We start from the raw sequence: 55,595 nt of genomic DNA on the forward strand, positions 1-55,595 counted from the left end.
CCGTCCTGGCTGGGCCGAGGAGCGCAGACGTAGGCGGATCAGGGATCGCGCTTGTCTGAGCGAAGCGAGTTTGCGCGAGACCCCGCCGTAGTCGAGCACCGCAGGTTGCCCGTAGCGAAGCGTAGGGACCCAGACTGCGGGTCGCCTTTCTTTTGGGTACTCTTCTTTGGCGAAGCAAAGAAAAGTGCCTCGCCGCCGGGCGACCCCGGCCAGCAACCCTCAGCAAAGGGCACGCCACCGGAGCTCCGGCAGGACTCAAAAAAGGTTTGTCGCCTGGGGAACAAGCAGTCGCCCCGTCGACTGCTAGGATTCCGGTAATGAACCGCCGCCACTTCCTAGCCGCCACCACGATGACCTTGACCGGAGACTTCGCAATGGCCGACCTCCCCAAAGTAGCTTCGCTGGACGACGCCCTGCGCTGGCTGGACACGCTGGACAAAGCAGCCAGCGTCAAAACCACGGGTCAGTGGCCCATGGTTTCGGTGCTGGAGCACATGGCGCAAAGCGTGGAGATGAGCCTGGACGGTTTCCCGCAGCCCAAAAGCGCTTTCTTCCAGAACACGGCCGGCGCGGCGGCCTTTGCTTTTTTCAAGTGGCGCGGGCAGATGAGCCACAGCCTCAGCGAGCCGATTCCCGGCGCGGCGGCCCTGCATCGCGAAGGCGACTGGAGGCCCGCCTCCACGCGGCTGCGCGCCGCCATCGAACGTTTCACACGCCACCAGGGACCGCTCAAGCCGCACTTTGCCTACGGCGCGCTCGACAAGGCTGATTTTTCGCGGGCCCATGCCTTCCACATCGCCAACCACCAGGATGAGATCGTTGTAGTGGCGCGCTAGCTTAATAGCCGCGTCTTCTTCAAGGGGCGGGACTGCCGTTTCGCGCGCCGCGTTTCTTCTTTGCCTGGTTTTTCTGCCGGCTCTCGAGCAAAGCCAGCAGCCGGTGCTCGGCGGCGTAGAGGCGGCGAATTTTTTTACCGGATTCAAGCTTGGGCCACAGTTCCGCCATGGCCTGTGCGTCTTGCGCCAGTTGGCCGCCCAGCTCCAGCACGGCCGGGTGGATATACGATTTTTTGCAGACCGCCGGCGTGTTACCCAGAAGCCGCGCCACTTCCTGCAGAACCACTTTTGCGTTGAAACCGCCTTTGGCCGCCGCATCACTATTCGTGCCGTTTGCGCCGCAGGCCAGGCGCGTAAGTTCCAGCGCCTGCACCGTGCCATGCCAGGTGCGGAAGTCCTTCGCGGTGAAACGCTCGCCGTCCGTTTTCCCGCGGCCTTGCGCGATCTCGGCCAGGTAGTCGTTGACATCGCCTGAGCCCACCGCGCGAAGCTTGCCGTCCTCATCTTCATACTGGAACAGCAGCTGCCCCGGCAGTTGCTGGCAACGCCGCACCACGGCCGCCACCTTGGGGTCGTCCACCTTGAGGTCCTGCATCACGCCGCTTTTTCCGCGAAAGCGCAGCAGCAGGGTCTTGCCGCGCACGCCGGCATGCGGGTTGCGCAGCGTGGTCAGGCCGTAGGAGCCGTTGTCGCGCGCGTACTCGTCGTTGCCCACGCGCACAAAGGTGGTGTCCAGCAGGCGCACCAGCGTCGCCAGCACCAGGCTTCGGCTCACGGGCGCATTGCGGCGCGGCGCCAGGTCGCGCGCCACCCGGGCGCGTATGCGCGGCAAGGCCTTGCCGAAGGCCAGCAGCCTTTCGAACTTGCTGTCGCCGCGCAAGGCCTGCCAGTCGGCGTGGTAGCGGTACTGCTTGCGGCCGCGCGCGTCATAGCCGGTGGCCTGCAGGTGGCCGTTGGGCCGGGGGCAGATCCAGACCCGCGTGTAGGCCGGTGGGATCGCCAGCTTGTGGATGCGGCGGATTTCTTCCGGGTCCTGGATCCATCGGCCGGCGGCGTCGCGGTAGCGGAAACCGCTGCCGCGTTTGACGCGGGTGAGGCCGGGCATGTCATCGCTGACATACACCAGGCCCGAGCCTTTGAGTTCGGGCGCCGCAGCGGCTTTCGCAGCGGGTGGGCTGGCGGAAGGAGAGGGTGTTGGGCCGCGGGGCATAGGCCTGCATTGTGCGAAGCGCCGCGAGGCCCGGGCTGTAGGACCCAGCCGCTTTGCGCGGCGGGCCGGAAGCGGCTTAGAACAGCTGGTCGGTGGTGTTCGCTTCGGCACCTTCAGAGGCGTTCGCAGGCTTTTTCTCGTCGGGCAGCGGCACCTCGTCGGCGCGCGCCAGGGKGGCCGCGCGCACGCCCAGCAGGCGCAGCTTTTTCTCGAGCGGGACGCGCTTGAGGCACTGGCCCGCCAGGCGGCGAATGGTGGCGCCGTCGTCGGTGTAGCTGTCAGCGGTCTGGTCGCGCGTGGCGATCTTGAAGTCGTCGTAGCGCAGCTTGATGCCTATGGTCTTGGCCACATAGCCTTTGCGCCGCAGGTCTTCGCCCAGCCGCACGCACAGGTCGGTGAAGATGGCGCCCAGTTCGGCCTTGTTGCGCACCGCGTGCAGGTCGCGGTCGAAGGTGGTTTCGCGGCTCATGCTGACCGGTTCGCTCTCGGTCACCACCGGCCTGTCGTCGCGGCCCCAGGCGGCCTCGTGCATCCAGGCGCCGGTGGCCTTGCCGAAGTTGTCCACCAGCCAGCCCGGATCCTGCGCGGCCAGTTCGCCGATCGTGTGCACATGCAGCTTTGCGAGTTTTTCACCGGCCTTGGGGCCTATGCCGTTGATCTTGCGTACATGCAGCGGCCAGATCTTTTCCTGCAGGTCGGATTCGTAAACGATGGAAATCCCGTTGGGCTTGTTGAACTCGCTGGCCATCTTGGCCAGCAGCTTGTTGGGCGCCACGCCGACCGAGCAGGTCAGGCCGGTCTTTTCAAAGATCGCTTTCTGGATCAGTCGCGCCAGCACGCGCCCGCCCTCGCGCTGGCCGCCCGGCACGTCGGTGAAGTCGATGTAGACCTCGTCCACGCCGCGGTCCTGCATCAGTGGCGCGATGTCGGTGATGGTGCTCTTGAAGAGCTGCGAGTACTTGCGGATTTCCGAGAAATCCACCGGCAGCACGATGGCCTGCGGGCACAGCTTGGCCGCCTTCATCATGCCCATGGCCGAGCCCACGCCGAACTGCCGCGCCGCATAGGTGGCCGTGGTGATCACGCCGCGGCCGACATAGTCTTTGAGCAGTGGGAAACTTTCGACCGGGATGAAGCGCAGCGCGCGCTCGCCCTGCGCGGCCCGCAATTCCTCGTCGACCTTGCGCCAGCCGCCGCCTATGACCACCGGCAGGCCCTTGAGCTGCGGGTAGCGCAACAACTCGACGGACGCGAAAAACGCGTCCATGTCGAGGTGGGCAATGCGGCGGATCTTGGATGCGGGGGAAGGGGACGGGGCGCTCACCCGGCAAGCATAGCAATTCGCAACAACCTGGGCGCGGCCGTTCCGACACGATTTGGCCCTATTTGGCCCACATTGATCCCAGGCTCCGGGATCGGCCAAAAGAGCTTCACCGCGCAGGGTGACAAGTCGCTCAGTGGTCGTGGTGCAGGTAGCGCGCCTCGCGCGGCAGGCGGAAGGCCACAAGGAAGGCCAGCACCATCATGCCGGTCACGTACCAGTAAAACACCGTTTCATGGCCCAGCGATTTGAGGCCCAGCGCCACATACTCGGCCGAGCCGCCGAAGAGGGCGTTGGCCACCGCGTAGGCCAGGCCCACGCCCAGCGCGCGCACCTCGGGGGGAAACATCTCGGCCTTGACCAGGCCGCTGATGGAGGTGTAAAAACTCACGATGGCCAGCGCCAGGATGATCAGCAAAAAGGCGATGAAGGGACTGTTCACGCTCTGCAGCGCCGTCAGGATGGGAACGGTGCACAGCGCACCCAGCGCGCCGAACCACAACATGGAGGCGCGCCGGCCAATGCGGTCCGACAGCATGCCGAACAGCGGCTGCATCAGCATGTAGACAAACAGCGCGCCCGTCATCACCGCGCTGGCGGTTTTCACCGACATGTCGGCCGAGTTGACCAGGTACTTCTGCATATAGGTGGTGAAGGTGTAGAAAATCAGCGAGCCGCCGGCCGTGTAGCCCAGCACCGTGAAGAAGGCCGCCTTGTGATTTTTGAACAGGCCCGCCAGGCTGCCGGCCTCCTTGCTGGCGCGGGACTGGGCGCTGGAGGTTTCCTCCAGCGAGCGGCGCAGGTAGAGCGCGATCACCGCGGCCATGGCGCCTATCACGAAGGGAATGCGCCAGCCCCAGGCGCGCAGCTCGTCCTCGCTCAGCAGGAACTGCAAAACCACCACCACCAGCACGGCCAGCAGCTGGCCGCCGATCAGCGTCACGTACTGGAAGGACGAGAAAAAACCGCGCTGGCCTTTGAGCGCAACCTCGCTCATATAGGTGGCCGTGGTGCCGTATTCACCGCCCACCGACAGGCCCTGGAACAGCCGCGCCAGCAGCAGCAGCGCCGGCGCCAGCGCGCCTATGCTGGCATAGGTCGGCATGCAGGCGATGGCCAGCGAGCCGGCGCACATCATGGTCACCGAGATCACCATCGAGGTCTTTCGCCCGCGTTTGTCGGCGATACGGCCGAACAGCCAGCCGCCGATCGGCCGCATCAAAAAGCCCGCGGCGAACACGCCGGCCGTGTTCAGCAGCTGCGTGGTCGGGTCGCTCGAGGGGAAGAAAGCCGGTGCGAAATAAATCGCGCAAAACGCGTAGACATAAAAGTCGAACCATTCGACCAGGTTGCCGGACGAGGCGCCGACGATGGCAAAGATGCGCTTGCGGCGCTCTTCAGCGCTGTAGGGATGGGGAGTGGTCATGAAGTCTGCCTTGTGTTTTGCAAAGGTGCACCGGCAACGCCGGTCGGCTTGTGAGGCTGCGGGCGCGCAGCCGTGCCGATGTGGGCTCTGGGGTTTTCAGGCCCCCGGCTGTTCAGGCCTCCGGCCTTGAAGGCTCCGCCTCGCGCTGAAAACACCGGCCTGGGCGAACGATCCGTGCACTGGAATGCTTAGTTGGGTAAGGGTTTTCCATTATGCCCATGGGGCTTTCGGCGCGCTCCCAGGCAAATATTTCCCCTGCTAATTACTTAGAGGACTTCTAGAATCCCGCCTTTGCCCAAAAATAGCGCAAGCCTGCCCGTGAAGCGACCCAGCCTGCACCCCACCACAAGACGAGGAAAAGACGCGATGAAGCGATGGATCAAATGGACCGCCGGTGTGGTGGGTGTCATCGTGCTGCTGCTTGGCGGCACGGCCGTGGTCGGAAGCCAGATGGCCGAAAGCAAAAGCCAGCGGCAGGTCAAGGTCAGCGTGCAGCCGGTGGCCATCCCCGCCACCGCCCAGGCGTTGGAGCGCGGCGCCTACCTGTACAACTCGCGCGGCTGCGCCGACTGCCACGGCGCCGGCGGCGCGGGCCGGGAATTCATGAACGACGGCAAGGGCATGCGCCTGGCCGGCCCCAACATCACGCCCGGCGAGGGCAATGTGGTGGCGCGCTACACGCCCGAGGACTGGGTGCGCACCCTGCGCCACGGCGTCAAGCCCGACGCCCGCCCGGTTTTCGTGATGCCCAGCGAAGACTACAACCGCCTGACCGACGAGGACCTGGGCGCGCTGGTCGCCTACGTCAAGGCTCTGCCTCCGAAACTCGGCGCCGCCGCCGTGCTGGACCTGCCCCTGCCGGTCAGGGTGCTTTACGCCTTTGATGCCATCAAGGACGCCGCGCAAAAAATCGACCACACCCTGCCACCCGCCAAACCGATTGCCGAAGGCGTGACCGCCGCGCATGGTGCCTATGTTGCCAATATGTGCATAGGCTGCCACGGCGCGACCTTGGCCGGCGGCAAGATTCCCGGTGGTCCGCCCGACTGGGCGCCCGCCGCCAACCTGACACCCGGCGACGGCAGCGCCATGCCGCGCTACAAGGACGCGGGCGTCTTTGTCGCCATGCTGCGCAGTGGCAAGCGCCCCGACGGCACGCCCATCACCGTGATGCCTTTTGAATCGCTGCGCGCGCTCAACGACGTCGACGCGCAGGCGCTGTATGCGTATCTGCAGACGGTGCCGGCCAGGCCGTTCGGGCAGCGGTAAGCACGCGTAAACGGCCGCCGGAGGCCGTCGCGCTCTGGCATCATGGCCGGCTTGCCAATCCCTCTTATCGAAAGTCAACGCCATGCCCTCCCATGCCACCGGAAGTTTTGAAGTCAATCTTGTGCCGCAATCGCTGGCGAATGCCGATGCCGGCCCGCTGATGGGGCGGCTGTCCATCAACAAGACTTTCAGCGGCGACCTGCAGGCCACCAGCAAAGGCGAGATGCTGAGCGCCGGCACCGCCGTCAAAGGCTCGGCCGGTTATGTCGCGATGGAGCGCGTGACCGGCACGCTGCACGGCAAAAGCGGCAGCTTTGTGCTTCAGCACAGCGGCACCATGAACCGCGGCGCGCCGCATTTAAGCGTCAGCGTGGTGCCCGATTCAGGGACCGATGAACTCACAGGCCTGAGCGGCACGCTGAGCATCCAGATTGCCGACGGAAAGCATTCGTATGCGATGGAGTATGAGATTGCCCCCTTACCCGCCTGATACAGCCCAAGCCGCGCCTCGCAAAGCACCGAATCGCAATACTCCCGCATCTCGACAATCCTGCCGCCTGAAAACCGGTAGATGAGGCAGTACTCGTTGTCGCAGGTTTCCCCCGCCATGGTCGTCATGGCGCCGCGCGCCTCCACGATGACATGGTCTCCGTCCGCGAAGATGTGCAGCGGAATGGTCCGCGAGCCTTGTTTGACCAAGCTGCGGACATAGCCATAGGTCGCGCATCACGGCCTCCTTGCCCGTGAAGCTGCGGGACCAACTGTACTGTCCCGTGACGCGCATGACGACGTCGTCGGCAAGGGTGGCTGCGAAGAGCGCACCCTTGCCGGTTTCGAGCTCGGCAAAGATCGCTTGCACCAATTGCTTGTTGGCCTCGGCCGAGATGTTGTTTCCTCTAGGCTCATCAGGCCACGGTGATCACGGTTTCGGCGTACTCGCTGGGCACAACCAGGCCACGGCCCTTGCCGACGTCGAGTTCATTGAGCAATGCCAGGATGTCGCGCTCCAGCGCCGCCTGTTTGCCCGCATCCAGTGCGCCGAAGGCCTTGTGGGTTGGGCCGTAGAAGTCGCGGAACACCTGCACAAAATGCGCGGCCGAGCGGTAGCGGAACGAGAACATCTTGCGCTCGACCTGGATGTTGCTGGCACGCGGGCCGAACAGCGAGACCAGGTGCGCCTCGGTGCCCCAGAGCGCCGGCGAGCGAACACCCGCGGGCGGTGCCACATGGGTGCCGATGATCTTGAACAGTCGGCCGATGAAGCCGTCGGGCGTCCAGTTGGCCATGCCGATGCGGCCGCCCGGGCGCACCACGCGCAGCATCTCGCGCGCGGCGCTGGCATGGTCGGGCGCGAACATCACGCCGAAGGTCGACAGCGCGACGTCGAAGCTGCCGGCCTCGTAGGGCAGGGCTTCCGCGTCGGCGACCTCGAAGCGCACGGCCAGGCCTTCGGCGGCGGCGCGGGCTCGGCCCTTGTCCAGCAGGGCCTGGACATAGTCGGTCGAGGTCACCTCGGCAAAACGCCGCGCCGCGGCCAGCGTGGCGTTACCATTGCCTGCCGCGACGTCCAGCACTCGTTCGCCGGCGCGCACGTCGACCGCTTCGGCGAGCGTCTCTCCCACGATTTGCAGCGTGGTGCCTACGATGGTGTAGTCGCCGCTGGCCCAGGTGGCTTGCTGGCGCTGCTTGATCGCGGCATAGTCCGGTGCGGCGGCCGGTTTTTCGGGGGTGGCGGTGATGGATGTCATGTTGGATACCTTTGGAGGGGATGGATGCCGGCATAGGGCTTGCCGGTGTGTCCATGGTCGAGGCCGGCCCCGTTTGGCGCTTGACCCGACGTCGCCACGGCTTGACCGAAAGTCCGCCATTGAATCCGCCATTGCGGCGATACCAGCGCCATGAGCGCGCTCGACCCCCTCTCCGACGTGCTGCGCAGCGTGCGGCTACGCGGCTCCGTCTTCTTTCACGTCAGCTGCCGCGACCAGTGGTCGGCGCAGGCGCCGCATTCGAGTGAAATGGCGCCGGTGCTGATGCCGGGCGCCGAGCATGTCATCGAGTACCACCTGTTCCTCAAGGGCGAGGGCTGGGTGGCGGTCGACGGCGAGCCGCCGCTGCGCATGCGCGAGGGCGACATCGTGATGCTGCCGCATGGCGACGCGCATGTGGTGTCCAGCGCGCCCGGCCTGGCGCCGGCCGAGCAGGACGACTGGCTGTTCAGGATGCGCGACGACCCCAAGCCCATCCCCATCACCTACCGCGGCGGCATGTTCGAGGCCGGCCTGGGCCTGCCGCTGGAGGACGCCAGCACCGTCATCCTGTGCGGTTTCATCGCCTGCGACCTCAAGCCTTTCAACCCGCTCATCAACGCCTTGCCAAGGCTGCTTCACCTGCCCGCCGAGGGCGTAGGCGCCTGGGTGGCGCCCATGCTGGAACAGGCGGTATCCGAATCCGTCAACCGACGCCCGGGCGGCGCGGCGCTGCTGCAGCGGGTCAGCGAGATGGTGTTTGTCGACGGCGCGCGGCGCTACCTGGATTCGCTGCCGGAGCAAGCCCGGGGCTGGCTGGGCGCGCTGCGCGACCGCCAGGTCGGCCGCGCCATCACGCTGATGCACGGCGACCCGGCCCAGCCCTGGACGCTGGAGGAACTGGGCAGCCGTGTGGGGCTGTCCCGCTCGGCCCTGCACGAACGCTTCGTCACGCTGACGGGCATGGCACCCATGCAGTACCTGACCAGCTGGCGCATGCAGTGCGGCGCCCGCCTGCTGCGCGAAGGCCGCCTGAGCGCGGCGGCGATCGCGCTGGAAGTCGGCTATGACTCGGAGGCGGCGTTTTCACGCGCCTTCAAACGCGCGACGGGGCAGCCGCCGGGGGCCTGGCGGCGGGGGCAGTTGCAGCCGGGGTGAAGCGGCAGTCCGCCGAGGCCAGCCACGCCTCAGTAAGTACCCGGCACAAAGATGCTGGTGTCTACCGCCTTGATGTCCGTGCGCCCGCAAAAAGCCATGGTCAGGTCCAGCTCTTTGTGGATGATCTGCAGCGCCTTGGTCACGCCTTCTTCACCCATGGCGCCCAGGCCGTAGAGGAAGGCGCGGCCTATGTAGGTGCCCTTGGCGCCCAGGGCGACGGCCTTGAGCGCGTCCTGGCCGGAGCGTATGCCGCCATCCATGTGCACCTCGATCTGGTTGCCGACGGCGGCGACGATCTCGGGCAGGCAGGAGATGGAGGACATGGCGCCGTCGAGCTGGCGGCCGCCGTGGTTGGAGACGATCAGCGCGTCGGCGCCTGAATTGACGGCGAGCTTCGCGTCCTCGACGTCCTGGATGCCCTTGAGGATCAGCTTGCCGCCCCAGCGTTTCTTGATCCATTCCACGTCGCCCCAGTTGAGCGCGGGGTCGAACTGCTTGGCCGTCCACTCCGAAAGCGAACCCATGTTTTCCACGCCCTTGACGTGGCCCACGATGTTGCCGAAGCCGTGGCGTTTCGTGCCCAGCATGCCCAGGCCCCAGCGAGGTTTGGTCATGAGGTTGAGGATGGTGGAGAGCGTGGGCTTGGGTGGGGCGCTCAGGCCGTTCTTCAAATCCTTGTGGCGCTGGCCGAGGATCTGCAAATCCAGCGTGAGCACCAGCGCCGAGCAGTTGGCCGCCTTGGCGCGGTCTATCAGGCTTTCGATAAAGGCGCGGTCCTTCATCACGTAAAGCTGGAACCAGAAGGGATGGCGGTCCGTGCCTGCCGCGACGTCTTCGATGGAGCAGATGCTCATGGTCGACAGCGTGAAGGGGATGCCGAATTTTTTGGCGGCGCGGGCGCCCAGGATTTCGCCGTCGGCGTGCTGCATGCCCGTCAGGCCCGTGGGCGCGATGGCGACCGGCATGGCAACCGGCTGGCCGATCATGGTGGTCGCCGTGCTGCGGTTTTCCATGTTGACGGCGACGCGCTGGCGCAGCTTGATCTTCTGGAAGTCGCTTTCGTTGGCGCGGTAGGTGCTTTCGGTCCACGAGCCGGAATCGGCGTAGTCGTAAAACATGCGGGGCACCCGCTTTTTGGCCAGGACGCGCAGGTCCTCAATATTGGTGATCACGGGCACGGCGATAGTCTCCTCAGTTGCCCAATGCTAAGGGTTTGGGCCGCCAGCCGATTGAATAAATTTTGGCGGGCCTCAAATTATTTCAATACGGGGCGCCGGCCCCGGCCAGGGCCGTTCTCTTACCAGCTCACCAGTTTTACCAGCTGCCGGAGGCGCCGCCGCCGCTGCTGGAGCCGCCCGACGAACTGCGGCTGCTGGAACTCGAGCTGGAGCTGGAACTGCTGCTCGATGAGCTGCCGCCCCCGCTGCTGGTGCTGACGCTGCCAGGGAAGAAACCAAACAGCAGGGCCAGCCCGGCCGCAACCCCGGTGGGCAGCCAGGATTCCCAGTCAAGAAAGAGCAAGTCCGGCTGATTCTGGAAGGCCACATAGCCCACAATGCCGGCCACCACGGCGCAGCGCACGCCAAACTCCAGCAAGCTGCGCTTCCAGGCCATGTAAGCACCCGCGCCGACCAGGCCCAGCAGCAGGCAGCCGATGGCGCCCCCCGCGGCATAGAGCAGGCCCAGCCCGAAGGTCTTGGCGCCCACCACAAAGGCAGTGCCGACCATCAGGCACACCACCAGCGCAAAACCACCGGTAATCCTGCGCACCGTGCGGGAGCGGCCGCAGCCGAAACCCAGCGCGAACGCCAGCGGCACCGGGAAAGTGAGCAGGATGGCCGCGATGCCGGGACTCTTCAGGGCAAGCGCCGCCACCAGGGGCATCGCGGCGAGCACGCCGACCGTCAGCTGCCACTTCCAGCGGTAGAGCGCGCGGGCCACACCCACGGCGAAACCCCACAGCAGTGACGCAAAAAACGCCCAGCCAAAATGCGTGACGCCACCGGGACTCGCGTCTGGGGGCTCAATGTCGCCTCGCAGCAGCGCCCCGATGTGGCTGATGGCCGCTTCCAGTCCGCCGCCGTAGTCGTTGCGCTTAAAGCGCGGCTTCATGTCCTGGTCGATGATGCGGCCCGCCAGCACGTCTGGCACGGTGCCCTCGAGGCCTTGGCCCACTTCGATGCGCATGCGCCTGTCCTCCAGCGCCACCAGAATCAGGATGCCGTCATCGCGCTGGGTGTCGCCGAGTTTCCATTTCTCGAACACGCGCGTGGCGTATTCCTCAATGGAGTCTTCACCCGTGGTCGGCAGCATAAACACGACCACTGCGGCCCGTGTGTCTGCTTCGATCGCCAGGATCTGTTCGTTCAAGGCCGCGATCTGTGCGGTGTTCAGCGTGCCGGTGGTGTCGAGCACGCGCGCGCTGTAAGGCGGCACCTGCACGTGCACCTGCGCGGCGTCGGCGGGTGCGGCTACCTGCGCAGCATCGGCCTGTGCGGCATCGACCGGTGCGGCGATCTGCGCGGCACGGGCCGGCGCCGCCAGGGCAGGACCGGCCGCCAGCACACACAGCGCCACCCACAGCACAGCCAGGGCCCGGGAGAGGCGCCGTGTGCCGGGTGAAGAAGGGAACGGCAGGGCGGGTTGGGGATCAGGCATGGCGGGCGCGGTGGTCTCGATGATGTCGATGGTGCCGGATAGGGGGTGAAGGTCAGCGTGCCGCAGCTGTGCCGCCGCGCGCGCTGGCTTCGCGCACACCAGCGCCGCGCACTTCGAACTTGATCTCGTCGGCGACCTTGCCGCCGGCATCGACCAGTTGCACCACATGCCGGCCCGGCCAGGGCAGCCACTGGGCCTGCGGCCCGCGCGCGAACTCCTTGCCGTCCATCAGCCAGCGTGTGCCGCGGCCTTCGGCGCTGAAGCTGATGCGCTGGTGTTTGGGCGGGATGTCCGGGTCCAGCGCGATGATGGTGCCCGAGGCCGGCGCGGTGATGCGCGGCGGGGCGTCGGGCTCGGTCGCGGCTTTTTTGGCGGACCTTGAGGCTTTGCTGGGGCGGGCATCGCCGGCCGCCGAATTCGAGGCGAACACCGCTTGCTCGGTGCCCTGGATAAACCACTCGCTGCGCGCCGCCTCCAGCGGCGTGCCGCCCTGGGGGCTGAACTGCGTGCGGCTTTGCACCAGGCCGGCGGGCGGTGCCGGCGCGCGGCTGCGCTCGGTTTTATGCAGGTAATTCATGAGCGCCGCCCAGATGGGCGCCGCGCCGCTGGTGCCGCTCACGTCCCACATGGGCGCGCCGCTGGCGTTGCCCACCCACACGCCCACGGTGTAGCGCTGCGAGAAACCCATGGCCCAGTTGTCACGCATGTCCTTGCTGGTGCCGGTTTTGACGGCCGTCCAGAAGCGCGTGGCCAGGATGCTGTCGGTGCCGAAGGTGCGCGCGCGCGCCAGCGGGTCGGCGATGATGTCGGTCGCGATAAAGGCGGCGCGTGGGTCCAGTGCCGGCCTGAACACCGGCTTGGGGTTCTTCGCGAGCGAGGGCGCGCTGTAGCGCCCGCCGTTGGCCAGCGTGCGGTAGGCGTTGGTCAATGCCAGCAGCGAGACCTCGCTGCTGCCCAGCGCCAGGCTGTAGCCGTAGTAGTCGCCCGATTCCTTGAGCGGCAGGCCTACGGCCTTGAGCTGCTTCTGGAAGGCGTCTGGCGAGACCATGACCAGGGTGCGCACGGCCGGCACGTTGAGCGAGGCGCCCAGCGCGGTGCGCGCCGACACCAGGCCCTTGAACTGCCGGTCGTAGTTCTGCGGGATGTAGAGGCCGCCGGCCGTCTGGATCTGCGAGGACGAGTCCTCCAGCAGCGAGGCCGCGGTGATGCGCCGCTCGGCCATCGCCTGCGCGTACAAAAATGGCTTGAGCGTGGAGCCCGGCTGGCGCAAGGCCGTCACGCCGTCGACCTCGGCCGCGTCGCTCAGTTCACCTGAGGAACCGACCCAGGCCAGCACCTCGCCGGTGGCGTTGTCCAGCACCACGATGGCACCGTCCTCGACGTGGCGGCCGCGCAGTTCGCGCAGCTGCTGGGTCAGGGTTTGCACGGCAAAGCGTTGCAGCGGGGCGCGCAGGGTGGAGCGGACAGTCTGGCTCCTGGAATTCGGGGCGCCCTCAACCCCGCCCTCTGCCGGGGGGAGTGGGAGCAAGGCGGATTCGCCGCGTTCAAGGCTGTTGCCTCCCGTCCCTTTGGGAGCGGTTTGGGCTGAGGCCGCGCGAAGCGCCAGCAGCCTGCGCGCCAGGTGCGGCGCCACCCCTTCACTCGCATCAAAGGCTTTTCGCTGCAACGCGGCCGCGGCAAACAGATCCAGCCCCTCGCAATCCACTTTCGCCGGCGCCTGCATGATCTTCAAGACGCCGCAAGCCCGCTGCGAGACCTGCACGGCCTTGGCATTGGGCGCGCGCACCAACGCGGCCGCGATCGCCGCCTCACGCTCATCCAGCCCGTGCGCGGCTTTGCCGAACAGCGTGCGGCTCAGCGCGTCTATGCCCACCATCTCGCCGCGAAAAGGCACGAGGTTCAGGTAGGCCTCCAGGATCTGGTCCTTGCGCCAGCGCGCCTCCAGGATCCGGGCCGACACCGTCTGCCCGACTTTCTGTGTGAGGCTGCGCCCGCCCGCGCCGGCACGCCAGTCTTCGTCCATCAGCCCGGCCAGCTGCATGCTGATGGTGGAGGCGCCGCGCGTCTTGGTGTTCCACAAATTGCCCCAGGCCGCGCTGGAGACCGCGCGCCAGTCGACACCGCTGTGCTCGTAAAAACGCTTGTCCTCGCTGAGCACCAGCGCCGTGCGCAGGGCCGGCGACACATCGGGCAGCGCCACCCACTGGCCGCGCCGCACGGCGCTGTCGGTGCGCAGGCGCTGGAGGACTTCGCCGTTGCGGTCCAGCACGACGGTGTCGGAGGGCTTAAAGTCGCGCTTGACTTCGTCAAAGGTGGCGACGGCATGGGCGGCCGAACTCACGCCACCTGTTAGAAACAAGATCAGTGCCAGGCTGGCGAAGACACGCGTCGGCTTGCGATTCATCGCTTGGTGCAAAGTTTCAGGTTGGTCCGGGTGGCCCGCACCACCGGCAGGTACATGTCGGCATCGGTCGGCGGGTAGTTTCCTTTGATTTCCTCATCGGACAGCGCGGCATCCGGGGCCAGACCCTGCAAGGTCCGGATGCAGCCGGCGCGGTCACCCAGTTTGAACTGCGTCAGGGCGAGGTCGTTCAATATCCATCCCGATTCGGTCCAGAAGAGGAACTGTTTGCACTGCGTGGCAACCGGTTCGATCGTGGCCAGGGCGGCACTGTAGTTCTTGGCGACGTATTCTTCCTTGAATTTTTTCCGGGAAGCCCGGATGCTCTTGCTCACGCAAAGCGGCGGAGGCTTGCGGTAAAGCCCTTCAAACCAGGCCCGCATGCCGCAAAAATCCCTGCATGCGTCGGACTCATTGGTCGCGACGTTGACGTTCTGGCCGTCGGCTTTGAAACTGACCTGGCACGCGGATTTTTCCAGCTTTGATTTGCCGTTGGTGATCACGCCATCCAGTTCACAGATGTGGCCGTTGGCGCCTATGGTTTCTATCCTGAACTTCCCGCGGGGCTGAACCTGCAGCGTTCCCCACGCCCCGTCGCTGATCACATATTCACCCTCGGCGGGCGTGCTGAACTGCGCCAAAGCCAGGTTGGCGCCCAGCAGCATGAAGGCGTGAACCGCATAGAAGGCAAGCTTCACTTCGCCGCCTCCACCTTCACCCGCGCATTCGGCGCCTCGCCAAACATCTCGGGCGCATACATGGCTTCCACGCGGCTCGGCGGCAAGGCGAAGTCGCCGACATTGTTCAGGCGCACCGTGTATTCCATCTTTACCACGCCCTTGGGCAGGTATTCGTAGTAGCTGCGGAAGGCTTCGAAGCTGCGCTCTTCAAACGCAGGCCAGCCCGCGCCGGTCTTCTTCTCGCCACCGGTCGCGATTTCGGAATCGCGGCCCAGGCCACCGCCCAGGATGGTCGCGCCGCCGGGCACCGGGTCACTGATCACCACCCAGGTCATGTCGGCGCTGGCGTTGACTTCCAGCGAGATGCGGATCACGTCGCCGCGCGTGTAGATGCCTTTGACGGCCTGCTCCACGGGCGTGATGGTCTTCTTGATCTGGTAGCCGGCGTTGAAAGGCGCCTTCAGCTGCACGGCCGCGATCGACTGCAGCGTGAGCCAGGGCTTGCCTGGCCCCTGGTGCGTCACCGTCAGCGTGTCCTTGGGCGCCGTGCCCCAGGGCAGGAACATGCTGTTGTTGCGCAGGTTGCCTGGCGAGGCGGGTGCACCGAAGAAGGTGGTCTGGTTGGGCGCGCCGGCCGCGTGGGTGGGCTTGACGCGGTCGACCTTGGCCCAGTCCACGCTGGCCGCGGCGGCTGCCAGCGTCGCCTTGGTCACGCCGGCTACCGGCGTGGCTTCAAACCTGGCCGAGAACTTGTCGAGTGCCAGGCCGCCCCAGAGGTTGGCCGTGGTGGTGTGCCAGGCGCCTTTTTGTTGGCGCGCGATAAAGCCGTTGGCCAGTCGGCCCATGTCGTCCTTCCAGGCCGGGTCGTCCATCACGGCCAGCATCAGGCGCGCGGTGTTGACGTCGCCGTTGGTCATCAGCCACCACCAGTAGTCGTCCTTCTCGGTGCTGAAGACCAGCTTGGTGCCCTGGAAGGACAGGCGCGAACGCAGCACCTGGTTGGCTTCGGCGATGCGCTGCTCGCGCTGCGGCACGTCGGCCACGCGCTTGAGGATGTTGAGCCAGTCGATCACCGCGTGGGTGGGCCACTGGTTGGGCGCGATGGTGATGCTGCCCAGCATGCGGCCCTGGGCCTTGCCGTAGCGCGACAGCGCCTCCAGCGCGGCCAGCTTGCGCACGTCCAGGTCCTTGCGCGGGCTCCAGAACTCGCGCTGGATGCGGCCTTCCACAAAGGCGATCAGGCCGCGCTCCATGGGGGCGCGCGCGTCGTCGGGCAGGGCGAAGGCCGGGTTGATGCCCGAGGCCTCATGCGTGGCGGCCAGCAGGTAGGCCGTCAGCGCATCGCTGCCGCGACTCGCTTCGCCGTCGCGCGGCGGGAAGTAGTTGGCAAGGCCGTCGCTGTCGAGGTAGCTGGGCAGCTGCGCCAGCACGGTCTGCCACAGCTTGGCGTCGCGCAGGCCTACCGACTTGCTGGTCTTTTGCTCCAGGCAGATGAAGGGGTACATCGCGAAATAATCACGCACGCCGTCCATGCCTTCGGCCAGCTTGGGCTGCAGCGACATCTTCAGGCCGCCGCGGCCGGGCAGGGCGTCGGCCGGCGGGTTCACGTCCAGCGTGAAGCTGCCGTCGACCTGTACCAGCGTGGCCTGCTGCACCGTCAGCGGCACGGCCGGGATGATGCGCTGGCGCGCCTTGAGGCCGTCGCGCGCGCCGGTGATCGTGTCTTTCGCCTCGATCTCCCACAGGATGGCTTCGGCGCGCGTGAACGCCAGCTGCGCGGGCGCGGTGACCATCCAGGCCACTTCGCGCGCTTCACCGGCGGGAATGTCCACGGTCTGCGGTTTCAAGTCGAGCAGGGTGGCGCGCGGGCTCACTTCGACCTTCATCGCCGCCTTGGTGGTGTTGCGCAGGGTCAGCTGCGCGCGGAACTGGTCGTCCTCGCGCACCAGCGGCGGCAGGCCGCTGATGATCTGCAGGTCTTGCGTGGCGCGGATGGAGGTCTGGCCGGTGCCGAACAGGCCGGTGCCGGCGTCGGCCACCGCGACGATCTTGAAGGTGGTCAGCGCGTCATTGAGCGGCACCGTCACCACGGCCTGGCCCTTGGCGTCCAGCACCACGTTCGGGTTCCACAGCAGCAGGGTGTCGAGCAGTTCGCGCGTGTTGCTGCGCCCGCCGCCGCCGCCGGCCGCCACGGCTTTGCGCCCGTAGTGCCTGCGGCCGATGATTTCCATCTGCGCGGTCGAGGTCTCCACGCCCCAGGAGCGGCGCTGCAGCATCGCGCCCAGCAGATCCCAGCTGTCGTTGGGCATCAGCTCCAGCAGCGCCTGGTCCACCGCGGCCAGCGCCACTTCGGCGTTGGCGGCGGGTTGGCCGTTGGGCAGCTTGGCCGTGATGGTGATCTTGGCCTGGCCGCGCACGGCGTAGCTTTCCTTGTCGGCCTTCACGCTCACATCGAGCTGGTGGGCCTTGGTGCCCACGCGGATTTCGGCCACGCCCAGGCGGAAGGCCGGCTTGCTCAAGTCCACCAGCGCGGTGGGCGCCACGTATTCGCGGCCTTCGTACCAGAAGGAGGTCCACCATTCACGCGGCGCCTTGTAGCCCCAGGTGAAAAAGCTGTACCAGGGCACTTCGCGCAGGCGGCCGCGCAGGGCCAGCACGCTGACGTACACATTCGGGCCCCAGCCATCCTTGATCTGCAGGTTGACGGTAGGGTCCTGGCCGTTGAGCTGCACCACCTGGGTCTCGATGACGCCTTCGCGCTCGATCGCGACGAGCGCCGTGGCGAAGCGGAAGGGCATGCGCACCTGGAACTTGGCCATCTCGCCGGGCTGGTAGCTTTTCTTTTCGGGCAGCACGTCCATGCGGTCATGGTCTTCGCCGCCGAACCAGAGCTCGCCCTGGCGCGTGACGTAGACATTGCTGGCCGCCTGTATGGTGTTGCCGTCCTTGTCTTTCGCGGTCACGATCAGTTCGACCTCGCCCGGCTCGCCGAGCTTGGTTTCGCACAGCAGCAGGCCGCGCGAATCGCTCTTGCCGCTGCAGACGCTGCCGAGGTCTTTGGTCTCGGTCTTGTTGTCGTAGGTGTAGAAGCCGCCCACCATGCGCTTGCGGCTGGTGGTGGTGATGCGCGCCACGGCCCTCACCTCAAGCGATACGTCCGGGGCGACCTTGCCCGCCAGGTCCAGCGCCAGCGCCTGGAACTTGATCTTCTGGCTGGAGGAAACCCAGCCTTCGGTCTTGATGCCCGCTACCACGGCGGCCGGCCAGACGGTGGAGACGCTGCGTATCGTCTGCACCTCGCCGTTGGGGTCGGCGTAGGTGGCTTCCATCAGCAGCTCTTGCGGCTGTCGGTGCGTGGGGATGTCGTTGATGGTGAGCTTGCCCGCGCCGTTGCGGTCCAGCGTCAGCGGCAGCTTGTCGGCGATCACGCGCTGGTCCTGCGAGGAGGTGGCTTCTTCGTCGTCCGACCTGGCGGCCTGGTCGCGGTTGATGCGCGGCGGCATGAAGTTGAATTCTTCGTAATCGCTGTAGCTCAGCGATTTGGCGCGCACCAGCGCCGACACGCGCACCGGCAGGTTGACGGCGCCGCCGCCCGAGACGTAGTTGATCTGCACGTCGGTCGGCACGGACTTCACGTTGATGAGGGCTTTTTTCTCGGACGGGTTGATGCGCCCTTCGAGCACCGGCAGGCGGAATTCCTCGACACGGAACTGACCGCTGGTGAAGCTGCGGGCACGGTTGCCGCGGCCGTTGCCGCTGTCGTTCGGGGCCTTGAGCTGCACTTCATAGACGCCGAGCTTGGCGGCCGGCGGGATGGCGAAGGTGTTCTCGGCGCTCAGGCCGCCGGTGGCCGTCTTGCGCCAGCTGATGGGCTGGGTATATTGCTGGCCGCTGCCCACATGGGTGACGACCAGCGTGGCCGGCGTGGCCTCGGGCAGGCCGAAGCCCTTGCTGGTTTCGGTGCGCAGTAGGTGCTTCATCGACACCGTTTCGCCGGCGCGCAGCAAGGTGCGGTCGAATATCGTGTGCGCGCGCTCGTCGGGCATGGCGCTGCGGCTGGTGGGCACGTTGAAGCGCCAGGGCTCTATGCCCTTGTGCCAGTCGCTCCAGGTAAAGGCCAGGTCTTCGACGCCGGCAACCGTGCTGCGGGCGCTGACAAAGTAGGCGTCGCGGGAGTCACTGCCCGCGCAGTGCGGCGGGTCGGACGAGAGGCCGGCGAAATTCGCGATGCCCTGCGCGTTGGTCACGGCCTTGGCGACTTCGGTGCCGTTGCAACCCGACACGCGCACCGTGGCGCCCGCCACCGGCATGCCCTTGTCGAGTGTGGTGACCCAGGCCAGCGAGTTCTCGCGGCCCAGCTTGAAATGCACGCCCAGGTTGGTCACCAGGGCCGAGGTGCGCACATACATGGTCCGGCTTGCGCCGTGGCGTTCGTCCAGCAGCGAGGAGCCGAGTTTCTGCGAGGCGATCTCCACCACGTGGAAACCGGGCGCCAGCGGGATGCCGACGACCTCAAAGGGGCGCGGGTCGCCGCCCACGGGCTTGGGCAGGTCCAGCGTCTTCACGCCGGCCTGGCCGCCCAGCAGCGACAGCATGCGCGACTGCACATAGTCCTTGCCCTGCGAATCGAGCGCCTTGGGCAGCGGGCCCTTGACGTCGGCGGCGGCCGCTTTGCGCGGCACTTCGTACTCGTCGTAGCGCTGCACCTTGCGGAACCAGGCAATGATGTCGGCGTCGGTGCGCGGCTGCAGGTCGCTGACCTTGCCGGCCGGGGCGCCCGGCGCCAGTCCCTTGACCTGCAGGGCCGCTTCCACATTGCGCAGCGTCACCGGCAGCAGGGCCGGGTCACCGGGCTTGGTGTTGGGTTCGGCAAAACGTTCGACGATGCCGAAGGGAGATGCGGCGAATTTTGCCAGCGGCGGCATCGCGCCCGTGGCCACCTTCAGCGGAAAGCTGTCGGCATTGCGCAGCGTGCGGCCCGAAGCGTCCTTGAAGTTGCTGGGCAGTTCCAGCGAGAACTGGGCCTGTTCCGGAAAGATGGGCTTGAAGGTCAGGTTGGTGACCACGTTGTCGCCGTCGCTGTTGCCGTCCTCGAAAGAGGGCTTCAGCGTGTCCTTGTCGCCCTTGAGGCGGATGCCTTCGGCCAGCTTGCGCGGCACCGGGGCGTTGAAGTTCAAGGTCATGGGCCGCATCGGCAGGCAGGCCGACTGGGCGTTCTCGCGCTCGCAGGTGAAGGAAGCCGAGAAGGGCTCGCGCACCTGGAAGTTGTAGCGTTTTTCGACCGAATTGGGCACGCCGCTGGGGGTGCTCACGCCCTTGCCGTAGACCAGCTGCACCTTGGTGGCCGGCGTCAGGCGGCGGTTGCAGGCCAGCGTGACATAGCGCAGCGGTTCCCTGGCCGCGGCCTTGTCCTGGCCCTGCGACTTGAGCAGCTCCTCGCGCTCCTTGCCGTCGATCAGCTTGACGGGCACACGCTCGCCCAGGCCTTCGGCCGCGCACCAGACGTTGTCGCGGATGCTTTGCAGCGTGGCCGGGCCGTTGAGCTGCAGCAGGAAATACTGCTCTTCGTCGATGCGCTCATAGGTGCCGGGGCGCAGGTTCTGCACAAACGGGCCGCCGGTGTTGAATTTGTAGGAAGCCGGGCCGGCCACGGGCTGGCTTTTGGGCGACTTGAAGGTGCCGACCACGTTCAGCGAGCAGCTCACGCCCGGCGGCAGGTCGTTCTCGAACTCGAAGGCCCATTCGCGCTCGCTGATCCAGCGGCCCGAGCCCTTGGTGGCCTGCGCGTCGCTGCAACTCAGCGACAGCGGTGCGGGCGCTTTCGGGTCGCCGAAATTGACGGCCCCCTCATCAAACTTGGCGACCACCTGCCGCACCCGCGCGATCTCGCCCTGGGGCGAAAGGCTGATGATTTGCAGGGCATGGGCATGCAGCGATACCGCCGCGATCAGTGCCAGGGCGGCTTTTTTCATTGTTTGGCTCACGGTTTCCTTCTCCTTCGGGAAGCCAGAGCGTAGCTGATTTGTATGTAACAAAATGCAGCGGCGACCGGGAAAAATGCCCCCAAGCCGGGGCTTGGGTGCCGGCCGGCGCGCCGGCCCTGGAAAGCACGCCAGCGCAGGGGATTGTTTTGGTCGCGGCTATAGTGGCCACAAATACGACAGGGACAACAGGGGAGGCCTCGATGCGGACACGTTCACAAATTGCAGGGCGCTGGGTGGCCGCCGGGATGGCGGCATGCGCATTTCTCGCCGCACCGGCTCACGGCCAGATCAGGCAGACGAGCCCTGAGGCACAGCTTGCCTGCCAGGTGTTTGACCAGGCCAGCGGAATGCGGCCGGTGCTCGCATCCGCGCGGGCCGGCGACGCTGAAGCCTTTCCGAAACTCCAGCAGCACATGGACGCGCTGCGAACACTGATGGGTGGCAATCTCCCGCCGTCTCTCGACCGTCTTGCGCCTCTCGTGGGCGGTATGGGGTATTCGGCGAAAATTCTTCTTGAGAAGCCCCATGTCCTGCCGACGGTGCAGAACGGCCTGCACGATGTGATTCGCGAGTCACTGGTCCTGGTCAGCCAGGCCCAGGAGGTGGCGGCGAATGAACGCAAGGGCCGCCAGTCGACTGCGCGCGTCGCGGCAGCGCAGCAATTGCCAATACTGCTCGACAGCCTCGCCAGGAATGCCGGAAAGGTTGCCGCCGCAGAAATGTCCCAGGAGGCCGTTTTCGATTTCGGGCGCAACCTCAATGACATCAGGACATTGACGAGTGCGCTGACAGTTGGAAACGCCGAGCTCAAGATAGCCGCGGTCAGCAATGCGCAGCAGCGTGTCCGGCTGCAGAAGCTCACGGAGGATTTCGCTCCGATCTGGGCAAGCGCAGGCCAAGCGCTGGGCAATTTGCAGGCGTACGTCACAGCGGACATTGCCATCAACCACCTCCAGAAGGCGTCGTCCGAGCTGGTAGCCGGTGTGCTGGGCGTCTGCTACGCACCGGGAATCCGTGTCGAGCCGCGCGGCTAGGGGCCGCGAGCGCTGTGTTTGGATTGTCTCCAACCTATGGAGTGAGTGATGAAAAAATATCGAACTTTTGCCGGCGCCTGTTTACCCTTTGTGCGCGGCGCTTGCATGGTGTGCTTGCTGGTGCCTGTGCTCTCCTGGGCCGGCGGCGCGGAATTCGCGTTGCGCTGGAGCAGCGGCGGGCCGGCTTCCGCGGATGAGGCGGTGACGCTGATGGGCCTGGAGGGCAGCCGCAAAGTCACGGAGTATGAGGTCGAGTACTTCACGGTGCTTGCACCTCCGGTGCCCGCAAACCCGCCGGCGATCGGCAGGCGGCGGACCCGGTCCGACGGCAAGGTCGAACTGACGCTGAAATACCGCAGTCCGCAAGCCTTTGACAGCGGCTTTGACACGAAGGCTGCCTGCGCGCTGGGCAAGGATACGAACGTCAAGGTGGAGACCGACATATCAGTGCTCCAGACGCTTCAACCCGGCCGGGCCTATTCGGTGTCCTGTGAGCGTGAAACGAAGAAGAAGGTACTCGATTTCCCTGAGGCCATGCGTGCGACATCGATGGGATGCAAGAATCGCATGAAGCGCGTCACCGTCGGCGTGTTCAAGGTGGAGGAGTGGCAGCTTCCCCAGGGCCGGCTTATCGAGGTGTCGATGCCGGGGAGCGACACGCCACAAGATTTGGCGCTCTTCATGGCAAAGGTCAAACCCCTCCTGGACAAAGGCGTGGTGCTCGTGGATGGCAGCAAGTCCCAGGCGGGGAGCAGTTGCAGCTAGGTTCTGTGAACGTCCTGCTGAACACAGGACCTCACATCATGGTTTCTTTATCTGCGTAAATCTGCGAAATCTGTGGAGAAAGAAATCATCCGCAGATGACACAGATTTGCGCAGATTAAAAACAGGGCTGCCGGGGCCTCACGCGGCCAGGGCCGGCCTGGCGGTGCGCGCGGCGTCCCGGCTCAGCTGGAACACCGAGACCGCGCGCGACAGCTGCACTGACTGCTCGTCCAGGCTGGCCGCGGCCGCGGCGGCCTGCTCCACCAGGGCCGCGTTCTGCTGCGTGGCCTTGTCCATGTGCGAGACCGCCTGGTTGACCTGGTCTATGCCGCTGCTCTGCTCGCGGCTGGCGGCGGTGATTTCGCCCATGATGGTGGTCACGCCCTGCACCGACTGCATGATTTCCGTCATGGTCTGGCGCGCCTCGCTGACCAGGCAGTTGCCCAGTTCCACCTTTTTGACCGAATCGCCTATCAGTGACTTGATTTCCCTGGCCGCGCCGGCCGAACGCTGCGCGAGGCTGCGCACTTCCGAGGCGACCACCGCGAAGCCCTTGCCCTGTTCCCCGGCGCGCGCGGCTTCCACCGCCGCGTTCAATGCCAGGAGGTTGGTCTGGAAGGCGATGCCGTCGATCACGCCGATGATGCCCGCGATCCGGTTCGCCGAATCGTGGATGTCGTCCATGGTTGCGCCCACACGGGCGACCGCATCGCCGCCCCTGGCCGCCACCTCGGAAGCCGACACCACCAGCCGGTTGGCTTCCAGCGCGCTGTCGGCATTCTGTTTCACCGTCGCGGAGAACTGCTCCATGCTGGCGGCGGTTTCCTCCAGGCTCGAGGCATGGGTTTCGGTGCGGCTCGACAAATCCATGTTGCCCGCGGCGATCTCGCTGGTTGCGATACCCATGGACGCCACGTTGGCGCGCACGTCGCCGATGATGGCGACCAGGTTCACGTTCATCTGCTGCAGGGCGCGCAGCAACTGGCCCACGTCGTCGCCGCGCTGCGTTTCCAGCTTGCCCGACAGGTCGCCGCCGGCGATGGTACGCGCGGCCCGGGTGGCGGCGCGCAGCGGCAGCACGATGCCGGTGTGCAGCGAATAAGCCGTCCACAGCGCGCCGGCCACGCCCAGGGCGGCGGCGCCGGCAAACCAGCCGGCCGCGGCGCCGTCCGATGCCGTGATGCCGGCCCAGCCCATGCCGGTATACAGCGCAACCATCGCCAGCAGCGCGGTGCCCATGCGCGCGCGTATCGATACATTTTTCAGCGCGGCAAAGGCGCCGGCCAGGCCGGTGCGCATCGCCCGGCCTTGCCGCAGGGCGATGCCGTCCGCCTGCCCGGCCATGATGCGGCGGTAGAGCTGGTCCGCCGCCTCGACCTGCGCCCGGCTGGGCTTGTTGCGCACTGACATATAGCCGGTGGCCCGGCCGTTCTCCATGACCGGCGTGACGTTGGCGTTGACCCAGTAGTGGTCGCCGTTCTTGCGCCGGTTCTTGACCATGCCGGTCCACGGGATGCCGTCCTTGAGCGTGTCCCACAGGTCGGCGAAGGCTTCGGGCGGCATGTCCGGGTGGCGCACCAGGTTGTGCGGCGCGCCCAGCAACTCCTCCTCGGCGTAGCCGCTGACCTCGACGAAGTAGGGATTGACGTAGGTGATCCTGCCTTTCAGGTCGGTCTTGGAGACGATGGGCTTGCCGTCCTGCATGGCGTATTCGACATCGGTCACCGGGAGATTGCTGCGCACGGGTTTTTCCTTTTTTTGGGGGCATGGCGGCGCGCTCCACCTCGGGGCGCTGTCCGATGCGAAAAGTTTACGGAGGGCGGGGCGTGCGGCCCTTGATCCAGATCAACGCGACCGGCGGGCGGTGTAGGCTACGCCCATGGATTCCCTGATCAGCGCTTCCTCGCGCGCGCTGGCCGCGGGTGACGCGCTGGGCGCCCTCAAGCGGGTGGCCCTGCGCGACGACCCGCCGGCGCTGGCCTTGCGCGGCATTGCCATGGCCCAGCTGGGTGAGCACCCGCGTGCGCGTGAACTGCTGCGGCGCGCGGCCCGGGGTTTCGGTGCACACGAAGAACTTTCGCGCGCGCGTTGCGTGGTGGCCGAGGCCGAGGTGGCGCTGGCCATGCGTGACTTTGCCGGCTCGCCGCGCGCGCTGGCGGCGGCCTCGGCCACGCTGGAGGCGCATGCCGACCATGCCAATGCGCTGCAGGCCTGGCTGATCACGGCGCGGCGGTATTTGCTGCTGGGCCGGCTCGACGAGGCCAGGGCCGCGCTGGCGAAGCTGGACGCGCGCGGCCTGCGGCCTTCGCTGAGGGCGGTAGCCGAGCTGACCGCGGCCGAGCTGTCCTTGCGTTCACTCCACGTCGGCGAGGCGCGCATGGCGCTGGCACGCGCGCAGGCGGCGGCCGAACGTGCGCAGGTGCCTGCCCTGCAGGCCGAGGTGGCGGAGGCGCGGGCCGCGCTCGACAGGCCCGCGGCGCGGCGGCTCACGTTGGGCGGCGAGCAGGCGCTGCGGCTTGACGAGGTGTCGGCGCTGCTGGCCTCGGACGCGCTGGTGGTCGATGCCTGCCGGCACGGGCTGGGCGCCGGCGAGCAATGGCGGCCGCTGGCGCGCCGGCCCGTGCTGTTCGCGCTGGCCCGCGCGCTGGCCGAGGCCTGGCCCGGCGATGCCGAGCGCGAGGCCTTGATCGCGCGCGTGTTCCGCACCCGGCACCCGGATGAAACCCACAGGGCGCGCCTCCGGGTCGAGATAGGCCGGCTGCGCGCGATCGTCAAGCCGCTCGCGGCCATTGAGGCGACCGGTCGGGGTTTTATCGTGAAGCCGCTGGGCGGGCGCGACGTCGTCGTGCTGGCGCCACCGCTGGACGGTGACCAGGCTTCGCTGCTGGCGCTGCTGTCCGACGGCGCGGCCTGGTCCACCTCGGCGCTGGCGCTGGCGCTGGGGGACAGCCAGCGCACGGTGCAGCGCGCACTGGCCGAGCTGGAGGAGGAGGGTCGGGTGCGCTCCCTGGGCCGGGCGCGGGCGCAGCGCTGGCTGGCACCGCCGCTGGCCGGATTCACGACGATCTTGTTACTCCCCGCTTCGCTGCCGATTGGATAGAGTTACTTCCATGGCGCTGATTCACGGCGCGACAAGGAGCAGCGATGACAGGCAAGACCCTCAAGCAAACCCCCGAGCCCAAGGCCCGCCCCGCCGAGATCGTGCGCGAATACGGCTTCCCCGGCGTGGATGACATCGCCGGCGTCACCCATGACGGCCAGCGTGTCTGGGCTGCCGCGGGCGCGAAACTGATCGCCTTCGACCCCGCCAGCGGCGAGCAGACGCGCACGCTGGACTGCGCGGGCGACGCCGGCACCGCCTTCGACGGCAAACACCTCTACCAGATCGCCGAGTCGCGCATCGACAAGATAGACCCGGCCACCGGCAAGGTGGTGGCGACCATCCCGGCGCCCGGCAGCGGCAGCGACTCGGGCCTGACCTGGGCCGAAGGCAGCCTGTGGGTCGGCCAGTACCGCGACCGCCGTATCCACCAGGTCGACCCGAAAACGGGCGCCATCCAGCGCACGATTGAATCGAACCGCTTTGTCACCGGCGTAACCTGGGTGGACGGCGAACTCTGGCACGGCACCTGGGAGGGCGACGAGAGCGAGATCCGCCGCATCGACCCCCAGAGCGGCGCCGTGATGGAGCGGCTCCAGATGCCGCCAGGCGCGGGCGTCAGCGGGCTGGAGTCCGACGGCGCCGACCTGTTTTACGCGGGCGGCGGCAAGAGCGGAAAAGTCCGCGCCGTGCGGCGGCCCAAGAGAGCATAGCCCGCCTAGGCCGCAGTGAACACAGCGCGCAAGGCATAGGCCGCCGCGCTGGCAACCCCCTTCGGTCCCTGGACCGATACCGAGCGCACCTGTTTCCAGCACGGGTCGGGCAGCGCTTTGACCGACGCAACGCAAACCAACCCTGAAAACGGCTTACCCAGCCAAGGAGAAAAAACCATGAAGCTGTACTACTCCCCCTCCGCCTGCTCGCTGTCGCCGCACATCGTGGCCACCGAGCTCGGCCTGCCCTTTGAACTCGTGAAGGTTGACGTGGTCGCCAAGCGCACCGAGCACGGTGAAGACTATCTCGCCATCAACCCCAAGGGCCTGGTGCCCGCCCTCCGGCTGGACGACGGCAGCGTGCTGACCGAAGGCCCGGCCGTCGTGCAATACCTGGCCGACCTGAAACCCGATGCGCAGCTGGCGCCCGCCAGCGGCAGCATGGCGCGCTACCGCCTGCAGGAAATGCTGGGCTACATCAACTCAGAACTGCATCAGGCGTACATGCCGCTGTTCAACCCGGCTTGCAGTGATGAAGTGCGCGGCGCGCGCATGGCCCATCTGCACAAACACTACGGGCTGCTGGACGCCGCGCTGGGCCGCGCGCCCTTCCTGCTGGGTGAGCGTTTCACGGTGGCCGACGCCTACCTGTTTGTGGTCACGCGCTGGGCGGAATTCGTCAAGCTGGACCTGTCGGCCTTTCCCCATCTGCTGGCCTTCCAGGCGCGCATTGCCGGCCGGCCCGCCGTGCAGGCGGCCATGCAGCGTGAACAAGTCGCCAGCGCCTGAGCGCAAACCTTCCCGCCACCCATCCCAACCCACTCATTCAACCCACCTATCCAGGAGAACAGCATGAACAGCCCCACCACCGAAACACCCACCCTGAACCACGCCGTCGTCTCCAGGGACACCTGGCTGGCCGAGCGCAAGACGCTGCTGGCGCAGGAGAAGGAACTCACACGCCTGCGCGACCGCATCGCCAGCGAGCGCCGCGCCTTGCCCTGGGTCCATGTCGAGAAAAACTATGTCTTCGACACGCCCGAAGGCAAACGCTCGCTGGCCGATTTGTTTGAAGGCCGGCGCCAGTTGATGGTGCAGCACTTCATGTTCGGCCCCGGCTGGGAGCAGGGCTGCCCGAGCTGCTCCTTCATGGCCGACCATACCGACGGCATGAAGATCCACCTGGAGCACCGCGACATCAGCTTCGTGGCGGTGTCGCGCGCGACGCTGCCCGAGATAGCGCGCTTTCACAGTCGCATGGGCTGGAAGTTCAAATGGGTGTCGTCCAACGGCAGCGACTTCAACTACGACTTCCACGTGAGCTTCAAACCGGAGGATCGTGTCAACGGCACCGTCAACTACAACTACGGCATGGTGGAATTCCCGGCCGAAGAAGCGCCCGGCATCAGCCTGTTTTACAAGGACAGCGAAGGCCGGATTTTTCACACCTACTCGACCTATGGGCGCGGTGTGGAAGTCATGATCGGCACCTACCCCATGCTGGACCTCGCCCCCAAGGGCCGCGACGAGCGCGACACCTTCTACAAGATGGAGTGGATGCGCCACCATGACCGCTACGAGACCCAGGCCGTCTTCACCCCCGCGCCTGAGGCCCATGCATGCTGCAGCGACAAAGCCTGAGCGGCCCCAGGCAGGCGCAAGCATCATGTCAAACCTTTGGCCCTGGCTGGCGGTGGCGGGCGTCGGCGCCCTTCACGGGCTGAACCCCGCCAATGGCTGGGCCTGGGCCGCCGCCTGGGGCCTGCGCTCGCGCGACCGCGCGCAGGCGCTGCGGGCCCTGCTGCCGATCGCGGCCGGGCACACCGCTTCGGTCGCGCTGGTGGCCGCTGCGGTGGTGTGGGGGCTGGCCATGGACCGCTTCGCGCTGCAAGTGCTCGCGGGCGGCCTGCTGGCCGCCTGCGCCGCGCTTCACCTGTCGCGCCGCACCCCCGGGGCGGCACGCGCACCCGCCGGCAAGGCTGGGCTGGCACTCGGGTCTTTCATGATGGCCAGCGCGCATGGCGCGGGCCTGATGCTGGTGCCGGCGCTGGTTCCGCTGTGCGCGGGAGAAGCCTCGCTGGCGGGGATGGAGGGCGCGGGGCCGCTGGCGCTCGCGCTCGCGGCGGTTGGTGTTCACACCGCGGCCATGCTGGCCGTCACCGGCCTGGTCGCGAGCGGGGTTTGCCGCGGTTTTGATGCAGGCCAGCGCTGGCTGGGCGGCCGCGGATGCCTAACCGAGCAGCCGAAACAAGCCGTAGAGGGAAAGCAGGGCGGTTAACACCAGAAATCCGGTCTTGGCCCCGCGGGCCCCGACCAATGTTCCGATCACGCTGCAGGCCAGGATGGCGCCGAAGATATAAGTTGTTTTCATGCCCTGATGGTAAAGCCTGGGCGCAGCTGAAAAAGCCCGCTGTGGTGTGAAACCTACGCGCAAAACTCAGGCGCGCGAAAGCCGCCGCGAAGGCTGCGACCCGCCGCGCGGCAGGCTGGCGCTTACCAGTGCCGCGGCCAGCGTGACCAGCCACGAGTAGTAGACCCACAGCAGGAAGGCCAGCAGTGGCGCGAAGGCCCCGTAAATCGTGCGGTAGGTCGGCACGTTGGCCAGGTAGATCGCAAAGCCCTGTTTGCCCAGTTCAAACGCGACGCCGGCCAGCAGGCCGCCCGCGATCGCATCGCGCCAGCGCACCACGGTGTGCGGCACAAAACGGAACAGGCAGGCAAAGCCGGCGGCGCTCAAGGCCATGGGCCCGATGTTCAGCGCGTGTGGCAGCCAGCCGGGCCGCGCCACCGGCAAGCCGCTGGAGGCCGCTGCCAGATAGGACGCGGCCCACAGGCTGGCGCCTATCAGCACCGGGCCGGTCAGCAGCATGCCGATGTACAGGCCCAGCCGGCGCAGCAGCGGCCGTGGTTTTTTGACCTGCCATATCCGGTTCAGCGTGCCCTCCACACTCATAAGCAGCGCCAGCGCCGACACCAGCAGCAATGCAAAGCCGACCTGCGTCAGCCCGCCGGCATTACCCGCGAACTGCGCGAGGTGTTTGAGCACCGTCCGCGCGATGCCGTCCGGCAGCAGGCCGCGCAGCAGGTGCTCCCGGATCGCGTCCCCGGCCGCATGCAGGGCGGGGATGCGCGCGAACAGCGCAAAACTCAGCGCCAGCAGCGGCACCATGGACATCACCATCGTGAAAGTCAGCCCACCCGCCGACTGCGGAAGTCGCTCTTCGCGAGCGCGCCGCAGCAGGCGGCTGGGCAGGCTGCCCTGGTTTCGGCTGCTGCTGGAGGTTGTCGTCGTTGCCATGCAGGGAATATAGCGAGGCGAATGCGGTTTTACGGCGGGGCTTTGGGAAATACGGGGATTTGAGGGGTAAACGCGGCGTCTGCGCGACAAAGTGGGTTGGGCGTGGTGTTGGATGAAAATGCAGCTTCCCTACAAGCGGGTTTAAAGAACGTCCCGACGGGTGCCTATGACTTCCAACAATAGGCTTTAGTGCAAGGAACTAACTTGGCAACAAAATCAGAAAAACTCTTTGCGGCATATGCGCGATTCGCGCAAACAATTGTCGGCATTCCGGATGAAAAGGCTTGGGAGCTGTGTCAGGTCGCTGCCGGGGTTCCAGCCTTTGTTGCCGAGGTTCGTTCACGCGACCCCAAGCAGACAAGCTCGCAGATCGTCACCGGTTTGGAGCAGGGTTTGAGGGAAATGCCCGGCCTTATCGTCGAGGTTGATATTCAGTGGCGCGGGGCGGTTTCAAAAGCGCTGCACGACGCGATGATGGCAGAGTACCCCGAATTCCTGCAACTCGAGACGGCGCGCCTGGAGAAAGTCATGACGCGAGGAAAAATAAAGACCGAGGCCGAGTTCTACCTGGTGAAGCACAGGATAGCTGTTCTTGAGGGTGAGCCCGAGTTGCCTGAGCAGTTGAGGAATCTCTATGCATTGGTCGAGGCGTTTGAAGCCCGCACCTAGCTTGAAATAAGAGAAGAAAAATGGAAAAAGTCGAAATCTACTGCCCCAAGTGCGAATGGCGCCCCCGCGCCGAAGACCGGTGGTTTTGTGTACCCTCTTGCGGTACCGTCTGGAACACGTTCTGGACCAGGGCTGTCTGTCCCGGTTGCGGGGTCAAGTGGCCGAGCACCGCGTGCTTGGCGTGCGGCGTCTACTCGCCCCATGAAGCCTGGTACCACTACCGTGATCCGGTGGCCGGTGAAGGGGAGCCGGTGCGTGAGGAGGAGAAGCTTGTTGCATAACTGTCCGGCCAAGCCAAACTCCAAGACGTTCCGCCGCTCCAGTGGAACTTGACTGTTGCCAAAGGCCGATTCAAATTTGGAGACCTATGAGCATGGAAAAAACTCATGAGCCTGCGGGACAATCCACAGCACGAAGGTATCGGGGGTACGGCTTGTTTGGCGGGGTCGCGCTGGGACTCTTCGCCGGCGTCCTGATCAGCGGGCCCCATTTTGGGGAATGGTCCGCCAGTGCATCGCTCGCGCTGGTCCTCGCCTGCGCAACCGGTGGCGCATTGATAGGCTGGCTGTTCCTTTCCATCGCCTCAGGGTCGGTGGCGGGTGGGGGCGCCTGGGGGGCGGGACATGTCGAGGGAGGAGATGTTTCAGGTGCTGACGGCCACGGTGGAGACGGTGGTGGCGATGCCTGACCAGCAGCGGGTCGTCAAACCCCCGAGCACCCAGGGCTACGCCGAGCAGGCCGAGGCGCTGATTCCCCAGTACGAGGCCATTCCCTTTGTCAAACGCCACGAGGCCGAACTGCATCTTTTGCCGACGGCCCCCAGCCGCGTCCTGGACATAGGCGCGGGCACCGGCGTCGATGCGGCCTGGTTCGCCGAACAGGGGCACAGCGTTTTGGCCGTGGAGCCGACCGCGGAGTTTCTGACGGCGGCCATGCGCCTTCACCCCTCGCCTTTGATCGAATGGCTGGACGATACCCTGCCCGGATTGGAGCGTGTGCTGTCGCGCGGGCAGCGCTTTGACGTCGTCATGCTGAGCGCGGTGTGGATGCACCTTGACGAGGTGGAACGCCGCGCCGGCATGCCCCGGCTGGCGTCGCTGCTGGCGTCTGGCGGGCTGATCCTGCTGTCCCTCCGACATGGGCCTGTCCCCGCCGGGCGGCGCATGTTTGATGTTTCGGGCGAAGAGACGATAGAACTTGCGCGGCAGCACGGGCTTGAGGCTGTGCTGAATACGCTAACGGAGTCCTTGCAGCCGGGAAATGTCGCAGCCGATGTCACATGGACCCGACTCGGTTTCAGGAGGGGAGGCTAGCGGCCCCGGCAACGCCGCGGGCCGCTAGCCTCACGCTTTCACTTACCCCAAATTCACCGGTACAAAAATCTTGCTGTCCCCGCGCTGTATCAGCAGGGCCACGGATTTCTCGGCCTTGGACACCGTGGCGCGCACCTGCTCGATGTTCTTCACGGGCACGCCGTTGATGGACAGCAGCACGTCGCCGGGCTGCACGCCGGCCAGAGCCGAGGGGCCGCTGGCCTGTTCGACGACCAGGCCGTTGTCGACGCCGGCTTCCTTCTTTTCATCGGGCTGCAGCGGGCGCAGGGCCAGGCCCAGCTTGCCGTGGTTGGGGCTGTCCTTCTTGGCCACGACCTGGCCGGTCTTTTCGTCGGCGCTGCCGAGCTTGGCGGTGATCTCTTTGGACGAACCCTGGCGCCAGATGTCGAGCTTGAGGCTGTCGCCGGGGGCCGCGAGGCTGATGATGGCGGGCAGGTCGCCGGACGAGACGATGGGCTGGCCGTTGACGCTGCGGATCACGTCGCCGGTCTGCAGGCCGGCCTTCTCGGCGGGGCCGCCTTTTTCGACATTGGCGACCAGCGCGCCTTCGGGTTTGTCGAGTTTGAAGGAGTCGGCGAAGGACTGGTTGACTTCCTGCACCGCCACGCCCAGGCGCGCGTGCTCGACCTTGCCGGTGGCCACGATCTGGTTCTTGATCCGGGCCGCCACGTCGATGGGGATCGCGAAGGACACGCCCTGGTAGCCGCCGCTGCGGGTGTAGATCTGCGAGTTGATGCCGACCACCTCGCCGCGTGTGTTGAACAGCGGCCCGCCCGAGTTGCCGGGATTGACGGCGACGTCGGTCTGGATGAAGGGCACGGCGCTGTCGTCGGGCAGCGAGCGGCCTTTGGCGCTCACGACGCCGGCGGTGACGGTGTTCTCAAAACCAAAGGGCGAGCCGATGGCCAGCACCCATTCGCCGACCTTGAGTTCGCTGATCTTGCCCAGGGTGACCACGGGCAGGTTTTTGGCCTCGATGCGCAGCACGGCGACGTCGGTCTTGGGGTCGGCGCCCAGCACCTTGGCGCGGTATTCGCGGCGGTCGGTCAGCTTGACGGTGACCTCCTTGGCGTCGCGCACCACGTGGGCGTTGGTCAGGATGATGCCGTCGGCGCTGACGATGAAGCCCGAGCCCTGGCCGCGCGTGGGGACTTCCTGCTGCGGGGCGTTGCCGCGGGCGCCGGGGCGGCCCTGGCCCTGCTGGAAGCGCTTGAAGAACTCAAAGAAGGGGTCACCCGAAAAAGGCGAGTCATCGTCGTCGCCGTCACCCTGGGCGATTTCATTGCGGACCTTGGTGGTGCCGGTCACGCTGATGTTGACCACGGCCGGGCCGTAGCGTTCAGTGATCTGCGAAAAGTCGGGCAGGGCCATGGGGACGGAGGCCGCGCCGGTCACCGGGGCGGGCGCGGAGACGGCGGGTGGCGTGGCGGCGGTGGCGGCGGAATGCAGGATGTTGATGGCGCCGACGCCGGCGCCGCCAATGGCGCCCGCGGCCAGCAATGCAGCAACAAGCCGGGTGTTCTTCAATGCGGTGGATGACATGGCGAGCTTCCTTGGTTGGGTTGCGGCACTCTTTATGCCGATGACCTAACTATGGAGACCGTGTCTTAGACGGGGCTTAAGGGGCGCTTGAAGCGGGCTCGGCCGGAAACTGCACATCTACCTTGAGCCCACCCAGGCGTTCCGAGCTGCCTAGCCGCAGCGTCGCGCCATGCCGTCCGGCGATGGCTTTGACGATGGCCAGGCCCAGGCCGCTGCCGGTTTGCGGCGCTTCATCGGCCCGGCCCCCTTCGGCACCGGCGCGGACGAAGCGGTCGTACACACGTTCGCGGTCTTCGGTCGGGATGCCGGGACCGCTGTCTTCCACCGCGAGTTCGGGGTGGCCGTCCGCCAGGGCCAGCGAGACGTCGACCCGGCCGCCGGCCGGTGTGTACTTGACGGCGTTGTCCAGCAGGTTGCGCAGCAGCACGCGCAGGGCATCGGCCTGGCCCGTGACCCGCAGCGGCTGCGCTGGTGGGTTGCCCGCCACCAGGCCCAGGTCTATCTGTTTGTGCAGGGCATGCGGCAGCACGTCGGCCACCGCGAGCTTGACGACTTCCTGCAGGTCCACGGGCCCGGCCGCACCCGCGGCGGCGCCGGCTTCCTCGCGGGCCAGCACCAGCAACTGCTCGACCAGGCGTATCGCGCGGTCTATGCCCTGGTTGAGCCGGGCGATGCCGGCCTCGCGTTCTGCGGGCGTGTCGCCGTTGCGGCGCAGGGCCTGGGCCTGCAGCTTGAGCGCCGTCAGCGGCGAACGCAGCTCGTGCGCCGCGTCGGCCACAAAATGTTTTTGCGCCTCGAAAGCGCCGCGCACGCGGCCGAACAACAGGTTGAGCTCGTCCACCAGCGGGCGCACCTCGTCGGGCAGCCCTTCGGCGGCCAGCGGCGACAAATCGTCGGCGCGCCGGCCCGCCACCTGGCGCCTGGCCCGCTCTATGGGCGCCAGCGAGCGGCTGATGACCCACCAGACGGCCAGCATCAGCAGCGGCGTCAGCAGCAAAAAAGGCATCACGGCGCGCACCGCCAGCGCGCGCGCGCGGGCCGAGCGCGCGTCCAGGTCCTGGGCGATCTGCACGGTCTGCAGCGCGGTCTGCAGGGTATAGACGCGGTAGCGGTTGCCGTGGGCCTCGACGTCGGAAAAGCCCAGCACCGCGCGCGGCGGCAGCGCCGAGCGGGTGGAGCGGAAGATCTGCGTGCCGTCCAGGCCCCAGATCTGCACATAGACCTCGAAGCGGTCGTCGTCGTCGGCCTCTTCGAGCGGCAGGTTCAGGGGCACGCCGCTGCGCAGCGAGCGCGCCATCTGCTGCAGGTGCTCGTCGAACATCGCATCGGCCTGCCGCAGCGCGCCGCGGTAGGCGGTGCCGGCTTGCAGGACGGCCGCGCCCAGGATGGCGGCGAGCACAAACCACAGCAGCCTTTTTCTGAGGGAATGCGTGGCCGGCTTTGTCATTGTTTGGGCACCAGGTAGCCAAGGCCGCGCACGGTCTGGATCACATCGTTGCCCAGTTTTTTACGCACGCCGTGGATGTAGACCTCGACGGCGTTGCTGCTGACGTCGTCTTTCCAGCTAAAGAGTTTTTCTTCCAGCTGCGCGCGCGAGAGCACCACGCCGGGGCGCGCCAGCAGGGGCTCGAGCACCGCCCATTCGCGGGCCGACAAGGTCACGGGCTGGCCGTTGAGGCTGGCTTCGCGTGTGGCCGGGTTCAGGCTCACGCCCTTGTGTTCAAAGGCCGGCTCGGCCCGGCCCGCGCTTCGGCGTATCAGCGCGCGTATGCGGGCCAGCATCTCGTCGGTGTCATAGGGCTTGACGACATAGTCGTCGGCGCCGGCGTCCAGTCCGCCGATGCGGTCGCCGACCGCGTCGCGCGCGGTGGCCACCAGCACCGGGGTGGTGTCGCGGCGGGCGCGCAGGGCGCGCAGCACTTCGAGGCCGTCGCGCTGCGGCAGGCCCAGGTCCAGCAGCACCAGGTCGTAGTGCTCGCTGCGCAGGGCCTCATCGGCCATGCGGCCGTCGCGCACCCAGTCGACCGCGTAATGCTCGGCGCGCAGCACCTGCAAAACCGTCTCGCCGATCATGGTGTCGTCTTCAACCAGCAATAAACGCATTGGGGGACCCTAATCAGAAGGTACAAGTATGCATGCACTGACTTAGGTGGGGCTTAAAAACCGGCATCCAGTGTGCTTCCGGTTTTGCTCTTTCTCCCAGGGGGAGAGGGAGCGAAGACAGGGGCCCGTCTAGAATCACCGCACAACAACAGGGAGCCGGGATGGGAGCGTTCGTTCAGGTGGGGTGGTCCGGTACAACACAGGGCGCGCTTTAGCATGGCGGCCGGCAAATCCGCGGTCAAGCCCTTCTGGCACCGCCTCAACAAATTCTTCGCATTTCCCTTCCAGGCCACGCCTTTGGCCTATGGGCTGTTCCTGGCGTTTTGCAGCCTGCTGCCCGAAGTGCTTTTTTTCCTGCCGCGGGTGCTCATGTTGGTGATGGTCGAGCTCGGCATCCTGCTGGCCGCAAGCCGCTACGGCTTCAAGGTGGCGGTGCTCGGCTCGCGCGGCATCGCGCGCGCCAGCGACTTTCCGTCGCGGCTGGATGACGAGTGGAGCAGCCTTCCCTGGAAGCTGTTCGGCGTCTTTGTCGTGCAGGCGGTCGTCCTGGGCTTCGTGGCCTCGGTCAACAGCAAGCTCGCCACGGCCGGGACTTTTGTGCTTTCCTTCCTGTTTCCGGCAACCGTGATTGTCCTGGTGCAATCGGGCAGTGCGATGCGCTCGCTGAACCCGGCCGCGATCTGGCGTGTCGTGCAGGTCCTCGGCGCGCCTTATCTCGCGCTGTGCCTGTTCCTGTTTTTGCTGAGCAGCGGCGCGCAGGTCGCGCTGGCGCTGCTGCTGCCCCGGGTCAGCCTGTGGCTGCTGGTGCCGCTGTTCAATTTTTCGTTCATTTATTTCGGCTGGGTCATGGCCAGCCTGCTCGGTTATGTGATGTACCAGCACCATGAGGCGCTCGAGATCGACCTGTTGCCGGGCGCCGGCGCGGACGAAGCACCGCCCGAGCGCCGCAGCCCTGAACAGATCGCACGCCAGGAGACCGACGCGCTGGTGGCCGAGCTGGTGACCGAGGGCGACATCCCCGCCGCGCTCAACATCGCCTACGAAGACCAGCGCGTGCGGCCCAACGACGTCGCCGCGCTGCGGCGTTACCACCGCGTATTGCTGATGGCCGACAAGACGCCGACGCTGCTGGAACATGCGAAACGTTTGATCGCGCTGCTGCTGCAGCAGGAGCTGGGGGCAGAGGCGGTCAAGGCCTGGCAGGACTGCCGTACCCGTGAGCCGGCCTTTGTCCTCGAGGATGCGGAGCAGACCCTGGCCCTGGCGCGCGCCGCCTGGCGCGGCGGCGACGCGCAGGCGGCGCTGGCCATGCTGCGCAGCTTCGACAAGCGCTTTCGCGGCCACGCCGCCATCCCGCAGGCCTACGAGCTCATCGCGCGGGTGTTGACCCAGGGCATGAGCCGTGCCGACATGGCCAGACCGGTGCTGGCCGTGCTTGAGGAACGCTATCCCGACAGCGAGGCGACGCGCGAGGTGCGCTGGCTGCTGCGCGACCAGCCGGCTGCCTGAAGTGGCTCAGTAGCGGCTCAGGCTTGCGTCAGCGAGCGCGTGGCCATGTCGTTGGGCGCCAGCCGCTGCAGGTGCGGCAGCCAGTACAGGGCGCGCTCGCGCTGCCCCGCGCGCAACCAGCCCTGGGCGCAGACACCCAGCGTGTCGGCGAGCCCCAAATGCTCCGGAGCGCTTTTGAGCAGCGCGCGGCACAGCTTGTCGGCGTCGTCGAACTGGCGGGCGCGCGTGAAGCGGCGCGCCAGCCGTGCCATGTCGTCGGGTTTGAGGCGCGCGCCGGGTTTGGCCTGGTCCAGGTAGGTGCGGTAGCTGGCATGCTGCAGTTCCAGCGTGGCGTCGTCGCTGGTCGCGAGGCGGAAGATGAGGCGCGCGGCACCGTGGAAGTCTTCGCTTGCCGGCTGCAGCCGCGCGGTGTTGAACCAGGCGCGCAGTACTTCGCCGTCGGTGGGCCGCAGTTTCGCCGCGGCACGCCATTGCGCGCAGGCAGCGTCGAATTTCATCCCGGCCGCCAGCCGTTTGGCCTCGGCGACGTGCTGGTCGAAGCCGTCGCCGGCCTGTTCGGCGGCCACCGGCGGCGGCGTGAGTTTGCGCCAGTGCATCGCCGCGGCCATCAGCAGCGCACCCGTGAGCAGCCCGCCCAGGTGCGCCATATAGGCCACGCCCTTGCCGCCGACGACGTGCTGCAACGCCTCGTTGGCGATCCAGGCCGGCAGCAGCAGCAGCGCGGGCGCCGTGACGTAATTGAAATAGAAGAACAACTGGTAGAAAAAGCGGATGCGGCGCAGGCGGTACATCACGGCATACATGGCCATCAAGGCGGAGACCGCACCGGAGGCGCCCAGGCCGTAACCGCCTTGCCCGGCATAAGCCCAGCCTGCCAGCAGCGAGGCACCGAGCGCGCCCGCGAGATAAAACGCCAGGTAAAGGCCGCGACCCAGCGCGAGTTCGACCGAGAAGCCGAACAGGAAGAGGAACACCATGTTGCCGATGAGATGGGAGGTGCTGGCGTGCAGGAAGGCCGCGGTGATCCAGGTCACGGGACGCAGCGGTGCGTCCTTGCTGTTGTCCTGGGCCCAGTGGGCGGTGAAGGGGGCTGGCTGCAATTTTTCGTAGCGGCGCCTGTCCTGCTGCCACTGCTCATGGGCCGGATTTCCGGGCCGGACGACAAGGCCGGCATGCAGGCGCGCCATGAAGGTTTTTTCGTATTCCAGGCCGTCGAGCAGGGCATCGTAGCGGCGCTGCTCCAGCATGCGCCTGGCCGCAGGTGCGCGGGGTGACCCGGTCTCTTCAAGCCAGCCGACAAAAACCGGCAGTTCCAGCGCCGGCAGGCTGCTCGAAAGATAGAAAGCCGCAGCCTTGTTCTGCGCATTTTCCTCGGCGCGCTGCGGGCCCCAGAACACCGCCATGTTCACCAGGATCAGCAGGATCGTCAGCCATGGCGGGTTGCGCCAGGTGGGCCGGTTTTCCAGCGGAATTGCGTAAAACATATCCCGCCGGTGCTTCAGTTCAGCCCAGCCGCGCGCGGTGCCGCGCGATCTGCGCCTTCACCTGTGCCGGCGCGGTGCCGCCCAGGATGTTGCGGGCGTTCAGCGAGCCGCGCAGGCTTAAACAGTCGTAGACGTCTTTTTCGATGCTGGGATTGAACTCCTGCAGCACGGCCAGCGGCAGTTCGGAGAGGTCTACCGCATGCGTGGTGGCGGCTTTCACGGCGTGGGCCACGGTTTCGTGGGCGTCGCGGAAGGGCAGGCCCTTCTTGACCAGGTAGTCGGCCAGGTCGGTGGCGGTGGCGTAGCCGCGCAGCGCGGCTTTTTCCATGGCTTCGGGCTTGACGGTGATGCCGCCCACCATCTCGGCGAAGATGCGCAGCGTGTCTTTCAGCGTGTCGACGGTGTCGAACAGCGGCTCCTTGTCTTCCTGGTTGTCCTTGTTGTAGGCCAGGGGCTGGCCCTTCATCAGGGTGATCAGGCCCATCAGGTGGCCGACCACGCGGCCGGTCTTGCCGCGCGCGAGTTCGGGCACGTCGGGGTTTTTCTTCTGCGGCATGATGGACGAGCCGGTGGTAAAGCGGTCGGGGATGTGGATGAAGCTGAAGTTCTGGCTCATCCAGAGAATCAGCTCCTCGCTCATGCGGCTGATGTGCACCATGGCCAGCGAGGCGGCGGCCGTGAATTCAATCGCGAAGTCGCGGTCGCTCACCGCGTCCAGGCTGTTCTGGCAGACCTGTGGCTTGCCGTTTTCATCGACCATGCCCAGGGTTTTGGCCGCGCGCTCGCGGTCCAGCGGGTAGCTGGTGCCGGCCAGCGCGGCGGCGCCCAGCGGCAGGCGGTTCACGCGTTTCCTGATCTCCTGCATGCGCTCGGCGTCGCGGCTGAACATCTCGACATAGGCCAGCATGTGGTGGCCGAAGCTCACGGGCTGGGCCACCTGCAGGTGGGTGAAGCCGGGAAGGATCACCTCGGCGTTTGTCTCGGCGATGTCGACCAGGGCTTTTTGCAGGTCGGTGAGAAGCCCGCCTATAAGGTCGATCTCGCCGCGCAGCCACAGGCGCACGTCGGTGGCGACCTGGTCGTTGCGGCTGCGGCCTGTGTGCAGGCGCTTGCCGGCGTCGCCGACCAGCTGGGTCAGGCGGGCCTCGATATTGAAGTGCACGTCTTCGAGGTCCAGCTTCCACTCAAAGGCGCCGGACTCGATTTCGGAGGTGATCTGTGCCATGCCCTTCTGGATGTCGGCATAGTCGGCCGCGGGAATGATTTTTTGCGCCGCCAGCATCTCGGCGTGGGCCAGCGAGCCGGCGATGTCGGCCTGCCACAGGCGCTTGTCGAAGAACACGCTGGACGTGTAGCGCTTGACCAGGTCGCTCATGGGCTCGGAAAACAGGGCAGACCAGGCTTGGGACTTTTTGTCGAATTGGTTCACGTCGGGCTTTCTAAGGGTAGCGGCCAGCTTGCCGGCTGTACCGGGCAGGCTGTGGATTCGGGGCGCCGGATGCGCTATTCTGGGCAAGCACGGGCCGGCGACGGCCTTGATTGTCTTTCAGGCCGCCGCCGCAAGGGGCGCGACCGGTGCAATACTCGGCATCTGGGTGATTTTATCCATCTGCCAATCCCCGGGAGCCCGCTCCCGCCGTTTTGTCGATATCCAAGCACGCACGCCATGAAGCCTTCGCCTGATCCGCACAATTTCGGGGAATCCACGCTGCTGGGCAGCGTCATCTCCGGCGACGAGGAGCCCGCGCGGCGCGGCGGCGGCACGCGCGCCAGCATGTTCGACGCCTGCCAGGTCGGCGTGGTGCTGCGGGCGGTGCTGTTCGCGGAGGCGGTGGTGGGCGTGTCCGCCATGTTCGGCGCCGACACCCCCCTTCAATGGCTGCTGCGTTTTGCCCTGCTGACCGGCGGGGTGCTGCCGGCCACGCTGGCCTGGCTGATCGTGGCCTGCGCCCTCAAGTCGCGGCTGAACCGGCTCAGGAACTGGCAGCAATGGACGGCCGGCGTGCTGCTGGGCGCGGGCGCGGGCCTGTACGGCTGCGGCCTGCTGTCGGTGATGGGGCTGCTGATGTGGGCGCCCTGGCGGGCCAGCGCGGCGGCGGGCGCCCTGCTGTCGGCCGTGCTGCTGGCGGGCCTGTTCTGGCGCGCCAAGGCGCGCACGCCGGCGGCCACGGCGGCGCGCCTGGCCGAGCTGCAGTCGCGGATACGCCCCCATTTCCTGTTCAACACCCTCAACAGCGCCATCGCCCTGGTGCGCGCCGAGCCGGCCAAGGCCGAAGCCGTGCTGGAAGACCTGAGCGAGCTGTTCCGCCACGCGCTGGCCGACCCGGCCGAATCCGTCACCCTGGGGCAGGAGATCCTGCTGGCCCAGCGCTACCTGGCCATCGAGCAGGTCCGCTTCGGCGAGCGCCTGCAGGTGCAGTGGAGCCTGGACGCCGACGCCGACCAGGCCAAGCTGCCGCCGCTGCTGCTGCAGCCGCTGGTGGAGAACGCCGTCAAGCACGGCGTGGAGCCCAGCGCCAGCGGCGCGCAGCTGCGGATTTCCACCCTCAAGCGCGGCAGCACCGTGGTGATCAAGGTCACCAACTCGACCCCGGCCGGCGCCGGCGAGCGCGGCCATGGTCTGGCGCTGGCCAATGTACGGGAGCGGCTGGCTTTGCTGCATGATGTCGAGGCGAAATTCAAGACAGTCTTCAAGGACGGCATATTTCAGGTACGCATGGAGATTCCCGCATGACACTCAAGGTACTGGTGGTGGACGACGAAGCGCTGGCCCGGTCCCGCCTGCGGACCCTGCTGGGCGATTGCAAGGCGCCGGCGGCGGTGGCGGGTGGGGAAGCAGCCGACGCCGAACAGGCCATGAAGGCCCTGCAGCGCGAGCCTTTCGACGCGGTGCTGCTCGACATCCGCATGCCGGGCCCCGACGGCATCGCGCTGGCCCAGATGATCGCGGCGATGCCGCGGCGGCCGGCCGTGGTGTTCGTCACCGCGCATTCCGAGCACGCGGTGCAGGCCTTTGAACTCGAGGCCGTCGATTACCTGACCAAGCCGGTGCGCCTGGAGCGCCTGCAGCAGGCACTGCAGAAAGTCGAACGCCTCGCGCAGGCGGCGCGCCCCGGCCCTGCCCAGGCCGCTGCGGAAATGCTGATCATCCAGGACCGGGGCCGCACCGAGCGCGTGCCGCTGGCCGAGGTGATCTATTTCAAGGCCGAGCTCAAGTACATCACCGTGCGCACGGCCAGCCGCAGCTACATCCTGGACGGCTCGCTGAGCGAGCTCGAGGAGCGCCACGCCCAGCGCTTCATGCGCATACACCGCAATGCGCTGATCGCGCGGCACGCGGTGCGCGCGCTTGAAAAACATTTCGACCCCGAGGAGGGCGAGGGCTGGGCGGTGCGGCTCAACGGCATTGACGAGCTGCTGGCGGTGTCGCGGCGCCAGCTCAGCGCGGTGCGCGAGGCCATCACCACCTGAGGGGCTTCCTCGGCCCCGGATTTCCCTTTTTTTGTTCCCGTTTCCCCTACTCATACATGTCCCAATACGTCGACTTCACCCAGCGCCACGTGCACCGCTTCAGCAACCAGCCCGCCGTCGAGCAGCAGCTGGTGCGCGAATTTTTTGGCGGCAAGACCGGGTTTTATGTGGACGTGGGCGCCAACGATCCCGTGCTCGATTCGCAGTCCCAGCACCTGGAGGCCTTGGGCTGGACGGGCTTGCTGGTCGAGCCCGACCCGGATTGCTGCGCGCTGCTGCGCCAGAGTCGCAAGGGCACGGTGATAGAGATGGCCTGCTCCAGCGCTGAAAACGCCGGCAAGCTGCTGCAGCTGAACCGCGCGGGGCCGCATTCGACGCTGGAAGACCGGCCCATCGCCCTGGGCGCCGTGGTCCGCTCCACCGTGGCGGTGCGTTGCGAAACCCTGGACACCATGCTGCGCGAACACGGCGCGCCCGTCGGTTTCGACCTGCTGTCCATCGACATCGAGGGGCACGAGCTGGTTGCCCTGTCGGGCTTCGACTTCGGCTACTGGCAACCCCGGCTGGTGCTGATCGAGGACCACGTCACCCACCACCACAAGCATGCGCTGATGCGCGCCAACGGCTACCAGCTGCTGCTGCGAACCGGCCTGAACAGCTGGTACGTTCCGGCGAAAGCGTCCTACACGTTTTCCTGGGCGGCCCGGTTTGAATATCTTCGTAAGTACTACCTGGGCCTTCCATCGCGGAAATTTCGCTATTCGCGCCCGGCGGCTTAAACGCATACGGGGGACACATGACACAAGAAGAAGCCGGCACGCCGCCTACCGGACCGGACGCGGCGCTGCCCGAGCCCGACCGGCTGCTGCTTCACATGCCGGTCGACATACGCAACATGTCGCTGGTGGTGCTGGCAGGCCTGGGTTTCCTGTTTGTACTGCACTGGGCCAAGGCCGTCTTCATTCCGGTGATGCTGGGCGTGCTGTTCAGCTACGCGTTTTCCCCGGTGGTCAACTGGTTTGAGGCCAGGCGAGTGCCGCGCTGGCTGAGCGCGGCCGTGCTCCTGCTGGCGATCCTGGGCGGCATAGGCACCACCGCCTGGTCGCTCGGCGACGAGGCCGCGCAGCTCGTGGAAGCCCTGCCCGCAGCGGCGCAGAAGTTCCGCCTGGCCGTGAAGGCGCGTACCGGCCGCTCCGACAGCGCGCTGGAAACCGTGCAGAAAGCCGCATCGCAGATCGAGCAGGCCGCGCAGGAGAGCTCGGCACCCGGCAACACGCGCGGCGCCATGCGCGTCGTGGTGGAGCCCGCGCGCTTTGACATCAGGCATTACCTGTGGTCCGGCACCATTGGCCTGATCGCGCTGGTGGGCCAAGCCACCGTTGTGGTCTTCCTGACGTATTTCCTGATGCTCTCGGGCGACACCTTCCGGCGCAAGCTGATCAAGCTGGCCGGCGACAGCCTGAGCAGCAAGAAGATCACACTGCAGGCGCTCAATGAAATCACCGGCCAGATCCAGCGCTACCTGCAGGTGCAGCTGCTGACCAGTGCGATCGTGGGCCTGTTGACCTGGCTGGCCCTGCTGGCCCTGGGGCTGAACAATGCCGCCGTCTGGGGCGTTGCGGCGGCCGTGCTGAACCTCGTGCCCTATGTCGGCTCGTTGGTCACGGCGACGGGCTCCGCGCTGGTCGGGTTCTTGCAGTTCGGCTCGCTCAACATGGCCCTCGCTGTGGGCGGGGCTTCGCTGGTCATCCATACCCTGGTCGGCAACCTGCTCACCCCCTGGCTCACCAGCCGCGCCAGCCGCATGAACCCTGTGGCGGTGTTTGTCGGGCTGCTTGCCTGGGGCTGGCTGTGGGGCGTGTGGGGGCTGCTGCTGGGCATTCCGATCCTGATGATCGTCAAGTCGATTTGCGACCGGGTGGAGGACTTAAAACCTATCGGCGAGTTCTTAGGCTCTTGACCGAATAACTGTATGCGGGGATAGACCTGCTGATGGCCCAGCGCCAGGAAAGACGCACATGATGGAACTGCTCACCGACCCGCAAGCCTGGGTTGCCTTTGCCACCCTGACCGCGCTGGAGCTGGTGCTGGGCATAGACAACATCATTTTTATCTCCATCCTGGTCGACAAGCTGCCCAAGGACAAGCAGGAAGTGGCGCGCCGGCTCGGCCTGTTCATGGCCATGTTCATGCGCATAGGCTTGCTGCTGGTGCTGTCGTGGATCATCGGGCTGGTGGAGCCGCTGTTCACCGTGCTCAAGCAGGAAATCTCGGGGCGCGACCTGATCCTGATCGGGGGCGGCCTGTTCCTGATCTGGAAGAGCACCGGTGAAATCCACCAGTCCATGGAAGGCGAGGAGGGCCACGCCTCCAGCACCGTCAAGGCCACCTTCGCCGCCGTGATCGTGCAGATCATGATTGTCGACATGATCTTCTCGCTGGATTCCATCATCACCGCCGTCGGCATGGTCGACAGCCTGGCCGTCATGATCGCCGCCGTCATCGCCTCGGTCGGCCTGATGATGCTGTTCGCGCCGGCCATAGGCCGCTTTGTGTCCACCCACCCGACCATCAAGATGCTGGCCCTGTCCTTCCTCGTCGTGGTCGGTGTGGTGCTGATCGCCGAAGGCCTGGACCACCACGTGCCCAAGGGCTACGTTTATTTCGCGATGGCTTTCTCGGTGGCGGTGGAGATGCTCAACATCCGCATGCGTCGCAAGACCGCCAAGCCTGTGCAGCTCAGGAACGCCTATTCGCCCGACGACAAGGCGGACAGCCCCCGCTCCCGTGACTGAGGCGGCCAGGCGCACCGGCTGCGCCATCTGCTTGCGGCCGCAAAGCGCCTGCATCTGCCAATGGATCACCCCGGTCGCGCATGCGGCCGAGGTGCTGATCCTGCAGCACCCGATGGAAGTGGACCACGCCAAAAACACCGGCCGGCTGCTGCACCTGAGCCTGCCGCGCAGCCGGATGCTGACGGGTGAAATGTTTGAGGAAGCCGGCTTGCTTGCTGCGATCGGGGAGACACCTGCCTATACCGTGCTGCTGTATCCGCCCACGCCGGAGGATGGCGAGGCGCCTGCTGCCCTGGATGCTGAGCGGCTCAAGGATCCGGCGGGTGTGCGGTTGGTGGTGCTGGATGCTACCTGGCGCAAGAGCCGGAAGATGCTGCGTCTCAATCCTTTGCTTCGGAAGTTGCCGCGGCTGTCAGTGGACGAGGCGCCGGCTTCGAACTACCGGATTCGGAAGGCCCATAAGGTGGGGCAGCTTTCCACGCTGGAGGCGGTTTGTTCTGCATTGGCTCGGCTTGAAGGGGATGCTGGGCAGTATCGGGCGCTGCTGCGGGCGTTTGAGGGGTTTGTTGCGCAGCAGATGGGGTACGCTGGCCGGGTCTTGCTCCGGCCTTAGTGCGCTCCTCCTCTGTTCTCTCTGCTGAGGGCGGCTGGCCGGGGTTGCCGGCAGCAACTCACTTTCTTTTGCTTCGCCAAAAGAAAGTAAGCAAAGAAAAGGCGACCCGCAGTCTGGGTCCCTGCGCTTCGCTACGGGCAACCTGCGGTGCTCGACTACGGCGGGGTCTCGCGCAAACTCGCTTCGCTCAGACAAGCGCGATCCCTGATCCGCCTACGTCTGCGCTCCTCGGCCCAGCCAGGACGGGGCAATCGGGAACGGGAGCGGGGACAAAATACAAAGAAGATAAAGAAGACAAATACAAACAAGGACTCGCCACGGCGAGTCCTTGTTTCTTAGGTATTGGTATTCCTTTCCCACCCCTTGTGGATGCGCCGAGGAGCGGAGGTCCAGACGGATCAGGGATCGCGTTGTTTGAGCCGAAGGCGAGTTTAGCGAGACCCCGGCTGGACCGAGCACCGCAGGTTGCCCGTAGCGAAGCGCAGGGACGCAGCAACCAGGGTCGCCTTTTCTTTTGCTTACTTTTCTTTTGGCGAAGCAAAAGAAAAGTGAGTAGCCGCCGGGCTACCCCCGGCCAACAGAACTTAGAAGAGCGCGCCCCGCCGGAGCAAGACTCGGCTTCAATCAGTCGCCCAGGTCGACCAAACCTGCCAGCTCCACTCCAGCCGGAGCACCATAATCCGCCATCACCACCGCCCGGCTCGAGTCCGCCGAAATACCCTGCAGCCGCTCTTTAACAAACGCAATCGAGGGCGCATCGAGCGCGGCAAACGGCTCGTCGAGCAGCAACAGGTCGGCACCTGAGGCAAACCCCGCCGCAAGCCAGACCTTGCGCTTCGACCCGGTGGACAGCATGAAGAGCTTTTTATCCATGTGTGGCTCCAGCCCCAAGCCTTCGACCAAGGGCTCCAGTAGCGTCTCATCAAAGCCCGGATAGCGGCCACCCAGCGATGCGAAGAACTGCACCGGCGTGAGCTGGTCGAAATCGATGCTGCGCGGTTCCATCCAGAACAGCTGCCGGCGATAGGCCTCGGGCTGCTGTTTCAGTGAGACACCGTTCAGCTGCAACTGCCCCGCATCCGCAGCCAGGGCGCCCGCCATCAGGCGCAGCAGGGTGCTCTTGCCGCGCCCGTCGCCGCCTTGCACCAGCGTGACGCCGGGTGGGATGGTGATGGACAGCTGGGAGAAAAGCTCCACCTTGGGATTGGGATAGTGGAAGCTGAGGTTTTCAGTGATGAGAACCGCAGGCGCGACAATGGATGGGGATTTGATGGGTTGCCCTGTTTAGGTGAAGTAGTTGGCCATTGTAAAAATACGGTGCCGATCCGGTAATTGCAGTATTTAAATCGAGGCGAAATCATGTGGCGTGTTATTTTGGGCTTTCTTGCTTGCATAAGCGTGCTGCCGATTTTTTTCTTATGGAAACATGGCTCGCTGAACTTCTTCGTGTCCGCGGTCATGGCGGTGGTTTGTGTGGTGGGAGCGGTCCCCTTGTTCTACTACTTCAGCAAGAACAAAGCGCCCAGTTGCCGTGACATCTCCAGCGCGGGAGGTGTTCTTGGGCTGCTTTGCGCCGTGCCCTTTGCACTGATGACGGGGCCGTTTGCGGTGTTTTTTGCCGTCCCATTTGTGCTCATTGGTATGGCGCTCGGACTTCTCTTCTGGATGATTGCGATTTACCGCAATAAAGCCATACCCATCCGCTGGCGATCAGCTGCGGCACACCCACCTGACCGGGCCATGAATTAGGCCGCGGCTTGTACCAGTAGTTGGGCCCTTCCCGGCAACTCCGCGAGCAACACGACCTGTCCGGGCGCGATCACGCGATCCGCCTGAAACCCTTCTCCAGACGCCACATCACCCCGCTGCCAGCGAATCGTCAGCGCACGGCCTTGCACTTGGAGGGCTATCTCAAACGACGGCCAGTGCGCCGGCACGCACGGCGACAGCGACAGTTCACCCTGCTGCACGCGCAGGCCCAGGATGTTTTCGATGGCCGCGCGGTGCAGCCAGGCGGCCGAGCCGGTGTACCAGCTCCAGCCGCCGCGGCCTACGTAAGGGGCGCTGCCGTAGATGTCGCCGGCCATCACATAGGGCTCCAGTTCGTAGGCCGGGCCGCGCAGCGGGTGTTCGCTGCGGTGGGCGGGGCTCAGGGCCTGGAAGCTCTCCCAGGCGGCTTCGGCGTCGCCGGTGGCGGCCTGGGCCATCATGGCCCAGACGGCGGCGTGTGAATACTGGCCGCCGTTTTCGCGCACGCCGGGCGGGTAGGCCTGGATGTAGCCGGGGTTGTCGGCCGAGTGCTGCAGCGGCGGCGTGAGCAGGCGCAGCAGGCCGGCCTCGGGATCGACCAGCTGTTCATTCATGGCCTGCATCGCGGGCACCGTGAACTCATCGGTGGACGCGCCGGACAGCACGGCCCAGGCCTGGGCGATCAGGTCTATGCGGCATTCACTGTTGGCGGCGGAGCCCAGCGGCGCGCCGTTGTCGAAAAATGCGCGGCGGAACCAGGCGCCGTCCCAGCCGTCTTTGTGCAAGGCGCTGATCCAGCCCTGGCGCGCGGCCAGCCAGCTGTCGACACGGCGGGTGTCGCCGCGCGCGCGCGCCAGCGGTTCGAAGTCCTGCACCACACGGCACAAAAACCAGGCCAGCCACACCGATTCACCGCGGCCTTCATGGCCCACACGGTTCATGCCGTCGTTCCAGTCGCCGGTGCCCATCAGGGGCAGGCCGTGGGCGCCGGTGGACAGGCTCTTGTCGAGGGTACGCGCGCAGTGCTCGAACAGCGTGGCGCTTTGCGTGCTGGTTTGCGGCGCGTAGTAGGCGTCTTCCGCGCCTTCGGGGATCGCCGGCCCGTCAATGAAGGCGACCTCTTCGTCGAGGATGGCTGCGTCGCCGGTCACCGCGACATACCAGGCGCAGGCATAGGGCAGCCACAGCAGGTCATCAGAGAAATGCGTGCGCACGCCTTCGCCGCCGGGCGCGTGCCACCAGTGCTGCACGTCGCCTTCCGGGAACTGGCGTGAGGCGTTGAGCAAAATCTGGCGGCGCAGGCGGTCGGGCTCGATGACGGCGAAGGCCATGGCATCCTGCAACTGGTCGCGAAAGCCGAAGGCGCCGCCAGCCTGGTAGAAGCCGGCTTTGGACCACAGGCGAGAGGCCAGCGTCTGGTAGAGCAGCCAGCGGTTGACCAGGGCATCGAACAGCGGGTCGGGCGTTCGCACCTGCAGCTTGCCCAGCAGGCCGGACCAATAAGCCTTGACCTCGTCCAGCGTTTGCGCGCTATCACGCGCCTGCCAGTCGCGGGCCAGTTGCTCGGCGGCGGCCGGGTCGGCAGCGTGGCCGAGCATGAAGGTCAGCGTCAGGCTCTGGCCCGGTGCAAGCATGAAGTGGCCCGCCAGCGCAGCGCAGGGGTCTGCGCCCCCTGCGGCGCTTTGGCCCAGCGCGGCGGGAATCACCAGTCGGCCCGCCGCGTCGAAGAACTCGCTTCGATCGCAGGTCCACTGCAGCGGGCCGGGCAAGCCGGCGGCGGATAAAAAGGCCGTGTTGCCGCCGAAGCCGGCGCGGCTTTCACGCTGTTTGGCGAGCACGGCCGTGAAGGCCGGGTCGTCGGATTTCCAGGCGCGGACAGTGCGGCGTTCGTGGCGCGCGGCGCCCATTTGCCACTCGACCATGGCAAGCGCGCGCAACCGGCGCGTTTCGCCGCCCTGGTTGTGCAGTTGCAGTTGCACAAGCTTGACAGGCTCGTTGATGTCGACAAAATACGTGGTCTCCACCTTCAGCGCGCCGTGCAGGGATTCAAAGGCGGAATAGCCCTGGCCGTGGCGCACGCGGCAAGATGCGCCGCTGTCGGCGCAAGCGCTCAAGGGCAGCAGTGCCTGCGTGTCCAGGTCCTGCAGCAGGTAGTGTTCAAAACAGGGGTCGGCCACCGGGTCGTTGGACCAGGGCGTGAGCTGGTGCAGCCGGCTGTTGACCGCCCAGGTGTAGCCGGCGCCGGCTTCAGAGACCTGGAAGCCGAAGGCGGAATTGGCGATCACGTTGACCCAGGGGCGGGGCGGGCGATGGGCTTCGTCCACCACAAACTGGAACTCGCCGGTGGCGGCATCAAAGTGGCCTTGCGGTGCTTGCGCGGTACCGGCGGCGTGGGGCGCGGGCAGCAGGGCCCTGGCGGGCGTGCCGGTGCGCTGCGGGTTGCCGATGGCTTGAAGTGCCGCGGCCTGCTGCTCCAGCGGCCGGCCGTCGGCCACGAGGATGACCCGCGCCAGGCCCGTGAGGGCGGCTTTCTCGGAAGGCACGATCTCCTGCTCGCGCAGCAGGAAAAAACCGCCGGCGTCCCGGCCCGGAAAGCTGTTTTCAGCCTGCCGCAGCGTGCGGTCGCGCAAGGCGAGGATGTCGCGCTGCAGCGGCATCAGGTAGGAGTTGACCTCGCTGTTGAGGATCACCACGTCGGCGGTCAGCCCGCAAAAACTCCACCAGGGCTGGGCCTGCAGCAGGGAGTGCACCAGCGCCATGCCGTTGCTGGAGTGGATGAGCACCAGCACGATGGGCTTGTCACCGGACAAGCCGAAGCGCCAGAGCTGGCGCTGGTCCACCAGGCCACGCTCACCCACCGCGCGGGTGCAGCTGTACATCAGCGCGGTGTTGAGGTCCTGCAGCGCGGCGTTTTCCTCGGGGTCCACGCCGAGGTCGCGCAGCCGCACCTGGGCCAGCGTGGCGGCCATGCGGGTGGCGCGTTCCACGTGCATGGGCTGCAGGTATTTGTCGATGCGCGCGGCCAGCTCGTCGGTGTCGGGCGCGGCGGCGGTGGCAAAGCTGAGCCTTGCCACACCGCCGGCCGGGATGCGTATGCGCACGCGCAGCCCGGCCACCGGGTCCAGCCCGTTGATGGGCGCGCCGCCTTCGCCGTGGATCTGCGTTTGCAGCGCGGGCTCGGCGGGGCCGCGGTTGCGCCCCAGGAAGGCACGGCGGTCCGCGATGAAGTCGATGGACCGCACGTTGGCCTCCGAATCCGCCAGGAAGTGCGCCACCGCCATGGCCGGGTCGCCTTGCAGCCGGGCCTTGCGCGTCAGCAGCAGTGCGCGCCACTCGGCGTGCCACTGGGTCTCGATGAACAGATTGGAGAAAGCCGGATGGGCTTCGTCGGCGCGCGGGTCGGTCAGCACGGCCTCAAAACATGACACGACGTCCAGCGTGATATCGGCGCTGGAGACGTTGTGCAGCGTGACGGTGCGTATCTCGGTGTCGTCTTCGGGGCTGACAAGCACGGTGGTCCGCATTTCCAGCTGGTCCGATGCCGCATCAAACTGCACGCGGTCGGCCAGGAAGGTGGCCTTGTAGCGCCAGTCCGGGTGCGGCGCGGGGTGCAGCGTGAGGGACGAGAGCCGGTCCTGGCCCGCCGGGCGCAGGTAAATGAAGGTGCCGCAGGCATCGCGCAACAGGTCGTCGCGCCAGCGCGAAATGTTCCAGGTCTTGTCGCCGCTGCGCCAGCGGCTGACGCCGGCGCCGTTGGCGCGAAGGGCCACGCTGTAGCGCCCGTTCGACAGCAACTGGGTAGGCTGCCAGCCGGGCGCGGCGGGGTCCAGTTCGCGCGAGTGGTAGAGCCGGGCCTGGGCCGTGTCGTCCGGCTCGGGGAGGGCGCGGGGATCGGCGCTTTCAATGATCTGGCGCGGCGTCTTTTCATGCAGCAACGACTCAAAGGCCTGCATCAGCGGCGCCGAGGAGAACCAGCGCCGCGGTGCTTCGTCGCACAGCACATTGCACAGCGCCACCAGCGACATGCCCTGGTGGTGCGCCATGAAGGTGTTGACCAGGCTCAGTGCCTGCGCGCCGGGCTGGCGCGCGACGGTGAAATCCAGCGCATCGGCAAAACCATACTCACCGCGCGCCCCCCATTGGTCGAGCTGGCGCAGGTTGGCCACCGCCTGCTGCGGATCAAACTGGGTGGCCATCACGCTGGCATAGGGTGCGACCACGCGGTCCGTGGGCGGCGTGCGGCGCAGGGCCAGGCGCGGCACGCCGAAGGGCGAGTACTGGAAGGCCAGCGTGTGGTCCTGGGCGAAATAGGCCGATTCCGAGACACCCCAGGGCAGACCCTGGGATTCGCCGTAGGCCTGCTGCTCCTTGACCGCGGCCAGGCCGGAGACATGCAGCAAGCCTTCGTCGGGCTCCATCATCACCAGCGAGGGCATCAGGTATTCAAACATCGAGCCCGACCAGGATTTGAGGCCGGGCGTGACGCCGACGGTCAGGAAGGCCCGGCCCAGCGCCTGCCAGTGGCGCCGGGGTACGTCGCCTTTGGCAATCGCCAGGAAGCTGGTGAGGCGCGACTCCGATGCCATCAGGTCGTAAAAGCTCGCGTCCAGCGCCTGCTCATGCACGCGCAGGCCGATGTGAAAAAGGTGGCGCTTGCTGCTGTAAAGGCCGCTGAAGTCCATGGCCATGCACAGCTTTTCGGAGCGCTCGCCGAGCGCCATCAAGCGGGCGGCTTCAGCCGGCTCGGTACCCGCCTGGATCGCCAGCTGGCGAAGGGACTGCGCCACCGCCAGCAGGTGGCCTGCGAGGTTGCCGCTGTCCACGGTGGAGACATAGGCCGGCAGCAGCACTTGCAGCGTGCGCGTTTCATACCAGTTGAAGAGATGGCCCTTGTGCTTGGGCAGGGCTTCCACCGTGTCCAGCGTGGCGGCCAGCCGTTTGGCCATTTCGGTGCCGGTGATCCAGCCGAATTCGCGCGCGCAGGCCACGGCCAGCAAATAAAGGCCGATGTTGGTGGGCGAGGTGCGGTGGGCCAGCGTGGGCTCCGGCTCCATTTGCAGGTTGTCCGGCGGCAGGTGCTGGTCTTCGGGGCCCACACACCGTTCAAAGAAACTCCAGGTCTGGCGCGCCAGTTTCAGGAGGTAGTCGCGGTCGGTGGCGTTCAGCGCGCCGTGCGGCGCGCGCATAGCCGGCTTGCTGCCCCACCAGGCGATCACCGGCGCCAATGCCCACAACAGGAAGAGCGCGGGGCCGGCTACCGGATGGGGACTCCAGGCGGCGGCCACGGCGAGCGCTGCGCAGGCGGCGACCACGGCGGCATGGCCGCGCACAAAGGTGTCCAGTGTGTATTGCGCCGAGGCCTGCGCCTGGGCGGCGGTGGTCCACTGCAGCAGGCGCCGGCGGCTGAAGGCCATGCGCCAGAGAGCCCTCGCCACGGCGTCGGCCATGAGGGCGGCCTGCACCGCCAGATGGCTGAACTGCCAGGCCGCCTGCGCCAGGGCGCGGCCCACATCGCGCATGCCGACGTCAAAAAAGTGCAGCCAGGCGATGCCGCGGCGCGTGGGAATCAACCCCGCCAGTGCGCCCATCAGCGGGCCGGCCAGGAAGGCCAGGAAACTCAGGGCCAGGGCGGTGCCCAGCGGCAGCGCACCGGTGAAGACCAGCCACGCCAGCAGCGCGAAGCAGGCCGGCGCGATCAGCGAGCGGCGCAGGTTGTCGGCCATGCGCCACAGGCCCAGGGCATCTATGCCGAAGGCGGCGGGGCGCAGCATCAGCGGCAGCAACTGCCAGTCGCCGCGCGTCCAGCGGTGCACGCGCGAGGCCGCCACGCCGGCATGGTGCGGGTGGTCTTCCATCAGCACCACGTCGCCCGCATAGCCGCAGCGCGCGATGCTGCCCTCGAGCAGGTCGTGGCTCAGAATGGCGCCTTCGGGCAGCCGGCGGTCCAGCACGGCGTGCACGGCCTCGACATGCAGCAGGCCCTTGCCGGTGAAATTGCCCATGCCGAACACGTCCTGGTAGAGGTCGGAGGTGCCGCTGCTGTAAGGGTCCAGCCCGCGCTGGCCGGCAAAGAGGCTATGGAATACCGACCGCTCGTGGTGCGCCGACAGCGGCGTGGCCACGCGGGGCTGCAGGATGCCGTAGCCGGCGGTCACACGCCGGGTTTTGCGGTCGATGTGCGGAGTGTTGAGCGGATGCGCGGCAATTGACACGAGTTCGCGCAGTGACCCCGCGGGCAGGGTGGTGTCGCTGTCCAGCGTGACCACGTAGCGTGTGCCTTCGGCCAGCCGCGTGTCACCGCCGACGGGCAGGAAGCCGGGCGCGGAGCGCTGTGCCAGGTGGCGCAGCAGCATCTCGAGCTTGCCGCGCTTGCGCTCCCAGCCAATCCAGCGGCGCTCGCCGGCCGACCAGGTGCGCGGGCGGTGCAGCAGCACAAAGCGGGCGGGCGCGCCCTGGGCCACGGGGTAGGCCGCGTTCAGGGCACGCAGCCGGGCCAGTGCATCGTCCAGCAGGGCCTGGTCACCGGGCGTGCGTTCGGTGTCGGCGTCGGCCCAGTCGGTGAGCAGCGCGAATTGCGCGTTGGCCTCCCGGCTGGCCAGCCAGTGCAGATGCAGGCGGTGCGCCAGCTCGCCGTTGGCTTCAATCGACGACAGCATGGAGGGGATCACCACCAGCACGCGGTGCTCGGGCGGAATGCCGGCGCTGAAGTCCAGGCGCGCCAGCGGCTGTATGCGGGTGGATTCGGCGATCAGGCGATGGATCAGCGCGACGACGGCTTCGGAGGCCGGCCATGCCATGAGGAACACCGCCACCCAGGCGGGCCAGGGCAGCAGCAGCACGGTCAGCGGGTGAAGCGCCCAGGTGAGCAGCGCGGCGGTGCCCGCGGCCCAGGCGGCCGCGAACAGGGGCAGGCGCCAGGCGCGCGGCGTTTCGGAGGCGGGCAAAGCCTTGCGCGGGCCCGCCGCCGGGCGCAGCGCGGCCTCGAGCAGCGGACGGCCCGGGCCTATCAGGTAGTAGCCCGCGGTGCGCGCGACCATGGAGTTGTTGGGCTGGCGTGCCGCGGCCAGAACGGCTTCGGCGACGGCGCGCTCCGATTTTCCGCTTTGCTGCGCCAGCCGCTCCATGGCGCGTGTGATCTGCTGGCGCGTCATCTCGCTTTCGCGTGAGAAGCTGGGCAAACGGCGCAGTACCTGCAGGGAATGGCTGACGGGCTCGATCAGCTCGACCCATTCGACCTGTCCGATCAGCCGCAGGGTGGTGATGATGTTGCTGACGGTCAGGTTGGCGGCCACCTGCACGGTTTGCCCTTCGCCGATCATGCCCAGGGCGTCGGTGCAGTGCTGCTCCGTCCAGCGCACCAGCAGGAGTGCCGGATGCAATTCGGGTTCTGTGCGCTCGACGGGCATGCGCTGCCACAGCTGGGTGAGGTAGCTGCGCTCCAGGCCGTGGGCCTGCATGAGCGCCAGCAGTTCGTCGAGGTCGCGCAGGCTCAGCGCGTCGGCTTGGTCCCAGGCGGCGTGGGCCACCTCGCGCGCGACCTTGTTCCAGGCGATGCGGTCGGCCATGCGGCGCAGGTTTTCCAGCAGCACCACGCGCAGGGTGGTGGGCAAGGCCCAGAGTTCGCCGAGGTTGAGCTCGCTGACCTCCTGGTAGGCATGCAAAAAGGCGGTGAACAGCACCGGGTCCAGCACGCTGTCGGTGTGCGCCACATAGGCCCAGGCGATGCCGTAGACGCGCGGCAGGCCCTGCAGGGGCTTGTCAGCCAGCTTGGGCAGGTCGGCGTAATAACGGTGCGGCACGCCCTCCTGGATCTGCTGCAGCTGCGCCTCGACCAGGTGAAAGTTGTCGAGCAGCCATTCGGCCGCGGGCGTGACGTAATGGCCGCTGAGCGAGGTCAGCGCAATGTAGTCGTAGGCCAGGCGGATGGCGGCGATATTCTCCTGCACGCGCGGGAAAAACGGCGGGCCGCTGTGCTCGCTGCCGGCGGGTAGCACGGCTTGCGCTGCGGCCAGGCTGCGGCCGTGCTCTTCAAAACGCTGGGCGCCGAAGAGCTCAGCGCGTATGGGCTGCTGTATGTCACTGCGGGGCGTGGCAAGAAGTTGCCGGGCGTAGGCGCTTAAGGTGTCCAGCCGCTCGACGACAGCCGTAGCCACTCGCTCAGGCTATGGCAAGAAGGCCGAGGCAGAGCGCCACGATGAGCGCAACCGTCACGATGCGCGGCGACATCACGGAATGCGCGGATTGCAAGCCGGTCTGGAGCGTGAAGAAACGGCCGCGCGAATGCGCGCACTGGTCCATGTGCGACGCCAGGTCGGCGGCGTCGGTGGAAACAAAATCGGTGTGAAGGGCCGACGGCCTGTCGGCCATGATCTCCAGGGTGGTCATGATTTTGCGCTCCGGGGTGGGGAGCACGGCGATGCGGGATGCCGCATCGCGCCGTGCTGTCTCCATCCTAGGGAGCGCGGGCCGGCGGCGCCATCGGAAGAGGCTGGAGTTGGTCTAGGACAAAGCCTACAGTGGGGGTTTTGGGCATCCCTGCGGCTGTCCGCACTCCCTCTGTTCTCTTTGCTGAGGGCTGCTGGCCGGGGGTTGCCCGGCGGCAACTTACTTTTCTTTTGCTTCGCCAAAAGAAAAGTAAGCAAAAGAAAAGGCGACCCTGGTTGCTGCGTCCCTTCGCTTCGCTACGGGCAACCTGCGGTGCTCGGTTCAGGCGGGGTCTCGCTAAACT

40 protein-coding genes and 1 pseudogene are annotated in these 55,595 nt (G+C 66.6%); 21 read left to right on the plus strand and 20 right to left on the minus strand.

All coding sequences use genetic code 11. The features are described from left to right. Positions 1-317: 317 nt before the first annotated feature. Complete coding sequence (locus AC1D1F_RS20490) at positions 318-836, plus strand: DUF1569 domain-containing protein (RefSeq protein WP_477676096.1); 519 nt, start codon at positions 318-320, stop codon at positions 834-836. Between the two features lie 19 nt (positions 837-855). Here AC1D1F_RS20490 and AC1D1F_RS20495 read toward each other — a convergent pair whose 3' ends face one another. The 3 genes from AC1D1F_RS20495 to AC1D1F_RS20505 form a co-directional block, all read right to left on the minus strand. Beyond that, positions 856-2,046, minus strand: a complete 1,191-nt coding sequence (locus tag AC1D1F_RS20495; protein WP_477676097.1) for a DNA topoisomerase IB — start codon at positions 2,044-2,046, stop codon at positions 856-858. Positions 2,047-2,122: 76 nt separating this feature from the next. Further along, on the minus strand, positions 2,123-3,313 hold the full coding sequence (locus AC1D1F_RS20500) for a Y-family DNA polymerase (RefSeq protein WP_477700816.1): 1,191 nt from the start codon (positions 3,311-3,313) through the stop codon (positions 2,123-2,125). A 187-nt stretch (positions 3,314-3,500) separates the two neighbouring features. Next, positions 3,501-4,793: an MFS family transporter gene (locus tag AC1D1F_RS20505; RefSeq protein ID WP_477696263.1), complete on the minus strand. Its 1,293-nt coding sequence runs from the start codon at positions 4,791-4,793 to the stop codon at positions 3,501-3,503. 366 nt (positions 4,794-5,159) lie between these two features. Between AC1D1F_RS20505 and AC1D1F_RS20510 the strand changes: the two genes are divergently transcribed. Together AC1D1F_RS20510 and AC1D1F_RS20515 are read left to right on the plus strand one after the other, a co-directional pair. Beyond that, positions 5,160-6,062, plus strand: a complete 903-nt coding sequence (locus AC1D1F_RS20510) for a c-type cytochrome (RefSeq protein ID WP_477676118.1) — start codon at positions 5,160-5,162, stop codon at positions 6,060-6,062. Positions 6,063-6,144: 82 nt separating this feature from the next. Next, complete coding sequence (locus AC1D1F_RS20515; RefSeq protein WP_477676099.1) at positions 6,145-6,552, plus strand: DUF3224 domain-containing protein; 408 nt, start codon at positions 6,145-6,147, stop codon at positions 6,550-6,552. 59 nt (positions 6,553-6,611) lie between these two features. On the opposite strand, the pseudogene AC1D1F_RS20520 reads toward AC1D1F_RS20515, so the two are convergent. Further along, positions 6,612-6,761 (minus strand): annotated as a pseudogene (locus AC1D1F_RS20520) (hypothetical protein); the annotation flags it as partial. Positions 6,762-6,967: 206 nt separating this feature from the next. Beyond that, positions 6,968-7,810 (minus strand): class I SAM-dependent methyltransferase, encoded by an 843-nt coding sequence (locus tag AC1D1F_RS20525; protein ID WP_477676100.1) that lies wholly within the window; start codon positions 7,808-7,810, stop codon positions 6,968-6,970. A gap of 150 nt (positions 7,811-7,960) precedes the next feature. On the opposite strand from AC1D1F_RS20525, the gene AC1D1F_RS20530 reads away from it, so the two are divergent. Next, the gene (locus AC1D1F_RS20530; protein WP_477696262.1) at positions 7,961-8,965 is read left to right on the plus strand and encodes an AraC family transcriptional regulator; all 1,005 of its coding nucleotides are present in this window, start codon (positions 7,961-7,963) and stop codon (positions 8,963-8,965) included. 29 nt (positions 8,966-8,994) lie between these two features. Here AC1D1F_RS20530 and AC1D1F_RS20535 read toward each other — a convergent pair whose 3' ends face one another. The 5 genes from AC1D1F_RS20535 to AC1D1F_RS20555 all read right to left on the minus strand — a co-directional run bounded on the left by AC1D1F_RS20535 (position 8,995) and on the right by AC1D1F_RS20555 (position 20,676). Beyond that, positions 8,995-10,143 (minus strand): alpha-hydroxy acid oxidase, encoded by a 1,149-nt coding sequence (locus AC1D1F_RS20535; RefSeq protein WP_436153521.1) that lies wholly within the window; start codon positions 10,141-10,143, stop codon positions 8,995-8,997. 136 nt (positions 10,144-10,279) lie between these two features. Then, on the minus strand, positions 10,280-11,623 hold the full coding sequence (locus AC1D1F_RS20540) for a TPM domain-containing protein (protein ID WP_477676102.1): 1,344 nt from the start codon (positions 11,621-11,623) through the stop codon (positions 10,280-10,282). Positions 11,624-11,675: 52 nt separating this feature from the next. Then, complete coding sequence (locus AC1D1F_RS20545; protein ID WP_477676103.1) at positions 11,676-14,027, minus strand: transglycosylase domain-containing protein; 2,352 nt, start codon at positions 14,025-14,027, stop codon at positions 11,676-11,678. Then, positions 14,024-14,722 carry a hypothetical protein gene (locus AC1D1F_RS20550; protein ID WP_477676104.1) on the minus strand — a complete coding sequence of 233 codons (699 nt, stop codon included), beginning with the start codon at positions 14,720-14,722 and terminating at the stop codon, positions 14,024-14,026. Before AC1D1F_RS20550 ends, AC1D1F_RS20545 begins: the two co-directional genes overlap by 4 nt. Next, entirely contained in the window at positions 14,719-20,676 is a 5,958-nt protein-coding gene (locus tag AC1D1F_RS20555; RefSeq protein WP_477696261.1) for an alpha-2-macroglobulin family protein, read from the minus strand. Before AC1D1F_RS20555 ends, AC1D1F_RS20550 begins: the two co-directional genes overlap by 4 nt. 212 nt (positions 20,677-20,888) lie before the next feature. Here AC1D1F_RS20555 and AC1D1F_RS20560 point away from each other — a divergent pair, with 212 nt between their 5' ends. Together AC1D1F_RS20560 and AC1D1F_RS20565 are read left to right on the plus strand one after the other, a co-directional pair. Continuing rightward, entirely contained in the window at positions 20,889-21,722 is an 834-nt protein-coding gene (locus tag AC1D1F_RS20560) for a hypothetical protein (protein WP_477696260.1), read from the plus strand. A gap of 48 nt (positions 21,723-21,770) precedes the next feature. Continuing rightward, entirely contained in the window at positions 21,771-22,487 is a 717-nt protein-coding gene (locus tag AC1D1F_RS20565; RefSeq protein WP_477676106.1) for a hypothetical protein, read from the plus strand. 138 nt (positions 22,488-22,625) lie between these two features. Here AC1D1F_RS20565 and AC1D1F_RS20570 read toward each other — a convergent pair whose 3' ends face one another. Then, positions 22,626-24,230 carry a methyl-accepting chemotaxis protein gene (locus AC1D1F_RS20570; RefSeq protein WP_477676107.1) on the minus strand — a complete coding sequence of 535 codons (1,605 nt, stop codon included), beginning with the start codon at positions 24,228-24,230 and terminating at the stop codon, positions 22,626-22,628. Positions 24,231-24,366: 136 nt separating this feature from the next. On the opposite strand from AC1D1F_RS20570, the gene AC1D1F_RS20575 reads away from it, so the two are divergent. From AC1D1F_RS20575 to AC1D1F_RS20595, 5 genes are all read left to right on the plus strand, one after another. Continuing rightward, positions 24,367-25,587: a helix-turn-helix domain-containing protein gene (locus AC1D1F_RS20575; RefSeq protein ID WP_477676108.1), complete on the plus strand. Its 1,221-nt coding sequence runs from the start codon at positions 24,367-24,369 to the stop codon at positions 25,585-25,587. Positions 25,588-25,631: 44 nt separating this feature from the next. Beyond that, complete coding sequence (locus tag AC1D1F_RS20580; protein ID WP_477676109.1) at positions 25,632-26,300, plus strand: Vgb family protein; 669 nt, start codon at positions 25,632-25,634, stop codon at positions 26,298-26,300. Positions 26,301-26,477: 177 nt separating this feature from the next. Beyond that, positions 26,478-27,089 carry a glutathione transferase GstA gene (gene gstA, locus AC1D1F_RS20585; protein WP_477676110.1) on the plus strand — a complete coding sequence of 204 codons (612 nt, stop codon included), beginning with the start codon at positions 26,478-26,480 and terminating at the stop codon, positions 27,087-27,089. 63 nt (positions 27,090-27,152) lie between these two features. Then, complete coding sequence (locus tag AC1D1F_RS20590; protein WP_477696259.1) at positions 27,153-27,941, plus strand: DUF899 domain-containing protein; 789 nt, start codon at positions 27,153-27,155, stop codon at positions 27,939-27,941. 25 nt (positions 27,942-27,966) lie between these two features. Then, positions 27,967-28,578, plus strand: coding sequence for a hypothetical protein (locus tag AC1D1F_RS20595; RefSeq protein ID WP_477696258.1), 612 nt, complete (start codon positions 27,967-27,969; stop codon positions 28,576-28,578). Positions 28,579-28,737: 159 nt separating this feature from the next. Here AC1D1F_RS20595 and AC1D1F_RS20600 read toward each other — a convergent pair whose 3' ends face one another. Continuing rightward, the gene (locus AC1D1F_RS20600; RefSeq protein ID WP_477676113.1) at positions 28,738-29,598 is read right to left on the minus strand and encodes a YhjD/YihY/BrkB family envelope integrity protein; all 861 of its coding nucleotides are present in this window, start codon (positions 29,596-29,598) and stop codon (positions 28,738-28,740) included. A 204-nt stretch (positions 29,599-29,802) separates the two neighbouring features. Here AC1D1F_RS20600 and AC1D1F_RS20605 point away from each other — a divergent pair, with 204 nt between their 5' ends. Together AC1D1F_RS20605 and AC1D1F_RS20610 are read left to right on the plus strand one after the other, a co-directional pair. Continuing rightward, complete coding sequence (locus tag AC1D1F_RS20605) at positions 29,803-30,267, plus strand: hypothetical protein (RefSeq protein WP_477676114.1); 465 nt, start codon at positions 29,803-29,805, stop codon at positions 30,265-30,267. 680 nt (positions 30,268-30,947) lie between these two features. After that, a complete protein-coding gene (locus AC1D1F_RS20610) occupies positions 30,948-31,580 on the plus strand; it encodes a class I SAM-dependent methyltransferase (protein ID WP_477696267.1) in 633 nt (210 codons plus the stop codon). Positions 31,581-31,622: 42 nt separating this feature from the next. Here AC1D1F_RS20610 and AC1D1F_RS20615 read toward each other — a convergent pair whose 3' ends face one another. The 3 genes from AC1D1F_RS20615 to AC1D1F_RS20625 all read right to left on the minus strand — a co-directional run bounded on the left by AC1D1F_RS20615 (position 31,623) and on the right by AC1D1F_RS20625 (position 35,246). Then, positions 31,623-33,143 (minus strand): DegQ family serine endoprotease, encoded by a 1,521-nt coding sequence (locus tag AC1D1F_RS20615; protein ID WP_477696257.1) that lies wholly within the window; start codon positions 33,141-33,143, stop codon positions 31,623-31,625. 76 nt (positions 33,144-33,219) lie between these two features. Beyond that, positions 33,220-34,590, minus strand: a complete 1,371-nt coding sequence (locus AC1D1F_RS20620) for an ATP-binding protein (RefSeq protein WP_477696256.1) — start codon at positions 34,588-34,590, stop codon at positions 33,220-33,222. Continuing rightward, positions 34,587-35,246, minus strand: a complete 660-nt coding sequence (locus AC1D1F_RS20625) for a response regulator (protein WP_477677305.1) — start codon at positions 35,244-35,246, stop codon at positions 34,587-34,589. Before AC1D1F_RS20625 ends, AC1D1F_RS20620 begins: the two co-directional genes overlap by 4 nt. Before the next feature lie 216 nt (positions 35,247-35,462). On the opposite strand from AC1D1F_RS20625, the gene AC1D1F_RS20630 reads away from it, so the two are divergent. Beyond that, positions 35,463-36,755, plus strand: coding sequence for a tetratricopeptide repeat protein (locus tag AC1D1F_RS20630; RefSeq protein WP_477677306.1), 1,293 nt, complete (start codon positions 35,463-35,465; stop codon positions 36,753-36,755). Positions 36,756-36,772: 17 nt separating this feature from the next. Here the strand turns inward: AC1D1F_RS20630 and AC1D1F_RS20635 are convergent, their stop codons facing one another. Next, positions 36,773-38,239, minus strand: a complete 1,467-nt coding sequence (locus AC1D1F_RS20635; protein ID WP_477696255.1) for a rhomboid family intramembrane serine protease — start codon at positions 38,237-38,239, stop codon at positions 36,773-36,775. 19 nt (positions 38,240-38,258) lie between these two features. Then, positions 38,259-39,668: an argininosuccinate lyase gene (argH, locus tag AC1D1F_RS20640; RefSeq protein ID WP_477677308.1), complete on the minus strand. Its 1,410-nt coding sequence runs from the start codon at positions 39,666-39,668 to the stop codon at positions 38,259-38,261. 237 nt (positions 39,669-39,905) lie between these two features. Here argH and AC1D1F_RS20645 point away from each other — a divergent pair, with 237 nt between their 5' ends. The 6 genes from AC1D1F_RS20645 to AC1D1F_RS20670 are packed head-to-tail and all read left to right on the plus strand — an operon-like array spanning position 39,906 to position 45,118. After that, the gene (locus tag AC1D1F_RS20645; protein WP_477696253.1) at positions 39,906-40,973 is read left to right on the plus strand and encodes a sensor histidine kinase; all 1,068 of its coding nucleotides are present in this window, start codon (positions 39,906-39,908) and stop codon (positions 40,971-40,973) included. Beyond that, positions 40,970-41,710 (plus strand): LytR/AlgR family response regulator transcription factor, encoded by a 741-nt coding sequence (locus AC1D1F_RS20650; RefSeq protein WP_477677310.1) that lies wholly within the window; start codon positions 40,970-40,972, stop codon positions 41,708-41,710. The genes AC1D1F_RS20645 and AC1D1F_RS20650 overlap by 4 nt, the downstream gene beginning before the upstream one ends. A 56-nt stretch (positions 41,711-41,766) precedes the next feature. Next, entirely contained in the window at positions 41,767-42,489 is a 723-nt protein-coding gene (locus tag AC1D1F_RS20655; protein ID WP_477677311.1) for an FkbM family methyltransferase, read from the plus strand. 17 nt (positions 42,490-42,506) lie between these two features. Next, positions 42,507-43,670 carry an AI-2E family transporter gene (locus AC1D1F_RS20660; RefSeq protein WP_477677312.1) on the plus strand — a complete coding sequence of 388 codons (1,164 nt, stop codon included), beginning with the start codon at positions 42,507-42,509 and terminating at the stop codon, positions 43,668-43,670. 58 nt (positions 43,671-43,728) lie between these two features. After that, entirely contained in the window at positions 43,729-44,505 is a 777-nt protein-coding gene (locus AC1D1F_RS20665) for a TerC family protein (RefSeq protein WP_477677313.1), read from the plus strand. Continuing rightward, a complete protein-coding gene (locus AC1D1F_RS20670; RefSeq protein ID WP_477677314.1) occupies positions 44,498-45,118 on the plus strand; it encodes a tRNA-uridine aminocarboxypropyltransferase in 621 nt (206 codons plus the stop codon). Before AC1D1F_RS20665 ends, AC1D1F_RS20670 begins: the two co-directional genes overlap by 8 nt. Before the next feature lie 624 nt (positions 45,119-45,742). Here the strand turns inward: AC1D1F_RS20670 and AC1D1F_RS20675 are convergent. Continuing rightward, positions 45,743-46,315, minus strand: a complete 573-nt coding sequence (locus AC1D1F_RS20675; protein ID WP_477679057.1) for an ABC transporter ATP-binding protein — start codon at positions 46,313-46,315, stop codon at positions 45,743-45,745. Positions 46,316-46,477: 162 nt separating this feature from the next. Here AC1D1F_RS20675 and AC1D1F_RS20680 point away from each other — a divergent pair, with 162 nt between their 5' ends. Continuing rightward, positions 46,478-46,867: a hypothetical protein gene (locus tag AC1D1F_RS20680; RefSeq protein ID WP_477679056.1), complete on the plus strand. Its 390-nt coding sequence runs from the start codon at positions 46,478-46,480 to the stop codon at positions 46,865-46,867. Here the strand turns inward: AC1D1F_RS20680 and AC1D1F_RS20685 are convergent. Next, positions 46,864-55,020, minus strand: a complete 8,157-nt coding sequence (locus AC1D1F_RS20685; RefSeq protein WP_477696252.1) for a glycoside hydrolase family 94 protein — start codon at positions 55,018-55,020, stop codon at positions 46,864-46,866. The genes AC1D1F_RS20680 and AC1D1F_RS20685 overlap by 4 nt on opposite strands. A 4-nt stretch (positions 55,021-55,024) precedes the next feature. Further along, entirely contained in the window at positions 55,025-55,252 is a 228-nt protein-coding gene (locus AC1D1F_RS20690; RefSeq protein ID WP_477678132.1) for a hypothetical protein, read from the minus strand. Positions 55,253-55,595 lie beyond the last annotated feature (343 nt).

The organism is Polaromonas sp. P1_H6 (genome assembly GCF_056405195.1).

Bases quoted from the DNA above. Each gene is read 5' to 3' on its own strand.
- AC1D1F_RS20490 (WP_477676096.1), top strand. From the start codon at position 318: ATGAACCGCCGCCACTTCCTAGCCGCCACCACGATGACCTTGACCGGA.
- AC1D1F_RS20495 (WP_477676097.1), bottom strand. From the start codon at position 2,046: ATGCCCCGCGGCCCAACACCCTCTCCTTCCGCCAGCCCACCCGCTGCG.
- AC1D1F_RS20505 (WP_477696263.1), bottom strand. From the start codon at position 4,793: ATGACCACTCCCCATCCCTACAGCGCTGAAGAGCGCCGCAAGCGCATC.
- AC1D1F_RS20510 (WP_477676118.1), top strand. From the start codon at position 5,160: ATGAAGCGATGGATCAAATGGACCGCCGGTGTGGTGGGTGTCATCGTG.
- AC1D1F_RS20515 (WP_477676099.1), top strand. From the start codon at position 6,145: ATGCCCTCCCATGCCACCGGAAGTTTTGAAGTCAATCTTGTGCCGCAA.
- AC1D1F_RS20525 (WP_477676100.1), bottom strand. From the start codon at position 7,810: ATGACATCCATCACCGCCACCCCCGAAAAACCGGCCGCCGCACCGGAC.
- AC1D1F_RS20530 (WP_477696262.1), top strand. From the start codon at position 7,961: ATGAGCGCGCTCGACCCCCTCTCCGACGTGCTGCGCAGCGTGCGGCTA.
- AC1D1F_RS20540 (WP_477676102.1), bottom strand. From the start codon at position 11,623: ATGCCTGATCCCCAACCCGCCCTGCCGTTCCCTTCTTCACCCGGCACA.
- AC1D1F_RS20545 (WP_477676103.1), bottom strand. From the start codon at position 14,027: ATGAATCGCAAGCCGACGCGTGTCTTCGCCAGCCTGGCACTGATCTTG.
- AC1D1F_RS20555 (WP_477696261.1), bottom strand. From the start codon at position 20,676: ATGAAAAAAGCCGCCCTGGCACTGATCGCGGCGGTATCGCTGCATGCC.
- AC1D1F_RS20560 (WP_477696260.1), top strand. From the start codon at position 20,889: ATGCGGACACGTTCACAAATTGCAGGGCGCTGGGTGGCCGCCGGGATG.
- AC1D1F_RS20565 (WP_477676106.1), top strand. From the start codon at position 21,771: ATGAAAAAATATCGAACTTTTGCCGGCGCCTGTTTACCCTTTGTGCGC.
- AC1D1F_RS20575 (WP_477676108.1), top strand. From the start codon at position 24,367: ATGGATTCCCTGATCAGCGCTTCCTCGCGCGCGCTGGCCGCGGGTGAC.
- AC1D1F_RS20580 (WP_477676109.1), top strand. From the start codon at position 25,632: ATGACAGGCAAGACCCTCAAGCAAACCCCCGAGCCCAAGGCCCGCCCC.
- gstA (WP_477676110.1), top strand. From the start codon at position 26,478: ATGAAGCTGTACTACTCCCCCTCCGCCTGCTCGCTGTCGCCGCACATC.
- AC1D1F_RS20590 (WP_477696259.1), top strand. From the start codon at position 27,153: ATGAACAGCCCCACCACCGAAACACCCACCCTGAACCACGCCGTCGTC.
- AC1D1F_RS20595 (WP_477696258.1), top strand. From the start codon at position 27,967: ATGTCAAACCTTTGGCCCTGGCTGGCGGTGGCGGGCGTCGGCGCCCTT.
- AC1D1F_RS20600 (WP_477676113.1), bottom strand. From the start codon at position 29,598: ATGGCAACGACGACAACCTCCAGCAGCAGCCGAAACCAGGGCAGCCTG.
- AC1D1F_RS20610 (WP_477696267.1), top strand. From the start codon at position 30,948: ATGCCTGACCAGCAGCGGGTCGTCAAACCCCCGAGCACCCAGGGCTAC.
- AC1D1F_RS20615 (WP_477696257.1), bottom strand. From the start codon at position 33,143: ATGTCATCCACCGCATTGAAGAACACCCGGCTTGTTGCTGCATTGCTG.
- AC1D1F_RS20620 (WP_477696256.1), bottom strand. From the start codon at position 34,590: ATGACAAAGCCGGCCACGCATTCCCTCAGAAAAAGGCTGCTGTGGTTT.
- AC1D1F_RS20625 (WP_477677305.1), bottom strand. From the start codon at position 35,246: ATGCGTTTATTGCTGGTTGAAGACGACACCATGATCGGCGAGACGGTT.
- AC1D1F_RS20630 (WP_477677306.1), top strand. From the start codon at position 35,463: ATGGCGGCCGGCAAATCCGCGGTCAAGCCCTTCTGGCACCGCCTCAAC.
- AC1D1F_RS20635 (WP_477696255.1), bottom strand. From the start codon at position 38,239: ATGTTTTACGCAATTCCGCTGGAAAACCGGCCCACCTGGCGCAACCCG.
- AC1D1F_RS20645 (WP_477696253.1), top strand. From the start codon at position 39,906: ATGAAGCCTTCGCCTGATCCGCACAATTTCGGGGAATCCACGCTGCTG.
- AC1D1F_RS20650 (WP_477677310.1), top strand. From the start codon at position 40,970: ATGACACTCAAGGTACTGGTGGTGGACGACGAAGCGCTGGCCCGGTCC.
- AC1D1F_RS20655 (WP_477677311.1), top strand. From the start codon at position 41,767: ATGTCCCAATACGTCGACTTCACCCAGCGCCACGTGCACCGCTTCAGC.
- AC1D1F_RS20660 (WP_477677312.1), top strand. From the start codon at position 42,507: ATGACACAAGAAGAAGCCGGCACGCCGCCTACCGGACCGGACGCGGCG.
- AC1D1F_RS20665 (WP_477677313.1), top strand. From the start codon at position 43,729: ATGATGGAACTGCTCACCGACCCGCAAGCCTGGGTTGCCTTTGCCACC.
- AC1D1F_RS20680 (WP_477679056.1), top strand. From the start codon at position 46,478: ATGTGGCGTGTTATTTTGGGCTTTCTTGCTTGCATAAGCGTGCTGCCG.
- AC1D1F_RS20690 (WP_477678132.1), bottom strand. From the start codon at position 55,252: ATGACCACCCTGGAGATCATGGCCGACAGGCCGTCGGCCCTTCACACC.